Origin of the sequence: Actinacidiphila sp. bgisy160, from assembly GCF_965342435.1 — a bacterium.
Lineage (GTDB): Bacteria > Actinomycetota > Actinomycetes > Streptomycetales > Streptomycetaceae > Actinacidiphila.
The window spans coordinates 225,252-279,563 of the sequence record NZ_CBDRCM010000002.1 but is presented as its reverse complement, the minus strand read 5'-3'; the positions used below and the strand labels follow the sequence as shown (position 1 = coordinate 279,563).

The 54,312-nt window shown below is 73.5% G+C and carries 56 protein-coding genes and 1 riboswitch (2 of these 57 running past the window's edge); of the genes, 31 read left to right on the top strand and 25 right to left on the bottom strand.

Annotation, left to right across the window (positions count from 1 at the left end; all coding sequences use genetic code 11):
• The 3 genes from ACRWNP_RS04055 to ACRWNP_RS04045 form a co-directional block, all read right to left on the bottom strand.
• Window positions 1-451, bottom strand: the 5' portion of a protein-coding gene (locus tag ACRWNP_RS04055; RefSeq protein WP_431959507.1) for a Uma2 family endonuclease. The gene continues 128 nt to the left of window position 1, outside the view; only the first 451 of its 579 coding nucleotides appear in the window; it begins with the start codon at window positions 449-451; its stop codon lies beyond the left edge, outside the window.
• Between the two features lie 276 nt (window positions 452-727).
• A complete protein-coding gene (locus tag ACRWNP_RS04050; protein ID WP_431959506.1) occupies window positions 728-2,194 on the bottom strand; it encodes an MFS transporter in 1,467 nt (488 codons plus the stop codon).
• Between the two features lie 18 nt (window positions 2,195-2,212).
• On the bottom strand, window positions 2,213-2,605 hold the full coding sequence (locus ACRWNP_RS04045; RefSeq protein WP_431959601.1) for a MarR family winged helix-turn-helix transcriptional regulator: 393 nt from the start codon (window positions 2,603-2,605) through the stop codon (window positions 2,213-2,215).
• 206 nt (window positions 2,606-2,811) lie between these two features.
• Here ACRWNP_RS04045 and ACRWNP_RS04040 point away from each other — a divergent pair, with 206 nt between their 5' ends.
• Window positions 2,812-3,021, top strand: coding sequence for a ribbon-helix-helix protein, CopG family (locus ACRWNP_RS04040; RefSeq protein ID WP_431959505.1), 210 nt, complete (start codon window positions 2,812-2,814; stop codon window positions 3,019-3,021).
• Here the strand turns inward: ACRWNP_RS04040 and ACRWNP_RS04035 are convergent.
• Window positions 2,991-4,451, bottom strand: coding sequence for an NCS2 family permease (locus ACRWNP_RS04035; protein WP_431959504.1), 1,461 nt, complete (start codon window positions 4,449-4,451; stop codon window positions 2,991-2,993). The two genes, ACRWNP_RS04040 and ACRWNP_RS04035, sit on opposite strands and share 31 nt — an antisense overlap.
• Before the next feature lie 145 nt (window positions 4,452-4,596).
• Here ACRWNP_RS04035 and ACRWNP_RS04030 point away from each other — a divergent pair, with 145 nt between their 5' ends.
• Both ACRWNP_RS04030 and ACRWNP_RS04025 read left to right on the top strand, forming a co-directional pair.
• The gene (locus ACRWNP_RS04030; RefSeq protein WP_431959503.1) at window positions 4,597-4,881 is read left to right on the top strand and encodes a DUF2530 domain-containing protein; all 285 of its coding nucleotides are present in this window, start codon (window positions 4,597-4,599) and stop codon (window positions 4,879-4,881) included.
• Window positions 4,882-5,068: 187 nt separating this feature from the next.
• Window positions 5,069-7,492, top strand: a complete 2,424-nt coding sequence (locus ACRWNP_RS04025) for an HAD-IC family P-type ATPase (RefSeq protein ID WP_431959502.1) — start codon at window positions 5,069-5,071, stop codon at window positions 7,490-7,492.
• 34 nt (window positions 7,493-7,526) lie between these two features.
• On the opposite strand, the gene ACRWNP_RS04020 is transcribed toward ACRWNP_RS04025, so the two are convergent.
• The 3 genes from ACRWNP_RS04020 to ACRWNP_RS04010 all read right to left on the bottom strand — a co-directional run bounded on the left by ACRWNP_RS04020 (window position 7,527) and on the right by ACRWNP_RS04010 (window position 13,345).
• On the bottom strand, window positions 7,527-8,363 hold the full coding sequence (locus ACRWNP_RS04020) for a calcium-binding protein (protein ID WP_431959501.1): 837 nt from the start codon (window positions 8,361-8,363) through the stop codon (window positions 7,527-7,529).
• 150 nt (window positions 8,364-8,513) lie between these two features.
• On the bottom strand, window positions 8,514-11,684 hold the full coding sequence (locus ACRWNP_RS04015; RefSeq protein WP_431959600.1) for a sacsin N-terminal ATP-binding-like domain-containing protein: 3,171 nt from the start codon (window positions 11,682-11,684) through the stop codon (window positions 8,514-8,516).
• Between the two features lie 758 nt (window positions 11,685-12,442).
• Complete coding sequence (locus tag ACRWNP_RS04010; RefSeq protein ID WP_431959500.1) at window positions 12,443-13,345, bottom strand: DUF3027 domain-containing protein; 903 nt, start codon at window positions 13,343-13,345, stop codon at window positions 12,443-12,445.
• Window positions 13,346-13,559: 214 nt separating this feature from the next.
• Here ACRWNP_RS04010 and ACRWNP_RS04005 point away from each other — a divergent pair, with 214 nt between their 5' ends.
• The 4 genes from ACRWNP_RS04005 to ACRWNP_RS03990 all read left to right on the top strand — a co-directional run bounded on the left by ACRWNP_RS04005 (window position 13,560) and on the right by ACRWNP_RS03990 (window position 17,056).
• On the top strand, window positions 13,560-14,939 hold the full coding sequence (locus ACRWNP_RS04005) for an MFS transporter (protein ID WP_431959499.1): 1,380 nt from the start codon (window positions 13,560-13,562) through the stop codon (window positions 14,937-14,939).
• Window positions 14,940-15,010: 71 nt separating this feature from the next.
• On the top strand, window positions 15,011-15,481 hold the full coding sequence (locus tag ACRWNP_RS04000; RefSeq protein WP_431959498.1) for a hypothetical protein: 471 nt from the start codon (window positions 15,011-15,013) through the stop codon (window positions 15,479-15,481).
• A 16-nt stretch (window positions 15,482-15,497) separates the two neighbouring features.
• Complete coding sequence (locus tag ACRWNP_RS03995) at window positions 15,498-16,199, top strand: futalosine hydrolase (protein ID WP_431959497.1); 702 nt, start codon at window positions 15,498-15,500, stop codon at window positions 16,197-16,199.
• A complete protein-coding gene (locus ACRWNP_RS03990; protein WP_431959496.1) occupies window positions 16,196-17,056 on the top strand; it encodes a 1,4-dihydroxy-6-naphthoate synthase in 861 nt (286 codons plus the stop codon). The genes ACRWNP_RS03995 and ACRWNP_RS03990 overlap by 4 nt, the downstream gene beginning before the upstream one ends.
• A 25-nt stretch (window positions 17,057-17,081) precedes the next feature.
• Here the strand turns inward: ACRWNP_RS03990 and ACRWNP_RS03985 are convergent, their stop codons facing one another.
• A complete protein-coding gene (locus ACRWNP_RS03985) occupies window positions 17,082-17,465 on the bottom strand; it encodes a cold-shock protein (RefSeq protein ID WP_319161765.1) in 384 nt (127 codons plus the stop codon).
• Window positions 17,466-17,650: 185 nt separating this feature from the next.
• Between ACRWNP_RS03985 and ACRWNP_RS03980 the strand changes: the two genes are divergently transcribed.
• Complete coding sequence (locus tag ACRWNP_RS03980) at window positions 17,651-17,896, top strand: hypothetical protein (RefSeq protein WP_431959495.1); 246 nt, start codon at window positions 17,651-17,653, stop codon at window positions 17,894-17,896.
• Here the strand turns inward: ACRWNP_RS03980 and ACRWNP_RS03975 are convergent.
• Both ACRWNP_RS03975 and ACRWNP_RS03970 read right to left on the bottom strand, forming a co-directional pair.
• Entirely contained in the window at window positions 17,866-18,510 is a 645-nt protein-coding gene (locus ACRWNP_RS03975) for an HAD family hydrolase (RefSeq protein WP_431959494.1), read from the bottom strand. The genes ACRWNP_RS03980 and ACRWNP_RS03975 overlap by 31 nt on opposite strands.
• A gap of 10 nt (window positions 18,511-18,520) precedes the next feature.
• The gene (locus tag ACRWNP_RS03970) at window positions 18,521-19,369 is read right to left on the bottom strand and encodes an HAAS signaling domain-containing protein (RefSeq protein ID WP_431959493.1); all 849 of its coding nucleotides are present in this window, start codon (window positions 19,367-19,369) and stop codon (window positions 18,521-18,523) included.
• Between the two features lie 312 nt (window positions 19,370-19,681).
• Between ACRWNP_RS03970 and ACRWNP_RS03965 the strand changes: the two genes are divergently transcribed.
• Together ACRWNP_RS03965 and ACRWNP_RS03960 are read left to right on the top strand one after the other, a co-directional pair.
• The gene (locus tag ACRWNP_RS03965) at window positions 19,682-22,099 is read left to right on the top strand and encodes a helicase-associated domain-containing protein (RefSeq protein ID WP_431959492.1); all 2,418 of its coding nucleotides are present in this window, start codon (window positions 19,682-19,684) and stop codon (window positions 22,097-22,099) included.
• 146 nt (window positions 22,100-22,245) lie between these two features.
• Complete coding sequence (locus ACRWNP_RS03960; RefSeq protein ID WP_431959491.1) at window positions 22,246-23,877, top strand: DNA repair helicase XPB; 1,632 nt, start codon at window positions 22,246-22,248, stop codon at window positions 23,875-23,877.
• A 138-nt stretch (window positions 23,878-24,015) separates the two neighbouring features.
• Here ACRWNP_RS03960 and ACRWNP_RS03955 read toward each other — a convergent pair whose 3' ends face one another.
• Complete coding sequence (locus ACRWNP_RS03955; protein ID WP_431959490.1) at window positions 24,016-24,189, bottom strand: hypothetical protein; 174 nt, start codon at window positions 24,187-24,189, stop codon at window positions 24,016-24,018.
• A gap of 260 nt (window positions 24,190-24,449) precedes the next feature.
• On the opposite strand from ACRWNP_RS03955, the gene ACRWNP_RS03950 reads away from it, so the two are divergent.
• A complete protein-coding gene (locus tag ACRWNP_RS03950; RefSeq protein WP_431959489.1) occupies window positions 24,450-26,510 on the top strand; it encodes a HelD family protein in 2,061 nt (686 codons plus the stop codon).
• A 106-nt stretch (window positions 26,511-26,616) separates the two neighbouring features.
• Window positions 26,617-26,739, top strand: a complete 123-nt coding sequence (locus ACRWNP_RS03945) for a hypothetical protein (protein WP_431959488.1) — start codon at window positions 26,617-26,619, stop codon at window positions 26,737-26,739.
• 150 nt (window positions 26,740-26,889) lie between these two features.
• Here the strand turns inward: ACRWNP_RS03945 and murQ are convergent, their stop codons facing one another.
• Both murQ and ACRWNP_RS03935 read right to left on the bottom strand, forming a co-directional pair.
• Window positions 26,890-27,825, bottom strand: coding sequence for an N-acetylmuramic acid 6-phosphate etherase (murQ, locus tag ACRWNP_RS03940; RefSeq protein ID WP_431959487.1), 936 nt, complete (start codon window positions 27,823-27,825; stop codon window positions 26,890-26,892).
• Window positions 27,822-28,718 (bottom strand): MurR/RpiR family transcriptional regulator, encoded by an 897-nt coding sequence (locus ACRWNP_RS03935; RefSeq protein ID WP_431959598.1) that lies wholly within the window; start codon window positions 28,716-28,718, stop codon window positions 27,822-27,824. The genes murQ and ACRWNP_RS03935 overlap by 4 nt, the downstream gene beginning before the upstream one ends.
• Before the next feature lie 84 nt (window positions 28,719-28,802).
• On the opposite strand from ACRWNP_RS03935, the gene ACRWNP_RS03930 reads away from it, so the two are divergent.
• A complete protein-coding gene (locus tag ACRWNP_RS03930) occupies window positions 28,803-29,189 on the top strand; it encodes a hypothetical protein (protein ID WP_431959486.1) in 387 nt (128 codons plus the stop codon).
• 1 nt (window position 29,190) lies between these two features.
• On the top strand, window positions 29,191-29,478 hold the full coding sequence (locus ACRWNP_RS03925) for a DUF4031 domain-containing protein (RefSeq protein ID WP_431959485.1): 288 nt from the start codon (window positions 29,191-29,193) through the stop codon (window positions 29,476-29,478).
• A 38-nt stretch (window positions 29,479-29,516) separates the two neighbouring features.
• Here the strand turns inward: ACRWNP_RS03925 and ACRWNP_RS03920 are convergent, their stop codons facing one another.
• Entirely contained in the window at window positions 29,517-30,191 is a 675-nt protein-coding gene (locus ACRWNP_RS03920; RefSeq protein WP_431959484.1) for an HD domain-containing protein, read from the bottom strand.
• Window positions 30,192-30,242: 51 nt separating this feature from the next.
• Between ACRWNP_RS03920 and ACRWNP_RS03915 the strand changes: the two genes are divergently transcribed.
• Window positions 30,243-30,944 (top strand): copper homeostasis protein CutC, encoded by a 702-nt coding sequence (locus ACRWNP_RS03915; RefSeq protein ID WP_431959483.1) that lies wholly within the window; start codon window positions 30,243-30,245, stop codon window positions 30,942-30,944.
• A 93-nt stretch (window positions 30,945-31,037) separates the two neighbouring features.
• Here ACRWNP_RS03915 and groL read toward each other — a convergent pair whose 3' ends face one another.
• From groL to thrC, 4 genes are all read right to left on the bottom strand, one after another.
• Window positions 31,038-32,660, bottom strand: coding sequence for a chaperonin GroEL (groL, locus tag ACRWNP_RS03910; protein WP_431959482.1), 1,623 nt, complete (start codon window positions 32,658-32,660; stop codon window positions 31,038-31,040).
• Window positions 32,661-33,020: 360 nt separating this feature from the next.
• Window positions 33,021-33,227, bottom strand: a complete 207-nt coding sequence (locus tag ACRWNP_RS03905) for a cold-shock protein (protein ID WP_005486335.1) — start codon at window positions 33,225-33,227, stop codon at window positions 33,021-33,023.
• A gap of 422 nt (window positions 33,228-33,649) precedes the next feature.
• Window positions 33,650-33,928 carry a ubiquitin-like small modifier protein 1 gene (locus ACRWNP_RS03900; RefSeq protein ID WP_431959481.1) on the bottom strand — a complete coding sequence of 93 codons (279 nt, stop codon included), beginning with the start codon at window positions 33,926-33,928 and terminating at the stop codon, window positions 33,650-33,652.
• A 44-nt stretch (window positions 33,929-33,972) separates the two neighbouring features.
• Window positions 33,973-35,262 (bottom strand): threonine synthase, encoded by a 1,290-nt coding sequence (gene thrC, locus ACRWNP_RS03895; protein WP_431959479.1) that lies wholly within the window; start codon window positions 35,260-35,262, stop codon window positions 33,973-33,975.
• A gap of 18 nt (window positions 35,263-35,280) precedes the next feature.
• Window positions 35,281-35,408, bottom strand: a riboswitch (SAM riboswitch).
• A 157-nt stretch (window positions 35,409-35,565) separates the two neighbouring features.
• Between thrC and ACRWNP_RS03890 the strand changes: the two genes are divergently transcribed.
• The 3 genes from ACRWNP_RS03890 (at window position 35,566) to ACRWNP_RS03880 (ending at window position 39,126) form a co-directional block, all read left to right on the top strand.
• Complete coding sequence (locus ACRWNP_RS03890; RefSeq protein WP_431959478.1) at window positions 35,566-36,537, top strand: glucosyl-3-phosphoglycerate synthase; 972 nt, start codon at window positions 35,566-35,568, stop codon at window positions 36,535-36,537.
• Between the two features lie 264 nt (window positions 36,538-36,801).
• A complete protein-coding gene (locus ACRWNP_RS03885; protein ID WP_431959477.1) occupies window positions 36,802-38,262 on the top strand; it encodes an alpha,alpha-trehalose-phosphate synthase (UDP-forming) in 1,461 nt (486 codons plus the stop codon).
• 318 nt (window positions 38,263-38,580) lie between these two features.
• Window positions 38,581-39,126, top strand: a complete 546-nt coding sequence (locus tag ACRWNP_RS03880; RefSeq protein ID WP_431959476.1) for a cupin domain-containing protein — start codon at window positions 38,581-38,583, stop codon at window positions 39,124-39,126.
• A 303-nt stretch (window positions 39,127-39,429) separates the two neighbouring features.
• Here the strand turns inward: ACRWNP_RS03880 and ACRWNP_RS03875 are convergent, their stop codons facing one another.
• Both ACRWNP_RS03875 and ACRWNP_RS03870 read right to left on the bottom strand, forming a co-directional pair.
• Window positions 39,430-39,834 (bottom strand): hypothetical protein, encoded by a 405-nt coding sequence (locus tag ACRWNP_RS03875; RefSeq protein ID WP_431959475.1) that lies wholly within the window; start codon window positions 39,832-39,834, stop codon window positions 39,430-39,432.
• Window positions 39,831-40,223: an ATP-binding protein gene (locus ACRWNP_RS03870; protein ID WP_431959474.1), complete on the bottom strand. Its 393-nt coding sequence runs from the start codon at window positions 40,221-40,223 to the stop codon at window positions 39,831-39,833. The genes ACRWNP_RS03875 and ACRWNP_RS03870 overlap by 4 nt, the downstream gene beginning before the upstream one ends.
• 115 nt (window positions 40,224-40,338) lie before the next feature.
• On the opposite strand from ACRWNP_RS03870, the gene ACRWNP_RS03865 reads away from it, so the two are divergent.
• The gene (locus ACRWNP_RS03865; RefSeq protein ID WP_431959473.1) at window positions 40,339-41,154 is read left to right on the top strand and encodes a helix-turn-helix domain-containing protein; all 816 of its coding nucleotides are present in this window, start codon (window positions 40,339-40,341) and stop codon (window positions 41,152-41,154) included.
• A complete protein-coding gene (locus tag ACRWNP_RS03860; RefSeq protein ID WP_431959472.1) occupies window positions 41,151-41,351 on the top strand; it encodes a DUF397 domain-containing protein in 201 nt (66 codons plus the stop codon). The genes ACRWNP_RS03865 and ACRWNP_RS03860 overlap by 4 nt, the downstream gene beginning before the upstream one ends.
• A gap of 317 nt (window positions 41,352-41,668) precedes the next feature.
• Here the strand turns inward: ACRWNP_RS03860 and ACRWNP_RS03855 are convergent, their stop codons facing one another.
• Window positions 41,669-42,019 (bottom strand): hypothetical protein, encoded by a 351-nt coding sequence (locus tag ACRWNP_RS03855; protein ID WP_431959471.1) that lies wholly within the window; start codon window positions 42,017-42,019, stop codon window positions 41,669-41,671.
• 398 nt (window positions 42,020-42,417) lie between these two features.
• Here ACRWNP_RS03855 and ACRWNP_RS03850 point away from each other — a divergent pair, with 398 nt between their 5' ends.
• Genes ACRWNP_RS03850 through ACRWNP_RS03840 form a run of 3 tightly spaced genes read left to right on the top strand, consistent with a single transcriptional unit; the run spans window position 42,418 to window position 43,755 of the window.
• On the top strand, window positions 42,418-42,633 hold the full coding sequence (locus tag ACRWNP_RS03850) for a type II toxin-antitoxin system VapB family antitoxin (RefSeq protein ID WP_026251179.1): 216 nt from the start codon (window positions 42,418-42,420) through the stop codon (window positions 42,631-42,633).
• On the top strand, window positions 42,630-43,046 hold the full coding sequence (locus tag ACRWNP_RS03845) for a PIN domain nuclease (protein WP_431959470.1): 417 nt from the start codon (window positions 42,630-42,632) through the stop codon (window positions 43,044-43,046). The genes ACRWNP_RS03850 and ACRWNP_RS03845 overlap by 4 nt, the downstream gene beginning before the upstream one ends.
• Window positions 43,047-43,095: 49 nt before the next feature.
• Window positions 43,096-43,755, top strand: coding sequence for a hypothetical protein (locus ACRWNP_RS03840; protein ID WP_431959469.1), 660 nt, complete (start codon window positions 43,096-43,098; stop codon window positions 43,753-43,755).
• A gap of 79 nt (window positions 43,756-43,834) precedes the next feature.
• Here ACRWNP_RS03840 and ACRWNP_RS03835 read toward each other — a convergent pair whose 3' ends face one another.
• On the bottom strand, window positions 43,835-44,047 hold the full coding sequence (locus ACRWNP_RS03835) for a hypothetical protein (RefSeq protein WP_431959468.1): 213 nt from the start codon (window positions 44,045-44,047) through the stop codon (window positions 43,835-43,837).
• 134 nt (window positions 44,048-44,181) lie between these two features.
• On the opposite strand from ACRWNP_RS03835, the gene ACRWNP_RS03830 reads away from it, so the two are divergent.
• Both ACRWNP_RS03830 and ACRWNP_RS03825 read left to right on the top strand, forming a co-directional pair.
• On the top strand, window positions 44,182-45,279 hold the full coding sequence (locus ACRWNP_RS03830; protein ID WP_431959467.1) for a sensor histidine kinase: 1,098 nt from the start codon (window positions 44,182-44,184) through the stop codon (window positions 45,277-45,279).
• A gap of 2 nt (window positions 45,280-45,281) precedes the next feature.
• The gene (locus ACRWNP_RS03825) at window positions 45,282-45,947 is read left to right on the top strand and encodes a response regulator (protein WP_431959597.1); all 666 of its coding nucleotides are present in this window, start codon (window positions 45,282-45,284) and stop codon (window positions 45,945-45,947) included.
• Between the two features lie 20 nt (window positions 45,948-45,967).
• Here the strand turns inward: ACRWNP_RS03825 and otsB are convergent, their stop codons facing one another.
• Window positions 45,968-46,864, bottom strand: coding sequence for a trehalose-phosphatase (gene otsB, locus ACRWNP_RS03820; protein ID WP_431959466.1), 897 nt, complete (start codon window positions 46,862-46,864; stop codon window positions 45,968-45,970).
• 197 nt (window positions 46,865-47,061) lie between these two features.
• Window positions 47,062-47,322 (bottom strand): DUF3263 domain-containing protein, encoded by a 261-nt coding sequence (locus tag ACRWNP_RS03815; RefSeq protein WP_431959465.1) that lies wholly within the window; start codon window positions 47,320-47,322, stop codon window positions 47,062-47,064.
• A gap of 222 nt (window positions 47,323-47,544) precedes the next feature.
• Between ACRWNP_RS03815 and ACRWNP_RS03810 the strand changes: the two genes are divergently transcribed.
• The 3 genes from ACRWNP_RS03810 to ACRWNP_RS03800 all read left to right on the top strand — a co-directional run bounded on the left by ACRWNP_RS03810 (window position 47,545) and on the right by ACRWNP_RS03800 (window position 50,625).
• The gene (locus tag ACRWNP_RS03810) at window positions 47,545-48,459 is read left to right on the top strand and encodes an ROK family protein (protein ID WP_431959464.1); all 915 of its coding nucleotides are present in this window, start codon (window positions 47,545-47,547) and stop codon (window positions 48,457-48,459) included.
• On the top strand, window positions 48,402-49,595 hold the full coding sequence (gene nagA, locus ACRWNP_RS03805; RefSeq protein ID WP_431959463.1) for an N-acetylglucosamine-6-phosphate deacetylase: 1,194 nt from the start codon (window positions 48,402-48,404) through the stop codon (window positions 49,593-49,595). The genes ACRWNP_RS03810 and nagA overlap by 58 nt, the downstream gene beginning before the upstream one ends.
• An 88-nt stretch (window positions 49,596-49,683) precedes the next feature.
• Window positions 49,684-50,625 (top strand): 1-phosphofructokinase family hexose kinase, encoded by a 942-nt coding sequence (locus ACRWNP_RS03800; protein WP_431959462.1) that lies wholly within the window; start codon window positions 49,684-49,686, stop codon window positions 50,623-50,625.
• 29 nt (window positions 50,626-50,654) lie between these two features.
• Here ACRWNP_RS03800 and ACRWNP_RS03795 read toward each other — a convergent pair whose 3' ends face one another.
• Window positions 50,655-51,635 (bottom strand): carbohydrate-binding protein, encoded by a 981-nt coding sequence (locus ACRWNP_RS03795; RefSeq protein ID WP_431959461.1) that lies wholly within the window; start codon window positions 51,633-51,635, stop codon window positions 50,655-50,657.
• Window positions 51,636-51,851: 216 nt separating this feature from the next.
• Here ACRWNP_RS03795 and ACRWNP_RS03790 point away from each other — a divergent pair, with 216 nt between their 5' ends.
• The 3 genes in view from ACRWNP_RS03790 to ACRWNP_RS03780 are tightly spaced (at most 48 nt apart) and all read left to right on the top strand, a layout consistent with a single transcriptional unit that may run on beyond the window.
• Window positions 51,852-52,865, top strand: a complete 1,014-nt coding sequence (locus ACRWNP_RS03790) for an SAM-dependent methyltransferase (RefSeq protein ID WP_431959460.1) — start codon at window positions 51,852-51,854, stop codon at window positions 52,863-52,865.
• Window positions 52,866-52,885: 20 nt separating this feature from the next.
• A complete protein-coding gene (locus tag ACRWNP_RS03785) occupies window positions 52,886-54,028 on the top strand; it encodes an NADH-quinone oxidoreductase subunit D (protein WP_431959459.1) in 1,143 nt (380 codons plus the stop codon).
• Window positions 54,029-54,076: 48 nt separating this feature from the next.
• On the top strand, window positions 54,077-54,312 hold the start of the coding sequence (locus tag ACRWNP_RS03780; protein ID WP_431959458.1) for a hypothetical protein. Its footprint extends 475 nt past the window's final position; the window shows 236 of its 711 coding nt (coding positions 1-236); the start codon lies at window positions 54,077-54,079; its stop codon lies off the right edge, out of view.

Here is a 54,312-nt window from a genome sequence, read left to right as displayed (position 1 = left end):
GCTCCTGCCGGCCGACGAGGAGGTACAGCGGGGCGCCGTACTCGGCGTAGCGGCGGCGTTTGACGAACCGGTCGGTGTCGCCGTTGGACTGCGAGGTGACCTCCACCACCAGCAGGGTCTGGTGGGGGACGAGAGCGTCGGCTTCCGCAAGGTCTTCCGGCACGACGGCCAGGTCCGGCACATACCAGTTGTCACTGCCGGGAAGGTCCAGGTTTCCCGAGCCCGAGAGGCAGCCCATTTTCTGTGCGACGGGGTCGATCTGCCGACGGATCATGGCCGCGGCCTTCTCATGCCCCCACGTGGGTGGCACCACTTGCTGGTTGAGCCCCTCGACGATCTGCACCCGGTCCCCCCCGTGGTGCCGGATCGCGAACTTGAGCGCGGCTTCCGGGTCGTCCGGCGCGTACGAGCCGGCGGCCGCCCGAGGCGCCCAGTGGGGCTGTGAGCTCATCGGTCCTCCAGGGGGCTCCACGCAAGCGACTGACGACAGCTCCGATTCTCACGCAGCCGACGCCCTCCCGGGCCACCCCGATCGCACATTCACTCGAAACGATGAAGCGGTCCCAAAACGACGCCGACGCCGGCGTCACGGCAGCAGCACGTGCCTCTCCCGCGAGGCGCCCGCCGTCCGGCTGGACCTGGACGCCGGCGACGCACCCGGCACCGGGTCGCCGTCGCCTGAGCGTCGGGCCGCCGCGCCGGCCGCCCGACGGGGCCGGGGCCGCGCTCAGGCCGCCACCGACTCCACCGGCTCCGGCTCCCGCGGCACCAGCTCGATCAGCTTGTGGTCCTTGCCGCGGTGCAGGTCGATCTTGAGCCGCAGCCCGCCCAGCCGGGCCAGGACGAGTCCGACGCAGACCGCCGCCGCCGCGGCGACCAGGCCGCCGGCCAGGAAGCCGGTCCGGGCACCGAAGACGTCGGTGACCCAGCCGACGAGCGGACCGCCCAGCGGAGTGCCGCCCACGAAGACCATCATGAACAGGCTCATGACGCGGCCGCGCATGGCGGGGTCGGTCGCCAGCTGGACGCTGGCGTTGGCGGTGGTGTTGAAGGTCAGGCCGAAGATGCCGATCGGCAGCATGAGCACCAGGAAGATCCAGTACGTCGGCGCCAGTGCCGCCACGGCCTCCAGCAGGCCGAACCCGAGGGCCGCGCCGACCAGCAGCCGCAGCCGGGTGCTGCCGCGCCGGGCCGCCAGCAGCGCGCCGACGACGGAGCCGACCGCGAGCACCGAGTTGAACAGGCCGTACATGCCGGCGTCGCCGTGGAAGACGTGGTCGGCGAAGGCGGTGAGCCAGATCGGGAAGTTGTAGGCGAAGGTGCCGATGAAGCCGACCAGCACGATGGGCCAGATCAGCTCCGGCCGCCCGGCGACGTAGCGCAGCCCCTCGCGCAGCTGGCCCTTGCCGCGCGGCGCGGTGGGCACCTCGTACAACTCGGACCGGCGCATGAGCAGCAGCCCGGCGAGCGGCGCCAGGAAGGACAGGCCGTTGAACAGGAACGCCCAGCCGCTGCCGACCGCGGTGATCAGCGCGCCCGCGACGGCGGGACCGATCAGGCGGGCGCTCTGGAAGTTGGCGGAGTTCAGGGAGACGGCGTTGCGGACGTCGGCCGGGCCGACCATCTCGACGACGAACGCCTGCCGGGTGGGGTTGTCGACGACGGTGACCACGCCGAGGCCGAAGGCGATGGCGTACACGTGCCAGACCTGGACGGCTCCGCTGAGGGTCAGGGCGGCGAGGGCGAGGCCCAGCAGGCCCATGGCGACCTGGGTGGCCAGCAGGATACGGCGCTTGGGGTAGCGGTCGGCGATGACGCCGCCGTAGAGCCCGAGGAGCAGCATGGGGAGGAACTGCAGCGCGGTCGTGATGCCCACGGCGAAGGAGGACCCGGTCAGGCTCAGCACCAGCCAGTCCTGCGCGATGCGGGACATCCAGGTGCCGGTGTTGGAGACGAGCGCGCCGCCGGCGAAGAGCCGGTAGTTGCGGTTGCGGAGCGAGCTGAACATACCGCCGGGCGCGGGCGTCGCGGCGGGGCGCCCGGGGCCGGGTGTCCCGGACGGTCCGGTGGCTCCCGCGGCGGCGTCGGCGCCCGCCGGGGTCGGCAGATCGGCCGGGTCGGCGGTACCGGCCGGGCCGGTCCGCTCAGGGATGTTCGGTTCGGGTGCGGCGTCTGATGCGGCTGCCGAACTCAATCCGGTCTCGCCTCCTCGTCATCGGGTCCTTGCGTCGGCGTGAGCGAGCTTCTCCAGGACGGGCGCCGCCTCGCGGAGCACGGCGCGTTCCTCCTCCGAGAGGGTGGAAAGGAGCTCGGCCAGGAACGCGTTGCGCCGCGCCCGGCTCTCCTCGAGCATCGCCTCCGCCTGCTCGGTCTGCCGGACGACGACCTGGCGCCGGTCGTCCGGGTGCGGGTCCCGGTGCACCAGGCCCTTGGATTCGAGCATGGCGACGATCCGCGTCATGGAGGGCGGCTGCACGTGCTCCTTGCGGGCCAGTTCCCCGGGGGTGGCGGACCCGCAGCGCGCGAGGGTGCCCAGCACGGACATCTCCGTCGGGCTGAGCGACTCGTCGACCCGGTGGTGGCGCAGTCGGCGGGAGAGCCGCATCACGGCACCGCGCAGCGTGTTCACCGCCACGCGGTCGTCCTCGGACAGTTCGGTCACGTTTGTTAGCCTAGCTCATTACTTATGCTAAGTAAAAATTGCCGCTGCGGTGCCGTGTCCAAACGCATTCGTCAAGGAAGTCACCCGTCCGGGTGAGTTCCGCCCCGAAAACGACGCATGCCCCGAGGAGCCCGCCGGACCCTTGGGCCATGGCTTCGAGAGTGCTCAGCATGCGCATGGACGGGGACCTGCTGGACCGTCTCCAGGCTCACGCCGCCAAACGCGGGATGAGCGTCCAGGACTACATCGTCCGGACGCTCATCCGCGATGACTTCGACGAACGGCTCAAGGCCTCCGTCGACGAGACCGAGCAGTTCTACACGGGCGGTTACGTCAGGCCCAGCGCCGGCATCAGGTAGTAGAAGGCGAAGACCGCCGACACCGCGTAGAGCGCGGGCGGTACCTCACGGCCGCGCCCCGCCACCAGCCGCAGCACACAGAAGGTGATGAACCCGATGCCGATGCCGTTGGTGATCGAGTAGGTGAACGGCATGAGCAGCATCGTCAGGAACGCCGGGACGGCGATCGTGAAGTCGCTCCAGTCGATCTCCCGCACGCTGCCCGCCATGATCAGGAAGCCCACCGCGACCAGCGCGGGGGTGGCCGCCTGGGCCGGGACCATCGTGGCCAGCGGCGCGAAGAACAGGGCGACCACGAAGAGCAGCCCGGTGGCGATCGAGGCGAGGCCGGTGCGCGCGCCCTCGCCGGCGCCGGCGGTGGACTCCGCGTAGCAGGTGTTGGCCGAGCAGGAGGCGAAGCCGCCCGCCGCGGTCGCGACGCCGTCGACCATCAGGACCCGGCTCATCCCGGGCAGGTCGCCCTTGGAGTCCAGCAGGTGCGCCTCGTCGGCGACACCAAGGATGGTGCCCATCGCGTCGAAGAAGCAGCTCAGCAGCACCGTGAAGACGAAGAGGACGCCGGTGAGGACACCGACCTCCTGGAAGCCGCCGAACAGGCTCACCTTGCCGATCAGCCCGAAGTCGGGGCTCGCGACCGGGTTGCCGGGCCACTGCGGGACGGTGAGGCCCCAGGCGGTGTCCTTGACGTTCGCCACCGCGTCCACGGCGAGCGCCAGGAGGGTCATCGCGACGATGCTGATCAGGATGGCGCCGGGCACCTTGCGGACGATCAGCCCGAGGGTCAGCAGCACACCGAGGATGAAGATCAGCACCGGCCAGCCGGTCAGATGGCCGCCCGCGCCCAGCTGCAGCGGAACGGTGGTGTGCGCGGCGTCCGGGATACGGGTCACGAAGCCGGAGTCGACCAGGCCGATCAGCACGATGAACAGGCCGATGCCGATGGCGATCGCCTTGCGCAGACCGAGCGGCACCGCGCTCATCACCCGCTCCCGCAGGCCCGTGGCGACGAGCACCATGATCGCGAGGCCGACGAGGACCACCATGCCCATCGCGTCCGGCCAGCTCATCTTCGGCGCGAGCTGCAGCGCGACGATGCTGTTCACGCCGAGGCCCGCGGCCAGCGCGATCGGCACGTTGCCGATGACGCCCATGAGCAGGGTGGTGAAGGCGGCGGTCACGACGGTCGCGGTGACCAGCTGGCCGCCGTCGAGGTGGTGGCCGTACTTGTCCGCGCCCGAGCTGAGGATGATCGGGTTCAGGACGATGATGTAGGCCATCGCGAAGAAGGTGGCCAGACCACCGCGGATCTCCCGGGGGACGGAGGACCCCCGCTCGGTGATCCGGAAGAACCGGTCGAGCGCGCCGGGGGCGGCCGCCGGGGGCGGGGTCGGGGAGCTGGGCACGACCTTGGCGGTGGTCGACGGGGACATGCGGGTCCTTGCGTGGGGGGGGTCTTTTGGAGGTTCCTACGACTGAAACCAGTCAGCCTCGGGCCGTTTCAGTATGAACATATGAGCGTCTTCAGCGCTATCTCCGCGCGTAGACCCCCGTGGGTCACTGGGTACGCTGTGCGGTATGAGCAGCAGCAGCCACAACAAGGGGACGGCCGGGTTGCGTGAGGCGCCGGCTCCTCTGGAGGCGAACGACGTCGCGACCGTCACCGTCGGGACGGTCATCTGGTTCGCGCTCTTCCTCGTCCAGCTCCCCTTCTACGGCTGGTACTCCGACCACGGCCACACCTGGTGGATCTGGACCTGCCTGGCCGGCGGGGGCCTCGGGCTCATCGGTCTGTGGTACGTGCGCGCCCGCCGGGACGCCATCGCGCGGGCCCGCGCCGCGCAGGCCGCCGGACAGGACTGAGCCGCGGGCCCCAGCGTCCGGCCCGCGTCGCCCCGCGCGTCCGGCCCGCGCGTCCGGCCCGCGCTTCCGGCCCGGGCGCAGAGGCCGGGTGGCCGCTACGCCCCCGGTCGTACGGCGCCCCGGAGATGTCCCCGAGAGCGGCCGCCCACCGCGCCCCCGGCGCCCGGCCCCACGTACCGTCGAAGCCATGACGGAACGCACGCAGCGGGAGGCGACCGGGGCGCGACCGGTGACGCGCGGGGGGCTGACCGCTGCCGAGGTGGCGGAGCGCGTCGCGCGGGGCGAGGTCAACGACGTCCCGGTGCGCTCCTCCCGCTCGCTGGCCGAAATCGTCCGCTCGAACGTCTTCACCCGCTTCAACGCGATCATCGGGGTGCTCTTCCTGATCATCCTGGTGGTCGGCCCGATCCAGGACGGCCTGTTCGGCTTCGTCATCATCGCCAACACCGGCATCGGCATCTTCCAGGAGTGGCGCGCCAAGAAGACCCTGGACGGGCTCGCCGTGATCGGGGAGGCGAAACCCACCGTCCGCCGCGACGGGGTCGCCACCCGGGTCCCCACCTCCGGGATCGTCCTCGGCGACCTCATCGAACTCGGGCCGGGGGACAAGGTGGTGGTCGACGGCGAGGTGGCCGAGGCCGACAGCCTGGAGGTCGACGAGTCGCTGCTCACCGGCGAGGCCGACCCGGTCGTCAAGCACCCCGGCGACCCCGTGATGTCCGGCAGCTTCGTGGTGGCGGGCGGCGGCGCCTTCACCGCGACCAAGGTCGGCCGGGAGGCCTACGCGGCGCAACTCGCCGAGGAGGCGAGCCGCTTCACCCTCGTCCACTCCGAACTGCGCAGCGGCATCAGCCAGATCCTCAAGTACGTCACCTGGATGATGGTCCCCACGGCCATCGGCCTGATCGTCAGCCAGCTCGTCCTGGAGGGCAACGACTGGCGCGAGGCGGTCCGCCGCATGGTCGGCGGCATCGTGCCGATGGTGCCCGAGGGGCTGGTCCTGCTCACCTCGGTGGCCTTCGCGATCGGCGTGATCCGGCTGGGCCGCAAGCAGTGCCTCGTCCAGGAGCTGCCCGCGATCGAGGGGCTGGCGAGGGTGGACGTGGTGTGCCTGGACAAGACCGGCACCCTTACCGAGGGCGGGATGGACGTCGCCGAGCTGCGGATGCTGGACAGTGTCCCGGAGACGTACGTACGGCAGGTGCTGGGCGCCGTCGGCTCCGCGGACCCGCGCCCCAACCCCACCCTGGCCGCGGTCGCCGCGGCCTTTCCCGCCCCGGACGGCGGCTGGCACGTCGTGGACGCGCTGCCCTTCTCCTCGGCCCGCAAGTACAGCGGCGCTGCCTTCACCGAACCGGACGGCGAACGCAGCGCCTGGCTGCTCGGCGCCCCCGATGTGCTGCTCCCCGCCGGCGACCGGGCGCTCGGCGAGATCGACGGCCTCAACGCCCAGGGCCTGCGGGTGCTGCTGCTCGCCCGGACGCGGGGGGACCTGGGCGACCCGGCGGTGGGCGCCTCCGCCACCCCGGCCGCGCTGGTCGTCCTGGAGCAGCGGCTGCGCCCCGACGCCGCCGACACCCTGCGCTACTTCGCCGACCAGGACGTGCGCGCCAAGGTCATCTCCGGCGACAACGCGGTCTCCGTCGGCGCCGTCGCCGGGAAGCTGGGGCTGCCCGGCGCCGAGCGGACGGTCGACGCCCGCAGACTGCCCGCCGAGCGCACGCAGATGGCGGCCGCCCTCGACCGGGGCACGGTCTTCGGCCGGGTCACCCCGCAGCAGAAGCGCGAGATGGTGGGCGCGCTCCAGTCCGGCGGCCACAACGTGGCGATGACCGGGGACGGCGTCAACGACGTCCTCGCCCTCAAGGACGCCGACATCGGCGTCGCCATGGGGTCCGGTTCCGAGGCGACCCGGGCGGTCGCGCAGATCGTGCTGCTCGACAACAGCTTCTCGGCGCTCCCGTCGGTCGTGGCCGAGGGCCGCCGGGTCATCGGCAACATCACCCGCGTCGCGACGCTCTTCCTCACCAAGACCGTCTACTCGGTGCTGCTCGCGCTCCTGGTGATCATCTGGCACGCGCCGTACCCGTTCCTCCCCCGGCATCTGACGCTGCTGTCCACGCTGACCATCGGCGTCCCCGCCTTCTTCCTCGCCCTGGCCCCCAACAAGGAGCGGGCCAAGCCGCACTTCGTGCGCCGGGTCATGCGCTACTCCCTGCCCGCCGGGGTGATCGCGGGCGTCGCCACCTTCGTGACGTACATGCTCGCCCGCCACCACTACCACGGCGCCGGCGCGCTGGAGGCGGAGACCAGCGCCGCGACGCTGACCCTCTTCCTGGTCGCGATGTGGGTGCTGGCGCTGGTCGCGCGTCCGTACACCTGGTGGCGGATCGGCCTGGTCCTCGCCATGGGCGCGGGATTCCTGATCGTCCTGGTCACCCCGTGGCTGCAGGAGTTCTTCGCCCTGCGCCTGGTCGGTACGCAGGGCCCTTGGACGGCCGTCGCCGTCGCGGTGACCGCGGCGGCGCTGCTGGAGCTGGTCTGGCGCCGCGTCGGCCGCATGGACGGCGGCGCCCCGCCGGGAAAGCAGGCGGCGCCGGACCCCCGCTGAGGGGACCCGGCGCCGCGAGGTGCCGCCGGCGTGGTTACTTCACGTCCACGAAGTCGCCCGCGGCGACGGCCTTGCCGGTCGTCGAGGTGCCGACGAAGTTGTAGCGCCAGTAGCCGTCGACGGACGCCTGCACGGTGGTCTTGAGGCCACCGGTGCTGTTGGACTTGACGGTCTTGACCGTCTTGTAGGTGCTGGTGCCCTTCTTGCGGAACTGCAGCTGCACCGACTGGTTGGTGTAGCCGTGGTACAGGTTGTCGTCCCAGTTCGCACGGCTCAGCTTGCCCGTGACGGTGATGGTCTTGCCCTTCCTCACCGGCTCGGGCGCGGCGTTGACCGTCACCTTCCCGGCCCGCTTGAAGCGCGCCGTGGTGTAGGCCTCGGCGGAGGTGTAGCCGCCGTCCGTGCCGAGGGCGTCCGCGTACACCTTCCAGCCGCCCGCCAGCGCGTTCCACAGGTAGCGCTTCACGTCGATGGACACGGTGACCTTGCAGGTCGAGACCGTGGGGTTGGTGGCGGAGACGGTGCAGGTGCCGTGGTCCGCCTCGGGGGCGAACACCTGGTCGTACTCCTCCAGGTTCGGCCCGTGCCAGAAGGCGGCCCAGCCGTCCTGGATGCCGGACGGGCTGCTCGCCGTCACCGTGAGGGTGACGGTCTTCGTGCCGGACGTTCCGAAGACGAGGTCGGAGCCGCCGCTGATCACGACCTTGGAGATCTCGGGGTTGACGATGTCCTCGGACGCCGCCGCCATCTTCTTGGCCTGCGGCGCGCGGTCGAAGGGGCTTGCCTTGCCGTCCGCCTGCGCGGACGGGACCGCGACGGCGGCCAGTGCCAGGGCGCCGCAAACGGCGGCCACAGTGGCGCGAATACGCATGATTGAGGATTCCCCACAGGAAAGGGACGCGCGTCGAACTCCCCCCGACGCCACGTCTCGAATGGTGAGAGGAGATTACGCGTGAGCAGCCGCCCAGGGAAATCCCTTTCACATGGCGTCCCAGTGTGACGACGGACACGCGCCCCCCACTCAGTCGAACCAGCGGTCGCGGGCCAACTCCTCCGTGCGCGTCGGGTCTTCCAGCAACGCGGCCACCTCGAAGCGGCGGTGCCAGGCGCCCGCCGCCCACGACAGGCCGGCGGCGACGCCCTCCAGCGTGGCGGCGTGCAGGGTGCCGTCGGTCCACCGCCAGTCGAGCTCGACGGTGCCGCCGTCGGGGGCCCTGACCAGGAGTTCCTCGTGCTCGATGTACGACAGCGGGGCGCCGGGCAGCAGCTCGCGGACCGCGTCCGCGACCTCGTGCGGCTCCCCGTCCGAGACGACCGGCGCGTCGAAGGCCTCGCTGAGCCGGCGCACCTGGAACAGCTCGGCCAGCGCCGCGGCGCGGACCGGCGGCACCGGGAGCAGGGGCAGGCCGGCGGTGAGCGGGAGCAGGTCGGGCGCGTCCGCGACGAGGGCTTCCCCGGCGTCGACCACGCGTGGATCGCGGCCGTCGACGACGGCCCGCAGCTCCTCGGGGAGGGTGACCTGCTCGGGGTCGAGGGTGGCCAGCTCGGAGTAGAGCTGGTGCAGCTGCGCCGGGGTCACCGTGGAGTCCGGGTCGGCGAGGCGGGCGACCAGTTCGGCGGCGCCGCCCGGCTCGTCCAGCAGGGCCGCGACGGAGGTGCGCACGCCCAGGGCGCGCAGCACCTGGTCGTCCACGGCCCCGGCCTCGGCGTCCTCGTACAGCCCGGCGAGCAGCGGGTCGCCGCCGGCCGCGCGCAGGCCGACCGGGCGGCGGCCGTCGAGGACCGGATGGTCACGCAGCCACCAGGCGGTGTAGGGCCGCACGGACTGGGTGGTGCCGTCGGGCAGCAGGACGCGCACTGGCTGGGTGACCGCGTCGCGCAGCGGTGGCACGGAGAGCATGGCCAGCGCCTGCGGCCAGGCATCGTCGTCCACGAGGTCGAGGTCGCGCACGGCGACGATCTCGGTGGCGACCGGCGGCACGTCGGTGTCCGGCAGCTGGTCCAGTACGTCCTCGCACCACACGTCGACCGCGTCGAGCAGCCCGGCGTCGTCCGGCTCGGCCCAGTCGCTCTCGCGCGGCTCCAGCTCGTCCGGGTCGAGCACCACGTCGGTGGCCCGGACCAGGGCGAAGGTGGCGAGCACGCCGACCGCGGTCAGCGGCTGCTCGCCCCAGCGGGCGGCCAGGTCCTCGTCGACGGAGCCGAGTTCCCCCTCCCGGATGACCTGCTCGAAGGCGCTGCCCGGCAGCACCAGTTCACCGGCCGGGGTGAGCTCCCCCTCGTCGTCGGTGAGGGCCAGGGCGGCCAGCCACGGCTCGTCGCCGGGGGCGAGGTTCGCGGCGCGGACCAGGCCCAGGACGACCTCGGCCAGCTCCTCCGCGTCCAGCGCGGGCGCGGCATCCGCCCCGACGCCGTCGTACCAGGCCTCGTCGGCGTCCAGGGACGCGGCCACGGCCGCGCGCACCTGCGGGGTGGTGAGGACGGCGCGGGGGGTCGCCGGGGTGGCGCCGAGCTTCTCCAGCAGCGGGTGCGCGGCCTCCGGGTCGGCCACCTTCAGGCCCAGCCGTGACAGCTCCGAGGCGGCGGGCAGCCCGGTGCTGACCGGGGCGGCCTCCTCGGCGTAGACGCTGTCCATCTCGGGCAGCGGAAGCAGCACCTGGCGCGGTCCGACCACCGTGCGGTGGTCGGCCAGCGGCACGGGCAGCCCGCTCAGCCGGTCCGGGTCGGTACCGGCCAGCGAGTCGTACAGGCGGTGCCACCACGCCGCGGGCCGCTCCACCCCGGCGAGCCGGTCGATCGCGTCGCCCAGCGGCAGCCGGGCGACCCCGAGGACGCGCAGTTCGGGGCGGCGCTCCAGCCCCGCGGGCAGCAGCGTCGGGAAGACCTCCGCCAGCACACCGACGGTCTCCGCGCCGGTGCCCTCGACGACCTCGGCCTCCACCGGGCGCAGCACGGGCGGGAGTTCGTCCTCCCCTGCCGTGTCCGTGACGTCGGCGGCGCGCGGCAGGAAGGCGGTGCGCGGCAGCCGCTCCAGCACGTGGCGGCGCAGTTCCGCGTCCAGCTCCCCCTTGCCGAGGGGGCCCGGCACGAGGTCCACGATGCCGGTGGTGACCGGCTGCCAGTCGGCCAGCAGCCGTACGTACAGCTCGGCCGCCCGCGCGACCAGGAAGTCGGTGAGGGCGCCGGGCGCGGCGTGGCGCCGGCTCGGGTCCAGCGGCAGCGAGGCGATGAGCAGCGCGGGCAGGCCCAGCGGCTCGTCCGTCGGTGTCGGGGCGTGCACGAAGGGCGCCGTCCGCGGCCGCTCGGGCGCGCCGTCCCGGCCCACCGGGACGGCCCACGTCACCGACCACACCGGCCGCAGCCGCTCCTCGACGGGGCGGTCGGCCAGCAGCGCCGCCTCCAGCGGGCCGGCGTCGCTCACGGTGCGCCAGCGGGTGCTGCCGCCCGCGCTGTCCGCGACGACGGTCAGCCCGTCCTCCTGACGCCGGGTCATGGTCCGTACGCCCTCCGGCGTCTCCACGACCACCTCGGCCAGGCCCGGCAGGGACAGCAGCAGCGCGTCGTCGATCGCGGCGAGCAGGCGCGCCGCGAGGTCCGCGGCGGCGCCGTCGCGCAGCGGCAGCACGACGCACGTGTCGTAGCCGTCCGGGGCCGTGCCCTCCGCGGGCAGCGGCAGCCGCAGCAGCGGTACGTGGCCGTCCCGGCGGCGCAGTTCGTCGGTGAGTCCCGGCGAGTGCCCGCCGGTCTCCCGCGCGAGGTCGCGGGCCTCCGCCAGCGACCAGCGGACGCCGCCGCTGCGGCTGAGGATCGCGGGCTCGTCGCTGACCGCGAGCACGGCGGAGAATCCGACGCCGAAGCGGCCGACGGCCAGGTCGCCCTGCTCGCGCTTGGCGCTGGCGCGCAGCGTCGACAGGGACTCCACGCCCACGGCGTCCAGGTGGGCCCCGGTGTTCGCGGCGGCGAGCACCCCCTCGCGCAGGGTCAGCCGCAGGCGGCCGGTCACCCCGGCGCGGGTCGCCGCGTCGGCGGCGTTCTGGGCCAGTTCGACGACGAGGCGGTCGCGGTAACCGCCGAGCGCGAGGTCCTCCTCCGCGTTGGCGTCCTCCCGGAACCGGGCGGGCGACGCGGCCCACGCGTCCAGCACGGCCCGCCGCAGCCGTGCGGTACCGAACGGATCTGCGCCCCGGTCCATCGCGGTCCCGCTCACGTCGTCTTCTCCCTCACGCGGTGTCGCATGCCCTGTGCGTGTGACGCTACCGCGTGCGCCCGGGACCCGGACGACGAGCAGTGGCCCCAAGCGCCCCCACGGCCGCGGGCACCCGGGCGACGGCCCGGTCGGAGCAACCCGGACGGGGCACGGGCGGAGCCCATGAGGCCCCACGGTGCGCCGGCCGGACCCGGGCGCGAGCGGGCCCTATGTGGCCCGGTGGCGCCCGGTCGCGGGGCGGCAGCCGTCAGGTGCGACCCGACTCCTCGACCGGGGTGACCGGCAACCGCCCCGAGGCACGCAGCGCAGCCCAGGCGGCCCGCCAGGAGCCCCGGCGTCCGGGCGGCAGCCCGGGGCCAGGACGCGCGGCGCAGCCCGGGACCAGGTGCGCAGCACACCCGCCCAGGGCGTAGGACGCCCACACCGGCACCGGCCCGGACGACGGGCCGACCAGCGCCGCACGCGCGGCTCGCCCGCCACCCCGGGCACGCGATCCGCGGGCGGCATCAGCGCAGCACGGGCCTGGGCGCGAGCGGATCTCACGTGGCCGGAGGCACACGGTCAGCGGCCGCAGCCGGGTGTGACCCAGGTTCCTCGACCGGGGTGACCGGCAACCGCCCCGAGGCACGCAGCGCAGCCCAGGCGGCCCGCCAGGAGCCCCGGCGTCCGGGCGGCAGCCCGGGGCCAGGACGCGCGGCGCAGCCCGCCTGGCGCCCGGGGCACCCCGGAACGCCCCGGGGGCGTCAGCTGTGGCCGAGTTCCTCGGCCGGGGTGGTGTCCTCGACGGAGCCGTGGCGGTCGGGGTGGAGGGGGAGCGGCTCGACCGCGGTCTCGTCCAGGACGGGCGGGGCCGGGCGGGGCGTCTTCGGCATCACCGCCGCCTCGGAGTGGGCGCCGCACCCGTAGGCGAGGGAGACGACGCGCCCGTCGGCAGGGGAGAACTCGTTCGCGCAGATACCGAAAGCCTGCCGCAGGGAGCCCGCGATCGGGACGAGGAAACCGCAGGAGACGCACTGGGCGGGGGCGGCCTGGGCCATGGGGGCCTTCGGGCCGTACTCGTCCTCCCAGCGGTCCGCGGCGACGTGCAGCCCGTACCGGGACAGCACGCGCGGCCGGGCCATGCCGATCTCCTCCGCGACGGCGGCGATCGTGCCGACCGTGGGTGCCATCGGCAGGGACGCCGGGGGGCCGCCGGACACGTCCGCGTCCTCGGCCTCGACGAGCTCGGCCATCTCCTCCGAGACCGGCGAGTTCGGCGGCGGGGCGTCCTCCCCGGAGAAGCCGGACTCCAGGCGCAGGTCCTCCGCCTCGGTGGGCAGGAGGTCGCCGGGGCCGAGGTCCCCAGGGCGCAGGCGCTCGCTCCACGGCACCCATTCGGGCGCGAGGACGGCCTCGGGGCCGGGCACGAGGACCGTCTCGTCCAGGGTGATCGCCTTGGCGCGGGAGGCGCGGGTGAGCGTGACCGCCCAGCGCCAGCCGCGATAGGCGGCCTCACGGCAGTCGAAGAGGTGTGTCACGACACGGTCGCCCTCGGCGACCGTCCCCAGGTGCTCGCCGACCGCTTTCGCGCCGAAGGCCTCGACGGCGGCTTCGAGGGCGAGGTCGACCGCCTCGGCGCACAGGCGGTCAGGGGTACGGCTTCGCATCGCAGCACTCACAAGAATCGATTCTCTCCTACGCCGTCTTACGCGTGCGCCGCCGAGGGTCGGGCGGGGCGGTGGCGGAGCGGACCGGAGGACCGCTTCAAACGCTGCCTGCCCGTACGTCCACGGGCGCACCTGATGACTCCATTCTGCGCGATCGCACGCTATCGGTGCGCGCCCCGTTCGGAAAGCCGCCCGGTAGGGCAGACTGGCGAGCGTGGCACGCACAGTGACGTCCGGCCCGGGACCGGTTCGCAGGGCGGGGAACGCCGTCGCGCGCGCCACGCAGCGTACGTCGTCGGCCGTGGTGCGCCGCGTCCGCCGTCACACGCATTCCGGCGGGGCGGGCGAGTCGGGCCTGGCGAAACTGATCGAGCTGCACGCGGTGAACTCGGCCGGCGACATGCTGATCACCGTCGCACTCGCCAGCACGATCTTCTTCTCCGTGCCGACCGGTGAGGCGCGCGGCCGCGTGGCGCTGTACCTGCTGGTCACGATGGCCCCGTTCGCGCTGCTGGCGCCGGTGGTCGGGCCGCTGCTGGACCGCATCCCGCACGGCCGGCGCGCCGCGATGGCGATGTCGATGCTGGCCCGGGCGATCCTGGCCTGGACGATGGCCGGGGTGGTGGCGACCGCCGGACTGGAGCTGTATCCGGCCGCCTTGGGGGTGCTCGTGGCCTCGAAGGCGTACGGCGTGGTGCGCAGCGCGGTGATGCCGCGGCTGCTGCCGGCGCGCACGACGCTGGTGAAGGCGAACTCCCGGGTGAGCCTGACCGGCCTGCTGGCCACCGCCGTGGCGGCGCCGATCGGGGGGCTGCTCCACCTGATCGGGCCGGGCGTGCCGCTGTACGGGGCGTTCGTCGTCTTCGTCTGCGGGACGCTGCTCTCCTTCTCCCTCCCGCACAAGGTGGACTCCGCCAAGGGAGAGGCGCGCGCCGAACTGACCTCGGGCGAGGAGGTCGAGCACCACCGCCTGGGCCGGCAGTGGCGGGAGAAGCGGCCGGGGCTGCGCAGCGTCGGCGGTCCGGTGCTGCACGCCCTGCAGGCCAACGCCTCGCTGCGGGCCCTGTCCGGGTTCCTGACCCTCTTCCTCGCGTTCCTGCTGCGCGAGCATCCGCTGGGCGGCCTGTCGGGGCCGGTGTCGCTGGGCCTGGTCGCCGTGGCGGCGGGCGCGGGCAACGCCTTCGGCACCGCTCTGGGCTCCTGGCTGCGCGCCCGGGGACCGGAGCGGATCATCATCAGCGCGCTGGTCGCCGCCCTGGTGGCGACGTGCGTGGCGGCGGCCTGGTACGGGGTGCTGACCATCGCCCTCGTGGCGGCCGCGGCGGGCATCGCGCAGGCGCTGGGCAAGGTCTCACTGGACGCCCTGATCCAGCGCGACGTGCCGGAGGAGGTGCGCACCTCGGCCTTCGCCCGCTCGGAGACCGCGCTCCAGCTGGCGTGGGTGACCGGCGGCGCCATCGGCATCGTCCTGCCGCTGCACGGCACGCTCGGGATGGCGGTGGCGGCGGCCCTGGTGGCGCTCGGCGTCACCTTCTCGGTCCGCGGCCTGATGACCGGCGCCCGGGGACGGGCGACACGTCCGCGCACGGTGTGAGCACGCGGGGGCGGGGACACGACCGGGCCCCCCGCGTAGCGGGAACGCGACCGCCCGGTAGCCTCACCTTCATGAGCAATCGCCGCCGTGCCGCCGCCCTCGGTGCCGTGTCCCTCGGGCTGATCGCCCTCTCCGCCTGCGAGAAGCCGACCCCCCTGGCGACCGTCACCGTCGGCGACAGGACCGTGACCACCGAGGCCACCAGCAAGTGCTACCTCGACGGGAAGAAGCTGACGGAGCAGGCCTTCCTGGCCTGCCTGCAGGGCAAGCCCGAGAAGACGATCACGGTCCGGCCCGGTGACAAGGTGCGGATCGGTGTCGACCCCGCGATCGCCGAGAAGGGCTGGGTCGTGGCCGCCGGCACCTCCGGCAAGTCGGGGCTGCTGAAGGACACCACCTACCGCTCCTTCGACGCCGAGACCCTGCTCGCCGACGCGCAGACCGGCGCCACGGCCGACGAGGTCACCCTCAACATCATCGAGACCGGCGGCGGCCAGGACTACCTCGGCGTCTGGCAGTTCAAGCTGAAGTCGGCGGGCTGAACCGCCCGCTGACGTCATGACGCCCCGCCTCCTCGTCGTCACCGCCGTCCCCGCGGAACGCGACGCGGTCGTCCGCGGAATCGGCGGCACGGCCGCCGAACGGCCCGTACCCGGTGCCCGTGTCCTGCTGCGCACCGCCCTCGCGGACGTGCTGGCCGCGGGTGTCGGGCCGGCCGCCGCGGCGGCCGGTACGGCGGCCGCGCTCACCGCGGCGCCGTACGCCCTGGTCGTCTCGGCGGGGATCGCCGGCGGCTTCCGCCCCGGCGCGCCGGTCGGTTCGACGGTCGTCGCCGACGTGATCGTCGCCGCCGACCTGGGCGCGGAGGGCCCGGAGGGCTTCCTCCCGGTCGCCGAGCTCGGCTTCGGCACCTCCGAGCACCGTCCGCCCGGACCGCTGTCCCGCCGGGTGGCCGACGTGCTCGGCGCGGCGTACGGGCCGGTCCTGGCGGTGTCGACGGTGACGGGAACGGCCGGGCGCGCCGCCGAACTGGCGCGCCGGCATCCGGGAGCGCTGGCCGAGGCCATGGAGGGCTTCGGCGTCGCGGAGGCGGCCGCGGCGCACGGGCTGCCCGTCCTGGAGATCCGTACGGTGTCCAATCCCGTGGGCCCGCGCGACCGCGCGGCCTGGCGGATCGGGGAGGCGCTCGACGCGCTCGCCGATGCCTTCGCCCGGCTCGGGAAGCAGCCCGCCGTACTCGACGTTGGAGACCGGACATGAGCCAAGAGCGCGCACTGCGGATCGCCTACTCCCCGTGCCCCAATGACACCTTCGTCTTCCACGCCTGGGCGCACGGCCTGGTCCCGGGGGCGCCGCCGATCGACGTGACGTTCGCGGACATCGACATCACCAACGGGATGGCCGAGCGCGGCGAGTTCGACGTCCTGAAGGTCTCGTACGCGGTGCTGCCCTACGTGCTCGACGAGTACGCGCTACTGCCTTGCGGCGGCGCGCTGGGCCGTGGCTGCGGCCCGCTCGTGCTGACCAGGGACGAGGGCACGCGCAAGGGCGCCGACCTGAGCGGGCGCACGGTCGCGGTGCCCAGCGAGCGCTCGACGGCGTACCTGCTGTTCCGGCTGTGGGCGGCCGCCGAAGTGCCGGGCGGCGTCGGGGAGATCGTCGTCCTGCCGTTCCACGAGATCATGCCCGCGGTGCGGGACGGCCGGGTGGACGCGGGGCTCGTGATCCACGAGGCGCGCTTCACCTACCAGGACTACGGGCTGCACAAGCTCGCGGACATGGGCGAGCACTGGGAGCGGACCACCTCCCTGCCCATCCCGCTCGGCGCGATCATCGCCAAGCGGTCCCTGGGAGAGGAGCGGCTGCGCGAGCTGGCGGCCGCGGCCCGCACCTCCGTCCACATGGCCTGGGACGAGCCGGAGGCCTCACGCGGCTACGTCATGGAGCACGCGCAGGAGATGGACCCGAAGGTGGCGGACCAGCACATCGGGCTGTACGTCAACGAGTTCACCTCCGCGCTCGGCGAGGAGGGCTACGCGGCGGTCCGCGGGCTGCTCACCCGGGCCGCGGCCGAGGGGCTGGTGCCGCCCCTCGGTCCGCACGCGCTCGAGCTGTGAGACCGGCCCTGGCCCCGGACGGGGTTCAGACGTCCAGCTGGTCGGCGACGACGCGCAGGACGGATGCGATCTTGTGGCCGTGGGCCTTGTCCGGGTAACGGCCGCGCTGCAGCGAGCGGGCGACGTCCTCCAGGAGCGTGGTCAGGTCCTGCACGATGGGCAGCAGTTCGTCGGGCTTGCGTCGCTGCGCGGCCGCCACGGACGGCGCCGGCTCGAGCAGGGTCACCGAAAGCGCCTGGTCGCCGCGTTGCCCGGCGACCACGCCGAACTCGACTCGTTGCCCCGGCTTCAGCGTGGCCACACCGTCCGGCAGGACGGAGGAGTGCACGAAGACGTCACCGCCGTCGTCGCGGGAGAGGAAGCCGAAGCCCTTCTCGCTGTTGAACCACTTGACCTTGCCGGTAGGCACGTCCGACCTCGTCCTCGCTGTAGACAGAAAAAGCTCTTGGATAGCAAGACAGCGGGTCCCTTGGCAGACCCGCTGCCCATAAGGCTAATGGCCCAGGGGCGTGTGACAAGACTCCGTGGTCCTCCTGCTCCGGCCGCCATCCGGCCGGTGCGCTGCGACTTCCCCCGGCGATCTACCCTGGTGCGGTGACCACCGAAACCCGGAAACCGGGCGATCTCCTCGTGCGCGCCGGCGCCGCCGTCTTCGTCGTCGGCGCACTGGGCACTCTGGCCACCGTGGCCCCGCTCTTCCTGGGATCCGACCCGCTGCCGACCGCCGCCTACCTGGTGTCGATGCTCATGGGCGTCGGCTTCGCGCTGGCCCTGGCCGGGCTGCTGCGCTCCGCGCGGGCGCAGAGCCGTCAGGCGACGGCGCCCGGTTCCGGGAGGTAGGAGGCGAACCAGGCGGGGAACTCCGTCAGGTCGGCCAGCACGACGTCCGCCCCGGCGGCACGCAGTTCGTCCGCCGTGACCGGGCCCGTCGCCACCGCCACGGACAGCGCGCCGGCCGTGCGGGCCCCGACGACGTCCCCCACGTGGTCACCGACGTAGACCGCGGCCCCGTACTCGGTCAGCGCCTCCGCCTTCGCCTCGGCCCACAGCCAGCCGCGCACCTCGTCGACCTCCAGGCCCAGGTGCGTCAGGTGCAGCTTGGCGTTCGGCTCGTGCTTCGCGGTGACCACGACGGCCCGCCCCGCAGCCGCGTGCACGGCGGCGACGGCCTCGCGCGCCCCGGGCATGGCCGGGGTCGGGGCGACGGCGTACTCGGGGTACAGCGCCCGGTAGCGGTCGGCGACCGCGGGGACGTCCTCCGCGGGGAACCAGTGCGCCAGCTCCCAGTCGAGCGGCGGCCCGAGGCGGGTGACGGCGAGCGCGGCGTCGATGAAGACGCCGGTCTCCTCGGCGAGGCGCTCGTACGTCGCCTTGATGCCGGGACGCGAGTCGATCAGGGTCATGTCGAGGTCGAAACCGACCGTTACCGGGAATGTCGGCTGGGAAGCGGGCATGGCAGCCACTCTAACGAGGCCGCCGGCCGGCCCTGGCCCCCCGCCAGAGCAGGAAGGCGGCGGAAGCGACGGCCGCGATCCGCGCGACCGTGGGCAGCGCGTCGCTGATCGCGGAGTCCAGGCCGCCCTCGGGGATCGGCTCGCCCCACCGCCCGGCGAAACGGCCCCAGATCCAGATCAGCGCGGCCGCGGCGGTCAGCCCCGGCAGGCCCAGCGCCGCGAACCGGGACGCGCGGCGGGACAGGCGGCGCGAGCCGTACGCCACGGCCCAGCCGGCGAGGAGGGCGATCCAGGACCCCAGGACGGCGCCGGCGAGCAGCAGGAGCGCGGCGACGGTCTCCAGGAGGCCGGCCCGCCACCGCCACGGCCTGCGGCGTCGGCCCGCGGGTTCCTGCTGCTCGTCCTGCCCGGCCTGCTCGTCTTCGGGATCCGCTTCCGCTTCCGCTTCCGCTTCGGCGCCCGGGTCCGTCTCGGGGGTGAGGGGGATGATCAGGCCGCCGGTCATGCCGGGCAGCCCGGCCAGTTCGTCCCCCGGCAGGAGCTCGCGTGACGGGGACTGCGTGCGCCGGCCGGGAAGCCGCCACCACTCCGGCTCCGCCGGTGCGGGGCCAGGCGGGGTGCGGGGCGCGGGCACGCCGGTGGCGGCCTCCTCCTGCACCACCTGGTCCGGGGCGCCCAGCCGGCCCAGGATCCGGCGCACCACGGCGGGGTTGTCGCTGCCGTGCCGCTCCCGGTCGATGTCCTCGCGCAGGCGTGCTACGAGGTCCCGGCGGCGGTCCGCCGGGAGGGCCGTCTGTGCCAGGTCCCCCACCTTGCTGAGGTAGTCCAGAACCAACCGATCGCTCTCCGCCGCACCCATGCGCCGAAGCTACCCCCCTCCGGGACCGCTCATGAGATTTGTGGGCGGTCCGATCCGTGCACGCCCGGGGTGCGTGGGCAGGCGTGGGGCCACCCCCAGCGGCGGCCGGGCAAGGGACGACGCGCCGCACCCGCGCGGTACCGCGCGAGCCACCCCCAGCCCGGCGGCTGGAAGGCACCCCCACGCGTGCACGCCGGTGGGGGCACCTCCCAGCGGCGGCCGGGGGAGGGACGACTGTCCGCGACCCCGGGGACGGAGGTGCGCGTGCGCCCACGGGCCCCAGGCGGACCCGCCAGGGCTAATGTGGGGGAGATGAGCACTGACGGCCCCGCGGCGGCGCCGCGCACGCTCGCGGATGATCTGCGCGCCCGCGGCGACGACGCGCTGACCGCACTGCTCCGGGCGCGCCCGGACCTGCTGAACCCGGTCCCGAACGACCTATCGCAGTTGGCGACCCGCGCCGGCACCCGTGCCTCCGTCGTCCGCGCCCTCGAACGCCTGGACCGGTTCACGCTGCAGACAGCGGAGGCGCTGGCCGTCGCGCCGGACGGCGCCCCGTGCGACGTGCTCGCCGCGCTGATGGGCCCCGAGGCGGCGCAGGCGCTGCCCGGCGCCGTGGCGACGCTGCGGGCGCAGGCACTGCTGTGGGGCGAGGACGACCGGCTGCGCCTGGTGCGCACCGCGCGCGACATCCTGGCCCCGGCCGCGGGGAGCCCGTCGCCGACCGGCCTCGGGCCGACCGTGGCCGAGGCGACGTCCGGCATGTCGCCGACGCGGTTGCAGCAGATCCTCACGGTGGCCGGCCTGCCTCCGACGCACGACCCGGTGAGCGCGGTGGGGGCGTTGACGGCGCTGTTCGCCGACCGTCGCCGGATGGCGGCGCTGCTCGACGGGGCGCCCCCGGAGGCCGGTGCGGTGCTGCGCAGGCTGACGTGGGGCCCGCCGTACGGGGAGGTCGCCGACGTGTCGGTGCCGCCGCCCCCGGTGGCCTGGCTGCTGGAGCGGGGGCTGCTGCTGCCGGCCGGGGCGCGCAACGTCGTGCTCCCCCGCGAGGTGGCCCTGCACCTGCGCGAGGGCAGGGCGCACCGCGCTCCCGAGCCGGTCGCCCCGGCAGTGGAGCCGAAGGAACACGATCCACAGGCTGTGGACAGGACCGCCGCGGGTCAGGCCTTCACGGCGGTCCGCACGGTCGAGGAGCTGCTGAAGCAGTGGGAGACGGGCGGCCCGCCGGTGCTGCGCGCGGGCGGGCTGAGCGTGCGGGACCTCAAGCGGGTGGCCACGGCGCTGGACGTGCCCGAGCCGCTGGCCGCGTTCTGGCTGGAGCTGGCGTACGCCGCCGGCCTGGTCGCCTCGGACGGGGAGGTGGACGAGGCCTACGCGCCCACCCCCGCGGCCGACGCGTGGCTGGCGCTGCGCGCCGAGGACCGGTGGGCGGCCCTGGTCACGGCGTGGCTGGCCGCCACCCGCGTGCCGGGCGTCGTCGGCACGCGGGACGCGAAGGGCCGCGCGCTGGCCGCCCTCGGGCCCGACCTGGACCGTTCGCTCGCCCCGGAGGTGCGCCGGCGGACGCTGGAGCTGCTGGCCGCGCTGCCCGAGGGCGCCTCGGCCGAACAGGACGCGCTGCTGGCCCGGCTGCGCTGGGAACGCCCGTTGCGGGGCGGCGCCGCGATGGACCCGCTCCGCGCCGACCTCGTCCGCTGGACGGTGACGGAGGCGGAACTGCTGGGCGTCACCGGCCGCGGCGCGCTGTCGGCGCACGGCCGTGCGCTGCTGCGGCGTTCCGCGGACGCGGCGGCCGTGCTGCTCGGGCCGTTGCTGCCGGAGCCCCTGGACCATGTGCTGCTCCAGGCGGATCTGACGGCGGTCGCGCCGGGCCCGCTGCAGCCGCACCTCGCCGAGACCCTGCACGTCCTGGCGGACGTGGAGTCCAAGGGCGGCGCGACCGTCTTCCGCTTCACCCAGGGGTCGGTGCGCCGGGCGCTGGACGCCGGCCGGACCGCCGCGGACCTGCACGCCTTCCTCGCCGCGCACTCGCGCACGCCCGTGCCGCAGCCGCTGAGCTACCTCGTGGACGACGTCGCCCGCCGGCACGGCCGGCTGCGCGTGGGCGCGGCCTCGGCGTACGTGCGCTGCGACGACGACGCGCTGCTGAGCGAGCTGCTCGCCGACCGCCGGGCGGCGGGCCTCGGGCTGCGCCGCCTCGCGCCGACGGTGCTTGCGGCGCAGAGCGATCCGGCGACGCTGCTGGAGCGGCTGCGGGCGATGGGCCACGCGCCGGCGGCCGAGTCCGCCGAGGGCGATGTACTGATCACCCGCGCGGACGCCCGGCGCACCCCGCCGCGCAGCGCGCCGGTGCCCGTGGTGGACGGGCCGCCGACCCCGGACGGGACCCTGCTCGGGGCGGCCGTGAAGGCGATCAGGGCCGGTGACCGGGCCTCGACCGCGGTCCGCAGGGAGCCCGCGGACCGTCCGGGCGCGGGCGGCGACGGCCGGCTGCCGCGCACGGCGGCGGCCGAGACGCTGGCGACGATGCAGGCGGCGGTGCTGACCGGCGAGTCGGTGTGGATCGGCTACGTCAACGCGGAGGGCGCGGCGAGCCAGCGCGTGATCGGCCCGATGCGGGTGGAGGGCGGGTTCGTCACCGCGTACGACCACACCGCCGACGAGGTCCGCACCTTCGCGCTGCACCGGATAACCGGTGTGGCCGAGCTGGCCGACGACCCGGCGTGACCCGGCCCGCGCCCAGGGGCCCGGCCGTGGGGCGGAACGGGTATCGATCCCGGGGACCGGGGCGTTTCCCTCCGGGGATGGGGGACCATGGATAGTTCAGCCCGGCCCCTGTCCCGGTCCCGGCCCGCCCCTTCGCGGAGGTTTGTGTGTCCTGCCTGATCGTCCAGAGCGACAAGACCCTGCTCCTGGAGGTCGATCACGAGCTCGCCGACGCGTGCCGGCGTGCCATCGCCCCCTTCGCGGAACTCGAGCGCGCGCCCGAGCACATCCACACCTACCGGATCACGCCGCTGGGGCTGTGGAACGCCCGCGCCGCCGGGCACGACGCGGAGCAGGTCGTGGACGCGCTCGTGCAGTTCTCCCGCTACCCGGTGCCGCACGCGCTGCTGGTGGACGTCGCCGAGACGATGGCCCGTTACGGCCGGCTGACGCTGAGCAAGCACCCGGCGCACGGGCTGGTGCTGACCACCACGGACCGGCCGGTGCTGGAGGAGATCCTCCGCTCGAAGAAGGTCACGCCGCTGGTGGGCGCCCGGCTCGACCCCGACACGGTGGTCGTCCACCCCTCCGAGCGCGGCCAGATCAAGCAGGTGCTGCTGAAGCTGGGCTGGCCCGCGGAGGACCTGGCCGGCTACGTGGACGGCGAGGCGCACCCGATCGAGCTGGACCAGAACGGCTGGAAGCTCCGCCCCTACCAGGAGCAGGCGGTGGAGGGCTTCTGGCACGGCGGCTCCGGCGTGGTCGTGCTGCCCTGCGGCGCCGGCAAGACGCTGGTGGGCGCGGGCGCGATGGCGCAGGCGAAGGCGACGACCCTGATCCTGGTGACGAACACGGTCTCCGCCCGCCAGTGGAAGCACGAACTGGTGAAGCGGACCTCACTGACCGAGGACGAGATCGGCGAGTACAGCGGCACCCGCAAGGAGATCCGCCCGGTCACCATCGCCACCTACCAGGTGCTGACGACCAAGCGGAAGGGCGTCTACCCGCACCTGGAGCTCTTCGACTCCCGCGACTGGGGCCTGATCGTCTACGACGAGGTGCACCTGCTGCCGGCGCCGGTCTTCAAGTTCACCGCGGATCTCCAGGCCCGCCGCCGGCTCGGCCTGACGGCGACGCTGGTGCGCGAGGACGGCCGCGAGTCGGACGTCTTCTCGCTGATCGGTCCCAAGCGCTTCGACGCGCCGTGGAAGGAGATCGAGGCGCAGGGCTACATCGCGCCCGCCGACTGCGTGGAGGTGCGGGTCAACCTGACCGATTCCGAGCGGCTGGCGTACGCGACCGCGGAGCCGGAGGAGAAGTACCGCTACTGCGCCACGACCGAGACCAAGCGCAAGGTCACCGAGGCGCTGGTGGCCAAGCACCGCGGGCAGCAGACACTGGTGATCGGCCAGTACATCGACCAGCTCGACGAGCTGGGCGAGCACCTGGACGCGCCGGTGATCAAGGGCGAGACGACGAACGCGCAGCGCGAGAAGCTCTTCGACGCCTTCCGGCAGGGCGAGATCTCGGTGCTCGTGGTCTCCAAGGTGGCCAACTTCTCGATCGACCTGCCGGAGGCGACGGTCGCCATCCAGGTCTCGGGCACCTTCGGGTCCCGTCAGGAGGAGGCCCAGCGCCTGGGCCGGGTGCTGCGGCCGAAGGCGGACGGCCACGAGGCCCGCTTCTACTCCGTGGTCGCCCGCGACACCATCGACCAGGACTTCGCCGCACACCGGCAGCGGTTCCTGGCCGAGCAGGGGTACGCCTACCGCATCGTCGACGCGGACGAGCTGCTCTAGCCGGTTCCAGCCGAATTCCGGCAACAGGGGCAGTCGCCTCGACAGCCGCACACTGATTCGCCCGGCTTGGCGACGGGAACGACTTCACGGCCTTGGCTCTCGATCTGGGCGCCGCGCCCCTCCGGCCGGCCCGCCGCGTCAGTCGCGCGCGGCGGTGCCTTCCTGGCCCAGCACCACGACCCGGAAGGCCGTGGCGAGGAAGACCCGGACCGCGCGCAGGGCATCCCCGACGGGGTGGACCGGATGCCGGTGCCCGGCGTCCTCGGCGATGGCGGTGCTGCCGCGGACGCGGGAGACCACTGGTCGTGCCATGCCCCCAATGTACGCATGTGTGACGCTTTGGGCAGAGGTCCGGGCCGCGGGCGGGGAGAAATCGGTTAGCGCCTCCCGCCGCGCAGGCGTAAGATCCTGCGTCTTGCCGCCCGCCCCCCTGGGGGACGGTGCCACCGACCGGACGGAAACCGGTCGGCCCGAGTCGTGATCCGTATCAGGACAGCGCCCCGCCCCGCGCCCCCGTGCGCGCCGGTCCGGGGCCGGCTGAGCCATGCCCTACGTGCCGCCGGAGGCAACCCGTGCCAGGGGAACATTCCCTCACCGCCGACAATCCGCTCGACCGCGAACGCGCCCACCTCGCCGCGTCCCGTTCCGCCCTGCGCGCGATGCGCGCCGACGTCGAGGCCCTCGACATCCGGGACGTGACCGCCAACTGGGTGAACGCGGAAGTGCTGCAAACCGAGATCGACGCCCGCATCAAGGCGCTCGCCGATCTGGCGCACACCCCGCTCTTCTTCGGCCGCCTCGACTACCAGGAGGGAGACGCCTTCGGCGGGGAGGAGGTGGGCCACCGCTTCTACATCGGCCGCCGCCACGTCCACGACGCGGACGGCGACCCCATGGTCATCGACTGGCGCGCACCCGTCTCCCAGCCTTTCTACCGGGCCTCACGCACCGACCCGCAGGACGTCGCGCTGCGGCGCCGCTTCGGCTACACCGGCGGGGAGCTGACCGCGTACGAGGACGAGCACCTCACCGACCCGGACGAGGCGCAGACCTCCAGCAAGCTGCTCCAGCAGGAGATCGAGCGGCCGCGCGTCGGCCCGATGCGGGACATCGTGGCCACCATCCAGCCCGAGCAGGACGAGATCGTCCGCGCCGAGGTCGGCGGCACGGTCTGCGTGCAGGGGGCGCCCGGCACCGGGAAGACCGCCGTCGGCCTGCACCGGGTGGCGTACCTGCTCTACGCGCACCGCGAGCGGCTGGCCCGCTCCGGCACCCTCGTCGTCGGCCCCAACGCGTCCTTCCTGCACTACATCGAGCAGGTACTGCCCGCGCTGGGCGAGCTGAGCGTCAAGCAGGCCACGGTCGACGACCTGGTCGCCCATGTCCCGGTCAGGGGCACCGACTCGGCGGCCGCCGCCGGTATCAAGGGCGACGCGCGCATGGCCGAGGTGCTGCGGCGCGCGGTCCGCTCCGGCATCCGGATGCCCACCGAGCCGGTGGTCGTGGTGCGCGGCTCGCGCCGCTGGCGCGTGCCCGCCCACGAACTGGAGGAGCTGGTCCGCGAGCTGATGGAGCGTGACATCCGCTACGGCGCCGCCCGGGAGGCGCTGCCGCAGCGGATCGCGCACGCCGTGCTGGTCCGGATGGAGGCGGCCGGCGAGGCCCCCGACGACCGGGTGCAGGACGCGGTCGCGCGCAACACGGCGGTCAAGGCGGCCGTGAAGGAGATGTGGCCGCCGGTGGACCCGGCGAAGACGGTGCTGCGGCTGCTGTCCGACCCGCAGTTCCTGGCCGCGTGCGCGGAGGGCGTGCTGGCCGAGGAGGAGCAGAAGGAGATCCTCTGGGAGAGGCCCGCCCGCTCGGCCGCCTCCGCGAAGTGGTCGGCCGCCGACGCCGTGCTCGTCGACGAGGCCCACGACCTGGTGCACCGCACGGCCTCGCTCGGCCACGTCGTGCTGGACGAGGCCCAGGACCTCTCCCCCATGCAGTACCGGGCGGTGGGCCGCCGCTGCTCCACCGGCTCCGCTACCGTGCTCGGCGACATCGCCCAGGGCACCACCCCGTGGGCGACGGGGACCTGGGAGGAGGCGCTGGAGCACCTGGGCAAGCCGGGTTCGCGGATCGAGGAGCTGACCCAGGGCTTCCGCGTCCCGCTGGAGGTCATCGCCTACGCGTCCCGGCTGCTGCCGGAGATCGCCCCCGGGCTGAAGGAGGCGACCTCCGTCCGGGAGAACCCCGGCGCCTTCTCGGTGACCGAGGTCCCGGCGGACGGGTTGACCGCGGCCGTGCTGGACGCCTGCCGGCGGGCACTGGACCGCGAGGGGTCCATTGGCCTGATCGCGGCCGACGCGCGCCTGCCCGCGCTGACGGAGGCGTTGACGGCGGCCGGGCTGCCGTACCTGTCCCCGGGTCAGGAGACCACGCCCGACGTGCGGCTCACCCTCGTCCCCGCCTCCCTGGCCAAGGGCCTGGAGTACGACTACGTGGTCCTGGACGAGCCCGCCGCGATCGTCGACGGCGAGCCCGACGAGCGCACCGGCCTGCGCCGCCTGTACGTCGCGCTCACCCGCGCCGTCTCGGGCCTGGCCGTCCTGCACGCGGCGCCCCTGCCGGAGGCGCTGCGGCTACCCTGAGGAGACTCCTGCACCCGGAGGTGGCACGCGTGCGCACAGTGATCGGGGTGGACGCGCTTCTCCGAGAGGCCGCGGACGTACGGGGCACCACGACGAAACGGCGACGGTGGGCGGAGCGCCGGCGGAGTTCGTGGCCGCCGCCGAACGGCGGCGGTTCCTGGAGATGCTCGACGAGGGTGCTTTCGACGACCTCGCGGATGCCGAGGTGACGGCGGACGCATGGCGGTGACCCGGTACGGATCTGCTGATCGCCGCCACCGCCGAGCAGGACCGGGTCACCGTCCTGCACCGCCGCGGCCGTGACGAATCAGCCGGTCCAATGGGTCGTACCGCCCAGCTCGGCCGACTGACGGCGCGGAAGACGAGAAACCGCGCGGCCTCAGGCGTGGCCGCCCGGCGCGGCCGCGAGCAGCGCCGCACGCAGATGGCCGTCCGACTCCGCCAGGAGCCGGGCGGCCGTCGGGCCGTCCACGCCGCCGAGGACGACGAGGACGGCGTTCTTGACCTCGCCGCCGGCGGCGGTGAGGGCGGCCTCGATCTCGTCGTCGGGCGCGCCGGTGGCCAGGGCCACGATCCGCCGGGACCGGGCGCGCAGCTTGTCGTTGGAGGCGCGGACGTCGACCATCAGGTTCCCGTAGGTCTTGCCCAGCCTGATCATGGTGATCGTCGACAGCATGTTGAGGACGAGCTTCTGGGCCGTGCCCGCCTTCAGCCGGGTGGATCCGGTGAGGAACTCCGGGCCCGTGACGACCTCGATGCCGTGGTCGGCCGCGGCGGCCAGCGCGGATCCCGGGTTGCAGGACAGTCCGACGGTCAGGGCGCCCAGGGCGCGGGCGTGTTCCACGGCCCCCACGGCGTACGGGGTGCGGCCGGAGGCGGAGACGCCGACCACGCTGTCGTCCGGGCCGATCCCGAGGGCGTCCAGGTCGGCGGCGGCCAGTTCCTTGCTGTCCTCGGCACCCTCGACGGCGTCCACGATCGCCGTGGGCCCCCCCGCGATGATCCCGCTGACCTGGCCCGGCGCGGTGTTGAAGGTGGGCGGGCACTCACTGGCGTCGAGCACGCCGAGCCGTCCCGCTGTGCCCGCGCCCGCGTAGACCAGGCGCCCGCCGCGGGCCATGCGCGCGGCGATGCCGTCGACGGCGGCGGCGATGGCGGGCAATCGCTCCGCCACCGCGGCCGGGACGGTGGCGTCCTCGCCGTTCATCAGCCGGGCGATGTCGAGCGTCGGGAGCCGGTCGACCTCGGCGAGCTCGGCGCGGAAGGCCTCGGTGGCGAGGTGGTCCAGCTCGCGACGGAGCTCGGCGTGCGTCATTGCGGGTGGTTCCTTCGCGGGCGGTGGCGGTGGGCGAGGGCTTCGTACGAGGCGGACAGCGCCGGGGCGGCGGTGTCGTAGGTGCGCTGGGCGACCCCGACGAACAGGCAGTCCACCACGAGCAGCTGGCTGGTGCGGCTGGCCATGGCGGCCGGGCGCAGTTCGCTCTCCCGGCCGCTGGAGGTGAGCAGCACGTGGTCGGCGTACTGGGTGACGGTGCCGTCCGCCCGGCCGGTCACGGCGATCGTGGTGGCGCCCCGGTCGAAGGCGGCGCGCAACGGCTCGACCACGTCGTGGGTGTGACCGGAGTGCGTGATGGCCACGGCGACGTCGCCCTGGCGCAGCTGGACCGCGTTGGTGAGGGTGAGGTGCGGGTCGCCCAGGGCGTGCGCCACCAGGCCGATCCGCAGCAGCTTCTGCACCAGGTCCTGGGCGACCAGACTGGACGCCCCTATCCCGTAGACGTCGATGCGGCGGGCGGCGGCCAGCGCGCCCACGGCCGCCTCCAGCTGGGCCACGTCCAGCTGGGCGGCGGTGCCGGCCAGGCACCGCTGCTCGTCCAGCGCGAGTTTGGTGACCACGTCGGCCAGCGGGTCGTCCACCGCGATGTCCGGGGTGACGGCGGGCGGGACCCCCGCCTCCTCGCGGGCTGCCAGCGCGGCCAGCGCGAGCCGCAGGTCCCGGTAGCCGGGGTAGCCCAGCAGCCGGGCGGTGCGCACCACGGTGGCCTCGCTCGTTCCCGTACGGGCCGCGAGCGCCGTCACGGTCAGCCGGGAGCAGCCCGCCGGGTCCGCGGCCACGGCCTCCGCGACGCGCTGCATCGACCTGGTCATGGACGGGGCCAGGGTCCTGACCTTGGCGGCCAGCCCTCCGGCGTTGAAGGTTTCCTTCATCTTCTCGGCCACGGACGAAAGCTATTTTCAGCACCTGACGGCGTCAAGAACGCCCCCCACGGCGCTTGGTCCACAATGGGGGCCATGGATCCTGACGCACCCGGTTCCTCCGCCGGCCTGGAGGCGGCCCTGCACAGCGCCCGCGCGCTCGTCCTCGCCGACCTGACCGCGACCGGCGTCGCCGACGCGCAGATCGTCTCGCTCGTCGAGGACGCCGTCTCCCAGCGCCGCTGGTGGGTGGAGCAGTGGCCCGACGGCGCCGCGTTCGTCGTGGGGCTGGTCGCCCAGGACGTCAAGGACGCCCTGCTGGAACGCATGGGCCGCTGGCCGCTGTGCCCGCGCTGCGCCGACCCCCACGCCCTCGACGTCGAACCCGAACTCGGCCCCGACCCGCACTGGGTGTGCGAGTCGCTCGGCGAGGCCGTCGCTCCCGTGGGCGGCCTGTCCACGGCCCTCGGCGAGCCGCGCTGACGTGGCCGTCTACATCGACCCGCCGACCTGGCCGGGTCACGGCCGCATGTGGTCCCACATGGTGAGCGACACCTCGTACGAGGAGCTCCACGCCTTCGCCGACGCCATCGGCGCCCCCCGCCGCGCCTTCGACGGCGACCACTACGACGTCCCCAGCGAGCGCTACGCCAAGGCCGTCGCCGCGGGCGCCGTCGAGGTGGGAAGCAAGGAACTGCTGCGCCGCCTCACCGAGGCCGGCCTGCGCCGCCCGAAGCGCAGGTCCCCCCAGGGTGAGGCCGGCAGGTCCTAGGCCGACCTAGACCGCCTCGTCGCCTGAGCTCCCCCCGGCTACCGACGCGTCCCCGGGGCGAGGAGTTCCAGCTCGGTGGAGAGGTTGCGCCGGGCAGTGGACTCCCAGCGCTCGTACGCCTGCGGGGTGCGGAACAGCCGGGGCAGCCGCAGCAGCTGACGCAGCACGTCGGCGCGGCCGGCGCGGAAGGCGTCGTCGGGGACGAAGCCGTACTCCTCGCGGACGGCGGCCGCGTACTCGGCATAGGTGCTGGGGTCGCCGGCGAGGACGGCCAGGTCGGCGTCGCAGAGCACCTCGCCGTCGCGGTCCCCCTCGGCGGGGTGGTGGGTGACGGTGAGCCGGACCAGCCGGGCGACCTCGGCGGTGATCGCGTCCGGGACCCCGGCCTCGGGGAGCGCGCGTTCGGCGAGCCGGGCGCTGCGCTCCTCGTTCTCGGAGCGGTCGGGCAGGTAGACGGCGTCGTGGAACCAGGCGGCGAGCAGCACCGCGTCCGGGTTCTCGGCGTGCCCGGCGAGGGCCTCGACGTGGTCGAGAACGGCGGTCAGGTGGGAGGTGGTGTGGTAGCGGCGGTGCGGCTCGGCCCAGCGGGCGATCAGGTCCTTGCCGTACGGCACCGGGTCGACGGACTCCGTCTGGCAGCGGCGCAGCAGGTCGCACCAGCGGGCGAGGAGGGCGGAGCCGGGTTCGGGTGCGGTGTCAGCCATGGAGGTCATTGTGCGGTACGGGGGTCGCGGGCACGCGTGGGCATGTGACACCCTGGAGATATGTCTAGACCAATTTTCGAAGTGATCGCGCTCGACGCCCACGACGCCCTCGCGGCCCGGACGGGCGGCGCGGATCGCCTCGAACTGGTCACCGACATGGCGGCGGACGGCCTGACGCCGTCCCGGGAGACCTTCGCCGCCGTCCGCGCCGCGGTGGACATCCCGGTCCGGGTGATGCTGCGGGCCCGCGCGGACTTCGCCGTCGGCGGCACCCACGAGGCGGACGCGCTCTGCGTGGCCGCGGCGGCGCTGCGCGGCGAGGGCGCTGACGAGTTCGTGCTCGGTTTCCTCGACGGCTCGGGCGCGCCGGACCTGCCCGCCGTGCGCCTGCTCGTCGACGCGATCGGTTCCGGTGCCCGCTGGACCTTCCATCGCGCCATCGACCACTGCGCCGACCGGGAGGCCGTGCGCTCGGCGGTGCGCGGGCTGCCCGGGCTGGACACCTTCCTCACCGCGGGTTCCGCGCGGGGGGTGGACGACGGGCTCGGCCGTCTGCTGGCGGAGGCGGGCCGTCCCGGTGAGCCCCAGCTCATGGTGGGCGGCGGGCTCCGCGCCGAGCACCTGCCGCGGCTCCTCGCGGCCGGCATCGACGCCTTCCACGTCGGCGGCGCGGTGCGCCCCGGCGGCTGGGCCGGGCCGGTCGACGCGGAAGCGGTGCGCACCTGGCGCGAGCTGCTCGACGCGCCGGTCGCCGTGCCGTGACCGGGCGGCTCCCGGATACGCCCGAGGGCGGTACCCCGCACGGGGTACCGCCCTCGGTCTTCTGCCGTGGTGCGGAGTCCTGATCCCGGAGGATCAGAAGTCCATGTCACCGCCGGGCATGCCGCCGCCGGCCGGGGCAGCGGCCTTCTCCGGCTTGTCGGCGATGACGGCCTCGGTGGTGAGGAAGAGCGCGGCGATGGAGGCCGCGTTCTGCAGCGCGGAGCGCGTGACCTTGGCGGGGTCGATGATGCCCTCGCCGATCAGGTCGACGTACTCGCCCGTGGCGGCGTTCAGGCCGTGACCCGGGGTCAGGTTGCGCACCTTCTCCACCACGACACCGCCCTCGAGGCCGGCGTTGACGGCGATCTGCTTCAGCGGGGCCTCAAGGGCCAGCTTCACGATCGCGGCACCGGTGGCCTCGTCGCCGTCGAGCTCGAGCTTCTCGAAGACGTTGGACGCCTGGAGCAGGGCCACGCCACCACCGGCGACGATGCCCTCCTCGACGGCGGCCTTGGCGTTGCGCACCGCGTCCTCGATGCGGTGCTTGCGCTCCTTGAGCTCGACCTCGGTGGCGGCACCGGCCTTGATGACGGCCACGCCGCCGGCCAGCTTCGCCAGACGCTCCTGGAGCTTCTCGCGGTCGTAGTCCGAGTCGCTGTTCTCGATCTCGGCACGGATCTGGTTCACGCGGCCCTGGATCTGGTCCTGGTCGCCGGCGCCGTCCACGATCGTGGTCTCGTCCTTGGTGACGACGACCTTGCGGGCGCGGCCGAGCAGGTCGAGACCGGCGTTCTCCAGCTTGAGGCCGACCTCCTCGGAGATGACGGTGCCACCGGTGAGGATGGCGATGTCACCGAGCATGGCCTTGCGGCGGTCGCCGAAGCCCGGGGCCTTGACCGCGACGGACTTGAAGGTGCCGCGGATCTTGTTGACGACCAGGGTCGACAGCGCCTCGCCGTCCACGTCCTCGGCGATGATCAGCAGCGGCTTGCCGGACTGCATGACCTTCTCCAGCAGCGGGAGCAGGTCCTTCACCGCGGAGATCTTGGAGTTGACGATCAGGATGTACGGGTCGTCGAAGGCCGACTCCATACGCTCCAGGTCGGTGGCGAAGTACGCCGAGATGTAGCCCTTGTCGAAGCGCATACCCTCGGTGAGCTCCAGCTCCAGACCGAAGGTCTGGGACTCCTCGACGGTGATGACGCCTTCCTTGCCGACCTTGTCCATCGCCTCGGCGATGAGCTCGCCGATCTGCGGGTCGGCGGCGGAGATGGAGGCGGTGGAGGCGATCTGCTCCTTGGTCTCCACGTCCTTCGCCTGCTCCAGCAGAGCGGCGGAGACCGACTCGACGGCCTTCTCGATGCCGCGCTTCAGCGCCATCGGGTTGGCGCCGGCGGCGACGTTGCGCAGGCCCTCGCGCACCAGCGCCTGGGCGAGGACGGTCGCGGTCGTCGTGCCGTCACCGGCGACGTCGTCCGTCTTCTTCGCGACCTCCTTGACCAGCTCCGCGCCGATCTTCTCGTACGGGTCCTCGAGCTCGATCTCCTTGGCGATGGAAACACCATCGTTGGTGATCGTGGGGGCGCCCCACTTCTTCTCGAGGACGACGTTGCGGCCCTTGGGGCCAAGGGTGACCTTGACGGCGTCGGCGAGCTGGTTCATCCCGCGCTCGAGACCGCGCCGTGCCTCCTCGTCGAACGCGATGATCTTGGCCATGTGAAGTGGTCCTCCCGGACTTGGGGTCCCCCCGCGGCACAGGGCTGCGGGGAAGGATTACTCCAGGACCGCGCCGGCGCCCGCGACGGACGGCCTGCCCTCCCGCCGGTTCCTTTCCGGCGGACGAACGGGCCTCACCCACTCGGTCCTTTGTCACTCTCAACGTCAGAGTGCTAACGCCAATGATTAGCACTCGCCCTAGGAGAGTGCAAGCCGCTTGGCCGGGGCCGTGGACAACTCGCGGGTCCGGGTCCGCGCGCCGCCGGGCAGCACGAAGGCCCGCCCCGTGCGGGGGCGGGCCTCGACGCGTACGTTTGAGCGGCCGTACGCGAAAGTGCTCCGTGGCCGATGCGCGGCGCGTCAGCCGGCTGCGAGACGGACCATGTCCGCCTGCGGCCCCTTCTGGCCCTGCGAGATCTCGAACTCGACCCGCTGACCTTCCTCGAGGGTGCGGTAGCCGTCCATCTGGATCGCGCTGTAGTGCACGAAGACGTCCGCACCACCGTCGACCGCGATGAAGCCGTAGCCCTTCTCCGCGTTGAACCACTTGACGGTGCCCTGAGCCATTCCTAACTCCCCTATTGCTGGCCCTTCGCAGACCCGCACCTCGCGGACCCGGGTCAGACCTCACCCCCTACAGCCAAGGGGGCGTGCGCCGGAACGCGTCGACCGCGGCTGAATGTATCTGCCTGGACGCTGTCTGCAACAGGTCAATCGGACGAGAATTCCGGGCACAGAGAATCGGGAGAAGAGCCTGATCGGCGAATAATCCGGGGCAACTCGGACCGGACGCATCGGGCAAACACGGCAAACACCACGTGGATTTGGCGATAAATCGTCGGCAAGACCGCCCCGGAGAAGGGGGTTGCGCAGAGCGTTGCAGGGAGTTGCGAGCCTCCAGGGCAACTGTACAGCCCTTCAACTACCGCTCAAGCACACAGGGGTGCCGGGGAGTTCCCCGGCACCCCTGTCGCCCGCGGGCCGCGCGCTCAGCAGCCGCCCGCGACCGCCGGGATGATCGAGACGGACGCGCCCTCACCCACCGTGGTCTGCAGGCCCTCGGAGAAGCGGACGTCGTCGTCGTTGACGTAGACGTTCACGAAACGGCGCAGCTTGCCCGTGTCGTCCAGGACCCGCGCGGAGATGCCGGGGTGGTTGTGCTCCAGCGAGTCGATGACCTCGGCCAGGGTGCCGCCCTCGGCAGGGACCTCGGCCCGGCCGGCGGTGTAGGTGCGGAGGATGGTCGGGATGCGGACGGTAGCGCTCATGATGCGGGTTTCACCTTCAGTCGGGGTCAGCCGGTGCGGTCGGGTCAGTCGGCCAGGCCGGCGGCGCGGAACGCGTCGAGGCTCGGGCGGATGGTGGCCGTGGGGCGGGAGGTCGGGGCGACGGCGTCCAGCGTCTTGAGGCCGTCGCCGGTGTTCAGGACGACGGTCTCACCGGCCGGGTCGAGCTGCCCGGTCTCGATGAGTTTGCGCAGCACGCCGACGGTCACGCCGCCGGCCGTCTCGGCGAAGATGCCCTCGGTCCTGGCGAGCAGCTTGATGGCGTCCACCACCTGCTCGTCGGTGACGTCCTCGACCGCCCCGCCCGTGCGGCGCGCGATGTCCAGCACGTACGGGCCGTCGGCCGGGTTGCCGATGGCGAGCGACTTGGCGATCGTGTTCGGCTTCTGCGGACGCACCACGTCGTGGCCGGCCTTGAAGGCGGCGGAGACCGGGGAGCAGCCCTCGGCCTGTGCGCCGTAGACGCGGTACGGCTTCTCCTCCACCAGACCGAGCGCGATCAGCTCCCGCAGCCCCTTGTCGATCTTCGTCAGCTGCGAGCCCGAGGCGATCGGGATGACGATGTTGTCCGGCAGGCGCCAGCCCAGCTGCTCGCAGATCTCGTACGCGAGTGTCTTGGAGCCCTCGCCGTAGTAGGGGCGCAGGTTGACGTTGACGAAGCCCCACCCCTCGCCGATCGGGTCGCCGATCAGCTCGCTGCAGAAGCGGTTGACGTCGTCGTAGGTGCCCTCGATGCCGACCAGGTCGCCGCCGTAGACCGCGGCCATGACGACCTTGCCCTCCTCCAGGTCGTGCGGGATGAACACGCAGGAGCGGAAACCGGCGCGGGCGGCCGCGGCGCCCACGGCGCCGGCCAGGTTGCCGGTGGAGGAGCAGGACAGGGTGGTGAGGCCGAAGGTGCGGGCGGCCTCCAGGGCGATGGCGACGACCCGGTCCTTGAAGGAGTGGGTCGGGTTGCCGGAGTCGTCCTTGATGTGCAGGCCGCCGGTGACGCCCAGTTCGCGGGCGAGGTTGTCGGCCTTGACCAGCTTGGTGAAGCCCGGGTTGAGGTTGGGCTTGGAGGCCACGTCCGCGGGGACGGGCAGCAGCGGCGCGTACCGCCAGATGTTGTTCGGCCCGGACTCGATCCGCTTGCGGAGGGTCTCGGGGTCGCCGTCCGGGAGGTCGTACGCCACTTCGAGCGGCCCGAAACAGACCTCGCAGGCGAAGAGGGGATCCAGCGGGAAGCGCTCACCGCACTCGCGGCAGGAGAGCGCGGACGCGGGGCCGAAGGCGGAATCGGTGGACGCGGCGGGTGCAACGGACTGCGCAGCCATGTCAGGCGAGGCCCTTTCTCCTCATCTTCCTCACGGCGCATCTCGCCGTGAGACGGAATTGGCACCTTCCCCACCTGGACCTCGCGGTCGGCGGGAGGGTTGCCGGGGCTTCAACGGGCCGTTCCCTCTGCCCCTCTGGATGAGCGGTATGGCGCCGGGCACACTGCCCGGGCATTTGTCGGACGGGGCGCGATCACCGTGGACATACGATGGTCATGCCTCGTGGTCAAGACTGTAACCGACGACCTCGAACCTGGTCATGGGCCGTCCGTCCTGCGAGACGGGCAGAAACGGAGCAACGCAGTGCTCGACGAGGTGGCCGGCTGGCTGCAGCGGCGGTCCTGGACCGCCGACCACAGGCCGCTGCCGCAACTCCTCGCCGCCAAGCGCGCCGCGGGCGCGCGCGGCACGGTCAGCGTCGTGCTGCCCGCCCTCGACGAGGAGGCAACGGTCGGGGCGATCGTCGCGACGATCCGGCGCGAGCTGATGAGCGAGGCGGTGCCGCTGGTCGACGAAATCGTCGTGCTGGACTCCGGGTCGACCGACCGCACGGCCGAGGTCGCCGCGGCCGCGGGCGCGGTCGTCGTCCACCGGGACGAAGTGCTGCCGCGGCTGCCCGCGCTGCCCGGCAAGGGCGAGGTGCTGTGGCGCTCGCTGCTCGTGACACGCGGGGAGATCGTCTGCTTCGTCGACTCCGACCTGCGCGAGTTCGACGCGCGCTTCGTGTCGGGGATCGTCGGGCCGCTGCTCACGGACCTGGACGTGCAGCTGGTCAAGGCGATGTACGACCGTCCCCTGGAGACCGGCGGCACGGTGGTCCCGGCCGGCGGGGGCCGGGTGACGGAATTGGTCGCACGGCCGCTGCTCAATCTGCACTGGCCGCAGCTGGCGGGGTTCGTCCAGCCCCTCGGCGGCGAGTACGCCGCGCGACGCTCGTTGCTGGAGCGGCTGCCGTTCCCGGTGGGGTACGGGGTGGAGATCGGGCTGCTGGTGGACGCGCTCAACACGGTCGGGCTCGACGCGCTGGCCCAGGTCGACGTGGGGGTACGGCACCACCGGCACCAGGACGGGCAGGCGCTGGGCCGCATGGCGGCGGCGATCTACCGGACCGCGCAGATCCGCCTGGCGCGGGGCCCTCTCGTGCGACCCGTCCTCACGCAGTTCGACCGCGCGCCGGGCGGCGGTTTCGAGCCGCGCGTCCACGAGGTCGCGACGGAGGAGCGCCCCCCGATGCGGACGGTCCCCGAATACGCCCACCGCCGCGCCGTGGCGTGACGGCGCCGGGGTTCCTGGGCAGGCGGTCCGCCGCGGTGCGGGCACCCCCAGCGGCGGCCGGGGGAGGGTGGGCACAAACCCAGGACGGCGTCGCACCTGTGCGGTTCCGCGCATCGCCTCGGCGTCCGCGCGCCGGTGAGCGGTGTCGCGCCGGCCCTCCCCGGCCTTCGGCGAGCGGCCGGACCGCGGCGGGTCGCGGCCGGAAACCCCCGGCTGGGCTAGTTCGTACGTTTGCGGTCAGGCATGCGTGGCTAGGCTGGCCGCATGGTCGCATCGCATGCCGCGCGCGTACTGGTCGCGTCCAACCGCGGCCCCGTGTCGTACAGCCTCCGCGAGGACGGCACGCTCGTCGCCCGCCGCGGCGGCGGCGGACTCGTGTCGGGACTGAGCGCGATCGGGCCGGACGCGGACGCCGTGTGGGTCTGCGCGGCACTGGGCGAGGGGGACCGGGCCGCCGTGCTGCGCAGTTCCGGGGGGACGGGCCGCCTCGCCACCGCCGACACCGGCGGCCAGCACGTACGGATGCTGGACATCCCGGCGGACACCTTCGCCTCGGCCTACAACGGCGTCGCCAACTCGGTGCTGTGGTTCGTCCAGCACATGCTGTTCCAGACCCCGCTGGAGCCCGTCTTCGACGAGGACTTCCGCGAGCAGTGGGCGGCGTACACGGCCTACAGCGCCGCCTTCGCCGACGCGCTCGCCGACGAGGCCGCGCAGGGCGCCGCCGTCCTCGTGCAGGACTACCACCTGTCCCTGGTGCCGCAGTTGCTCCGCTCGCGCCGCCCCGACCTGCGGATCGGCCATTTCTCGCACACCCCGTGGGCGCCGCCCGACTACTTCCGCATCCTGCCGGACGACGTCGCCGCCGAGGTGCTGAGCGGCATCCTCGGCGCCGACCGGGCCGGCTTCCTGACCCGCCGCTGGGCGGACGCCTTCGCCGCGTGCTGCGCCGACGTGCTGGGCGCGTCCGTCATCCGTGACGCGGGCAGCCTCACGATCACGTACAAGGGCCGCACCACGCGGATCGGGGTGCACGGCCTCGGGGCGGACGCCGAGTTCCTTCGGGAGCGGGCGCACCGGCCGGACGTGGACGAGCGCCTGGCGGCGCTGCAGGAGGCGGTGGGCGGCCCGGACCGCAAGATCATCTTGCGGGTGGACCGCACGGAGCTGTCGAAGAACATCGTGCGCGGCCTGCTCGCGTACGCGCAGTTGCTGCGCGACCACCCCGAATGGCAGGGGCGCGTGGTGCACATCGCCTTCGCCTACCCCTCCCGCCACGACCTGGCCGTCTACCGGGAGTACACGGACGAGGTCTCCGACCTGGCCGAGGAGATCAACGAGGAGTTCGCGACGCCCGGCTGGCAGCCGGTGGTCCTGCACGTCAAGGACGACTTCGCGCGCTCCCTGGCCGCCTACCGCCTGGCGGACGTCGCGCTGGTCAACCCGATCCGCGACGGCATGAACCTGGTGGCCAAGGAGATCCCGGTCGTCTCGGACGACGGCGTGGCGCTGGTGCTCTCCCGCGAGGCGGGGGCGTACGAGGAGCTCGCCGACGACGCGTTCGTGGTCAACCCTTACGACATCCGGGCCACGGCCGACGCCCTCCACCAGGCGCTGTCCCTGTCGCACGGCGAGCGCGCCGAGGCCACCAAGCGTCTCGCGGCGGCCTCGACGGCGCTCCCCCCGCAGCAGTGGTTCCTGGACCAGCTGCGGGCGCTGGGGTAGCCCGGACCGGAGCGGCCGGACCGCGCCGCAACCCGGCCCGTTGACGGAAGGCGAGGTCGGCGGCGACCCCATCCACCCTCGCCGTGCGGGCGGTTGTCAGGGTGGGGCGTCGAGGCCGCGCCTCCAGCGGTATGACCGGCCCAGGCGCAACACGTACTGCCTACCAATGCAGCCCAAGGGTTGCCCATGGAGAGCCCGGGGCGCTGTGCTCGGCGAGGCCCAGGAGAGAAGACACATGCTTGACTCGTCAAGTAGTTGCCACTTAACTGTCCCTGCATCTGTCGCCCCAACAGGTGGCGGCCCAATCGAGGAGCAGCCTTGAGCATCGTCGCGCCGAGCCAGCACGATCCCGCTGGACAGGACGATTCCCGTTACATGAAGAGGAACGGCATCTTTGTGCCGCCCGGGCAGGGCGACACGAGGTGGATTGTTGGAGACACCTACACCCTGAAGGTCGGCGGCCCGGAAACGGGCGGACGGCTCACCTTCGTGGAGGCGACCGTCCCTGCCGGGGCCGGAGCCTACCCGCACGTGCACAGCAAGCATCAGGAGGCGTTCTACCTGATTTCCGGCGAGCTGGACTTCGTCAACGGTGACGACACCATCACCGCCGGCCCCGGCTCCTTCTACTACGTGCCCAACGACACGCGGCACGGCTTCTTCAACAAGAGTCTCCATGCCGCCAAGATGATCTTCATGTTTCTCCCCGGAGGATACGAAGAGCTCCTCTTCGACGGAGCGCCCAAGGCCGAACACGGCAAGCCTGTCCCGCACATGATGGACAACCTGCCGAACATCAACCCGGAACTCATGGAGCGGTTCGGCTCATTCATCCTCCAGGGCGACCTCCCTTCTGAAGACTAGGCTGCAGAACGGCCGCGGGACCCCTGTGGTGGGGTTCCGGCCACCGCGGTACGTCTCGCTGCCGCCATGAAGGCGGATCAGATTCCTGTCGAAAGGAAGCGAAAGTACCGCCGACGGCGGGGCCTCCTGACACGGACCGCCGGCCCCAAGGAACCCCACCGCCCCGGGCACCCGCCCACGCCCCGCGCCGAGCGGGGCGTGGGCGTCCGGCACGACACACGACCCGGGGCTCCGACGCCACGAGCAGCGTGCTGGACGCGGGCGTCGCCGGCAGCCCGGGCCGGGCGCCGGTCCAGGGCGCGGTCAGGAGGGAGGTGAGGGCTCCCGGCGGCCGATGCCCAGCCGGATGCGCCCCGCCGTCGCGCCCAGGGCCAGGTACGCCTCCACCTCCGGCAGCGGCGCGCGGCGGGCGAGCGGGTCCAGCCCCACGACGAGCGCGACCGGTCCGCCGGCCGCGACGAAGGCGGACCACCGCTCCCCCGCCGCGACCTCCAGCAGCACCCCGCCGTCCGCGCCGCGCACCACGGCCCGGCCCGGGCGGGCGACGGTGATCCGCTCGCCGAGCTCCGGCAGCCGCCGCCCCGGCTCGGCGAGCCCGAGGAGCGCGGCGAGTTCCGCCGTCCCGCGCCCCTGTGGATGGGCCACCAGCAGGAACGCCACCGGCCCGAACGCCGTGTCGTCCAGCCAGGTCCACGAGGCGGGCCTCACCGCAGCACCACCCACACCTGCTTGCCCCCCGGGGTCGGCCGCGCGCCCCAGCGGTGCGCCGCCGCCGCGATCAGATGCATCCCGCGTCCGCGCTCGGCCGCCCAGTCCGGTGGCCCGGGCGCCGTGACGGGCAGGACGGGGGAGCGGTCGCTGACCGTGGCCCGCACGCCCTCGGACGCCAGGTCGTCCAGGGTCAGTTCGCACTCCGGCGAGCCCGCGTGCCGGTGGACGTTGGCGAGTATCTCCGTGACGCACAGCGCGGCGGCGGGTGCCAGGTCCTCGCGCCCCCAGGCGCGGAGCTGTTCGCGTACGGCCCGGCGGACCTCGGCGATACGGGCGGGTTCGGCGACGACGCGCATCGCCGTTCCGGGTGGGGATTCCTGCGTCATGGGTCCAACGGTTCCCTGCCGTGGCTAGCCTGGCCAGGGCGGATCTGACCCCGAATCAGCTGTGCAGGGGCGGGTCCGCGGCTGTGTACGGCGTGTGTACCGGGGAGGTGGTGCCGTGTCCGCGAAGTGCGAGGGCTCGGCCAGCATGCGGATGTTCGGCTCCGTGGCACGGTCGCTGCGGGAGGCCCGCGGGGTCTCGACCGACGAACTGGCCGCGCATGTGGGGTATTCGAAGTCTCTCGTCGTGAAGATCGAACGCGGCGAGCGGATGCCGCCGCCCGCGTTCGTGGAGAGGGCGGGGATCCTGCTCGGGGACGGCGGCGGGGTGCTGCGGTCCGCGGCGCGCCATCTGGAACGGGCCCAGTTCCCCTCCTGGTTCGAGGAGTACGCGGAACTGGAGCGGGCGGCGGTGAGCCTCTACAAATACGACACCCACGTCATCAACGGCCTGCTGCAGAGCGAGGAGTACGCCCGCGTGGTGCTCGGCGCCTACTGCCCGACGCTGGAGGCGGAGGAGGTCGAGCGCCGGGTCCGGGCCCGGCTGGCCCGGCAGTCGCTGCTGACCCGCGCCCCGGCACCGCAGCTCGCCTTCGTCGTCGAGGAGTGGGTGCTGCGGCGCCCGGTCGGCGGACGGGCCGTGCACCGGCGCCAGTTGGAGCGGCTGCTGGAGGTCGCGGCGCTGCGCCACGTCACGGTCCAGGTCATGCCGCTCTCCCATGAGGCGCACGCGGGCTTCGACGGGCCCATGTCGCTGCTGGAGACCCCGGATCTGCGGCTGCTCGCCTATCTCGAAGTCCAGGGCCGCAGCGTGCTGGTGGACGGCCGGGAAGAGGTCAGCAAACTCCACCAGCGCTATGCGATGATCCGCTCACAGGCCCTCAGCGTGGGGGACTCCGCCAGAGTGATCGAGCAGATTGCGGGGGAGCTATGACATCCCGACTCGCCTGGTTCAAAAGCAGTCACAGCGGCAGCGAGGGCGGCGACTGCGTCGAGGTCGCCCATGCCCCGGGAGCCGTGCACGTGCGGGACTCCAAGGACCCCGCCGGGCCCGCTCTGGCCTTCACCGACGAGGCGTGGACGGCGTTCGTCGCCTTCGTCGCACACACCACCGGGACACCGGTAGAGTAACCGATCGATCACCCTTCGTGCCCAGCGCATGAAGCGGCCCCCAGTGGTGCGCCAACACCGGCCGGGGGCCTACATCCACGAGGCTTAAAGGGAGCCCCGCACATGATCCGTCATGCTATCCCGCCGACCCGTTTCTTCTCCCAGACGCCGAACGACCTCATCCGCCATCCGCGGCTGAACGGCACCGCCGTACGGCTGCTGCAGTGGGCGCTCTCCCTCCCGGAGGGGTCCCGGGAGACCCTGCAGTCCATCGGCGAGAAGATGCCCGAGGGGCGCGTCGCCCTGCGCCGGGCCCGGCAGCAGCTGGAGGCGGAGGGCTATGTGCACACCCGCCGCACGCAGAGCCCCGAGACCGGCCGCTGGACCACCCGGGTGCTCGTCTCCAACGTGCCGTTGCGCGACCCCGCCGCGATCGAGGCGGCCTTCGCGGCACCGGGCGGCAGCATCCCGACCGCCGGTGCGCCGTCCGTACGGGCCGTCGGCGCCTCCCCCAAGGGGGAGAACAGGGAGGAGGAGAACACCTCCCACCCCGAGCCCGCCGCCGACGAGCCGCTGGTCGCCCGCGCGGCGGCCGCGCTGCACCGCCTCGGGCGGCGGGAGGCCAGGCTCGCCCTCGGCGTCGCCGAGGCGCCCGGCTGGCCCCGCTCGCCGCCCGCTGGCTGGCACACGGCGCGAGCGAGCTGGAACTGGGGACCGCCCTGTCCTCCGGGCTGCCCCGCGCCGTCCACTCCCCCGCCGGCTTCATCGCCCGCCGCCTGCGCGACAAGCTCCCGGCGCCGCGCCCCGCCCGCGACCCCGCCGCCCCGGCGGCCCCGCTCCCCGAATGCCCCGGCTGCGGCGACCCGCTGCCCCCCGGCCGCACCGGTCCCTGCCCGCCCTGCGCCACCGCCGCGCCTGCTCTCGGCCGGCTTGCCGACGCCCCGTCAGGTGCGCGGCGTGGCGCCGCCCTGGTCCGCGCGGGCATCGTGCGGCAGCGGCCCGGCGCGAGGGCACGGGCGTCCGCCGATATCGACTGAGACCCAATTTGATATCTTAGGAGGAAGCATCCATGCCCGAGGAGGCCCGCATGACCCGTACCGTCATCGACGTCGACGACCAGATGCTGGCGGAGGCAGCCGAGATCTTCGGCACCACGACCAAAGTCGCCACCGTGAACGCCGCCTTGGAAGACGCGATCAAGCGCCGCAAGCGCGCCTCGTTCCTCGACTGGCTGGCGGACGGCGGACTTCCCGGCCTCACCGGCGAGGCCGGGGCGGCGCACGACCCGCATCGAGCCGCATGAGAGATCGCTTCCTCATCGACAAGTCCGCTCTCGCCCGTTACCCGAAACCGTCGGTGAGGGCCGTGATCGAACCCCTCCACAACGCCGGATTGCTCGCCGTCTGCGGGGCCGTCGAACTGGAGGTGCTCCACAGCGCACGGTCCAAGGCGGACGCAGACCGCATCCGAGATGGCATGCGGGGTTTCGACTGGCTGCCCACGCCGGACGAGGCCTGGGACCGCGCACTGGACGTGCAGACACACCTCATTGCCGCCGGGAACTGGAAGGCACTTTCCCCGGCGGATCTGATCATCGCGGCGACCGCGGAACGGCACGGCGCGACTGTCCTGCACTACGACGGCGACTTCGACATGATCGCCGCCGTGACCGGCCAGCCCGTGCGCTGGGTGGTCCCGTCCGGCACGGCCGCCTGACGCCCCGCCCGACGCCCATCTGACGCCCCGACTGCCGTCGCTCCGTCAGATGGCCGTACCCGGACGTTCACCCTCTCCGGTCACCCAAAGTGCGGAACGCGTCGCACAAGGTAACGATGGCCCCAATCGCTTCGATCCGGAGCGAGCTCCTTCCGTCATCTTCGAAGGCAGAGAGATGAACATACGAGCGAAGAAGGCCATGTCCGGTCGACCCCGTCGTAAGGTGCTTTGGGGCGTCGCCGGAGCCATGACGGTCGCTGCCGCGGTCGTCACGACCACCGCATTCGTTGGCCCGATGAACACCACCGCCACCGCGCGCACCGCCGCGGTCGCCGACGACGCCGCCGCCGGAAACACCGTCAAGGGCGGCGGCAACCGCGACAACCTCGGGCGGTTGAGGACCCGCGAGTACTTCTCGGCGCTCGCACAGGTGCCACCCGGCACCGCATCGTTGTCGGTCACCGCGAACTGCCCCTCGCGCACCGAGGTCACGGGCGGCGGCTTCACCATCACCGACAGGTCCGATGTCTCGTCCACCCCCCCGAACGTGGTCACCGGTATCAGGGTGCTCACGAGTCAGCGGTCCGGCGACGGCTGGACAGTCACCGTCACCAATCCCGACCCCGCCACGCCGCCGGCGACGGGAGCCGGCACCGTCCGTGCCTTCGTGGAGTGCGGCGCCATCGTCCGGGACAACAACAACTGGTAGATCCGCCCCCCGCGTGTGCCACCGCCCCGGCCTCCAGCGCTCACGACGGGAGGCCGGGGCGGGCCTGTGTCCCACACCGTCAGGAGCGCTTGCCCGCCGACTCCGCCGCGCGGAGGACCGCGACGCCCAGGACGACCAGGAGGACGCACACGTAGATCTCGTAGCCGTCCAGGAAGCCGATCCGGTGCGTCAGCGCCCACAGCCGGAACCAGCCGCCGGTGAGCTGGTAGGCGATGCCGCCGATGCCCTGGGAGAGCAGCACGAAGCCGAGGAACCCGAGGAAACCCTTCATGCCACGAGGTTAGGGAGCGCCCACCCGCCCCGGCTGTCGGCGAAAGTCGCCGATCCCGCGCGGGTTGTCGTCCGAAGGTATCGACTTGGGGCGCGGGGCTGGTGCCCGCGCCACGGGACCGTACATTCGGAGGAATGCGACGCGTACGGAAGGACATCGTCGCCGACATCGCGGTCTTCCTCGGTGCGGCGGCCTTCTCCGTGCTGTCCGTGGACGGGGTGGGCGCGACGGTCGGGCCCGTCGAGCAGGCGGTCGGCGCGGCCGCGTGCGCGGCGCTGTTCCTGCGGCGGCGGTGGCCGGTGCGGCTGGCGGTGGTGCTGCTGGTGACGGGGTGGTTCGCGCACCTGGTCGGCGGGCCGACCGCGGTGGCGGTCTTCACCGTGGCGGCGTACCGGCCGCTGCGCACGACGGCCTGGGTGGCGGCCCTGGCGTTCGCGCCGCTGCCGCTGTTCGTGGCGCGGGGCCCCGACCCGGACCTGCCGGAGACCGGCTCGGCGATGACCTTCTTCGTGATCATGGTCGGCTCGATCGGCTGGGGACTCTACGTCCGCTCCCGGCGCCAGTTGCTGGCCTCGTACGCCGAGCGCGGGCGGCGGCAGGCCCGCGAGGAGATGGCGCGGGAGATGCACGACGTGCTGGCGCACCGGCTGTCGCTGCTGAGCGTCCACGCGGGCGCCCTGGAGTTCCACCCGGGGGCGTCGCCCGCGGAGATCGAGCGGGCCGCCGCGGTGATCCGGGAGAGCGCGCACCAGGCGCTGGACGACCTGCGCGGCATCATCGGCGTCCTGCGCGAGCCGGACGGGGCCGGTACCGCGGACGGGGCGGCCGGACGGCCGCAGCCCACGCTGGCGGACGTGCCGCGGCTGGTGGAGGAGTCACGGGACGCCGGGATGCGGATCGTGCTGGAGGCGGACGGCACCGCCGTGTCGGCGGCGCCCGCCGCCTCCGGGCGCACGGCGTACCGGATCGTGCAGGAGGGGCTGACCAACGCCCGCAAGCACGCCCCCGGCGCGGAGGTGACCGTGCGGCTCGCCGGCGGTCCCGCGCGGGGGCTGACGGTCGAGGTCAGCAACCCGGTGCCGGCCGCGGCGGCCGTGGTGCCCGCCATCCCCGGCGCCGGGCAGGGGCTGATCGGGCTGACGGAGCGGGCCTCGCTCGCCGGGGGCGACCTGGAACACGGCCGGTCCGGCGGGGACTTCCGGCTGCGCGCCTGGCTACCGTGGGCGGCGTGAGGATGGTGCGGCTGCTGCTGGTGGACGACGACCCGCTGGTGCGGGCGGGGCTGCGGATGATGCTGGGCGGGGCGCCGGACGTCGAGGTCGTCGCCGAGGCCGCCGACGGCGGCCAGGTGGCGGCGCTGGTCCGGGAGCACTCCCCCGACGTGGTGCTGATGGACATCCGCATGCCCACCGTGGACGGCCTCGCCGCCACCGAGGCGCTGCGGGCCGTGCCGGGCGCGCCGGAGGTGATCGTGCTGACCACCTTCAACACCGACGAGCACGTGCTGCGGGCGCTGCGCGCGGGTGCCGCCGGGTTCGTCCTGAAGGACACGGCGCCGCGCGAGATCGTCGAGGCGGTACGGAAGGTGGCGGCCGGCGAACCGGTGCTGTCCCCCGCGGTGACCCGGCAGCTGATCGCGCAGGTCGCCGGCTCCGACGCCGAGACGCGGGGCGTGCGGGCCGCCGCCCGGCGCAGGCTCGCTTCGCTGGGCGGGCGGGAGCACGAGGTGGCCCTCGCCATCGGGGAGGGCCGGTCCAACGCGGAGATCGCGGCCGGGCTCCACATGAGCGTGCCGACGGTGAAGACCCACGTCTCCCGCATCCTCGGCAAGCTCGGCCTGAACAACCGGGTGCAGATCGCCCTCCTCGTCCACGACGCGGGCACCCCCGGCCGGGACTGACACCTCGACGGTTCCGCGGTTCAGTCCCCGACCGGCGGCCGGGTCTCGGCACCGCCTCGAGCGTCCCGCTCCTCCAGGGCGTCCGCGAGGGCGTCGACCAGCGCGACGACGCCCTCCGGGCCGTCCACGACGAGGTCGGCCCGGGCGGCCAGTTCGGCCACCTCCGCGCTGCCGCTGCACACCAGCACACCGGGGAGGCCGTCGGCGCGCCGCTTCTCCACCGCCCCGAACGCGGCCAGGTCGCCCAGGTCGTCACCGGCGTACAGCACGGGACCGGCGCCGACCTCCCGCAGGTAGTCGTTGAGGGCCACGCCCTTGTCCATCCCGGGCGGCCGCAGCTCCAGCACCATCCGGCCGGGCTCCACGATCAGCCCGTGCCGGTCGGCCAGATCGCGCAACGGTCCGCTCAGCACCTCGAACGCGGCCTGCGGATCCTCCGTGCGGCGCGTGTGGACGGCCACCGCGCGGCCCTTGTCCTCCACCCACGTGCCCCGCCACGCCCCGATCGCGTCCAGCACGCCCGGCAGTTCCGCGCGCACCGCGTTGACCCCGGGGTGCGCGCCGGGCGCCTTGACCTCGCCGGAACGGGCGTCCCAGCGCTCGGCGCCGTAGTGGCCCAGCACGACCATGCGCTCCAGGGCCGGCACGCCGGCGAAGCCCCCGTACCGCACGGCCACGCCGGCGGGACGGCCCGTCACGACCACGACGGACCCGATCCGCGGCGCCAGCCGGGCCAGCGCGGCAGCCGCCCGGGGGTGCGCCCGCGCGGCGTCCGGGTCCGGCACGATCGGCGCGAGCGTCCCGTCGAAGTCCAGGGCCAGCACGGCCCTGCGGGGCTCGGCGAGCAGTGCGGCGAGGCCGTCCTTACCCTCGGGGGTCGTGGGTACCGGCAGTTCGTCCCTGCGGCTGCGGCTCATGCCCCGACCATACCGACCCCTGCGGGGGGCATGCCCGGCGTACGGAAGCATCCCGCCCTTGGCGGTGTCCTCGGGGCCGGTCGGTGTGCGAGAAGCTGACGCCGCGTGTCCTGCGGCACTTCCTCGGCCTCGACGAGCGGCAGGACAGCCGGGCCCGAGCACCCGTACCTCCGGGCAGCCGGTCACCGCCGGAGGCGTCAGCGGGTGGTGCGGTGGGTGTCCCGGGTGCGGCGGAGGCGGTTGACCGTCACGGGGTCGTGCGCGAGGGCACGGGGGTCGTCGAGGAGGGCGTTCAGGAGCTGGTAGTAGCGCGTGGGGGAGATGCCGAGGCGTTCACGGATGGCCCGTTCCTTCGCGCCGGGGCCGGCCCAGGCGCGGCGGGCGATGTCGAGGACGGCGCGGTCCTGCTCCGTCAGCCCGTCCGCGGGGGCGTCCGCCCCGGCCTCGTCCCGTTCCATCCGACAACCATATCCGCGTCCCGGTCACCCCTGCCTCCCGTCACCGGATGCACCGAGCGCTTCGACGGTGACGCTGAGTACCCACCCCGCCGTCTCCATGAGGTCTACACCACTCAAGCCTTTCTCCCACCGCGCCACCTGGCGCCCACGCACACGCGGTGCGCGATCTCTTTCGGCGAGTGGACTAGACCTTTTGCGGGGTACCGCGCGACACTGTCCCCCGTGAGACACGTCATCGCCCTCGATGTGGGCGGCACCGGCATGAAGGCCGCCCTGGTCGCGGCGGACGGCACGCTGCTGCACCAGGCGCGCCGCCCGACCGGCCGGGAGCGCGGCCCGGGCGCCGTGGCCGATTCCGTGCTCGACTTCGCCGCGGAGCTGCGGACGTACGGCGAAAGCGCTTACGGCGAGCCCGCCGCCGCGGCCGGTGTCGCCGTGCCCGGGCTCGTCGACGAGCGGGCCGGCGTCGCGGTCTACTCCGCCAACCTCGGCTGGCGTGACGCGCCCCTGCGTGACCTGCTCACCCGCCGGCTCGACGGCACCCCCGTCGCCCTCGGCCACGACGTGCGCGCCGGTGGCCTCGCCGAGGGCCGGCTGGGCGCGGGGCGGGGCGCCGAGCGCTTCCTGTTCGTGGCGCTGGGCACCGGCATCGCCGGGGCGATCGGCATCGAGGGCCGTGTCGAGGCCACCGAGCTCGGGCACATCGTCGTCCGCCCCGGCGGCCCGGCCTGCGGCTGCGGCCAGCGGGGCTGCCTGGAGACGGCGGCCTCCGCCGCCGCCGTGGCCCGCGTCTGGGAGGCCGCGGGCGGCGGCCCGGACGCCGGCGCCGCCGGCTGCGCCGCCGCCGTCGAAGCGGGCGACCCCCGCGCGGCGGCCGTGTGGGACGAGGTCGTCGCCGCCCTCGCCGACGGCCTGGTCACCGGGATCACCCTGATGACCCCGGGAACGCTGATCGTGGGCGGCGGGCTGGCCGAGGCCGGCGACACCCTCTTCGTGCCGCTGCGGGCCGCCGTCGAGCGGCGGCTGACCTTCCAGCAACTCCCCCTCATCGTGCCGGCGGCCCTCGGGGACACCGCCGGATGCCTGGGCGCAGGGCTGCTCGCCTGGGATCTTCTCTCCGTGGAGGTGACCGCTTGACTGCGGCAACTAGCGTGCTGACCGGTGCCCATGTGGTGCTGCCGGACGGCGTGGTCGAGGACGGCCGGGTGACCGTAGAGGGCCGCTCGATCGTCGCGAACGACCCGCTCCAGGCGTCCACCCGCGACCTGAGCGGGCACTGGATCGTCCCCGGCTTCGTCGACATCCACGTGCACGGCGGCGGCGGCGCGTCCTTCTCCTCCGGTGACGCCGAGGCCGTCCTCACCGGCGTCGGGACCCACCGGCGGCACGGCACCACGACCCTGCTCGCCTCGACGGTGACCGGGGACCTGGACGACCTGTCCCGGCAGGCCGGGATGCTGTCCGAACTGGTCGAGCAGGGCGACCTGGCCGGCATCCACTTCGAGGGGCCGTTCATCTCCCCGCACCGGTGCGGGGCGCACAAGCCCTCGCTGCTGCGGGAGCCGCACCCCTCAGACGTGCGCAAGCTGCTCGACGCCGCCCGGGGTACCGGGCGCATGGTGACCCTCGCCCCCGAACTGCCCGGCGGGCTCGACTCGGTGCGGATGCTGGCGGAGCACGGCGTCATCGCGGCCGTCGGCCACACCGACGCCGCGTACGAGGCCACCTTGAAGGCCGTCGAGGCGGGCGCGACCGTGGCCACGCACCTGTTCAACGCCATGCCGCCGCTGCTGCACCGCGAACCCGGCCCGATCGCCGCGCTGCTGGAGGACGAGCGGGTCACCGTCGAGCTCATCAACGACGGCGTCCACCTCCACCCGGCCGTCCTGGAGCTGGCGTTCCGCAGCGCCGGCGCCGACCGGGTCGCCTTCATCACCGATGCCATGGACGCGGCCGGCTTCGGCGACGGCCGCTACCTGCTGGGCCCGATGGAGGTCGACGTCGTCGACGGCGTCGCCCGGCTCGTCGAGGGCGGGTCCATCGCGGGGTCCACGCTCACCCTGGACACCGCCTTCAAGCGGGCGGTCACCCTGGACGGGCTGCCCGTCGGCGACGCCGTGCGCGCGCTGAGCGCCAACCCGGCGCGGCTGCTGGACGCGTACGACCGGATCGGCTCCCTGGAGCCGGGCAAGGACGCCGACCTGGTGGTCCTGGACGCGTCGTTCGACCTGGTGGGTGTGATGCGGAAGGGCAGCTGGGTCGTCGAGCCCTGACCTGCCCCCGGCGGCGGGGTCTGTGCCTCCGGGCGTTCCTTTGGCATGATCCCTTCCCATCGCACACGCTGTTCGAAGGGATCATGCGGTGATCGTCACCGTCACGCTGAACGCCGCCATCGACGTGACCTACCGCGTCCCCCGGCTGCGGCCGCACACCACCCACCGGGTGTCGGAGGCCGCCGAACGCCCCGGCGGCAAAGGGCTGAACGTCGCCCGCGTCCTCGCCGCGCTCGGCCACGAGGCCGTCGCGACCGGCTTCGCGGGCGGCGCCTCCGGGGACCGGCTGCGCTCGTATCTGGCGGGGATCGACGGCGTCTCGGACGCCCTCGTGCCCACCTGCGGCAGCACCCGGCGGACGGTGGGCGTCGTGGACGAGTCGGGCGGCGACACCACGATGTTCAACGAGCCCGGTCCGACGATCACTTCGGAGGAGTGGGGGGCCTTCCTCGGCTCGTACCGCAAGTACCTGGAGGGCGGCGCGACGCGCGCCGTGGCCCTGTGCGGCAGCCTGCCGCCCGGGCTGCCCGTCGGCTGCTACGCCGAGCTCGTCCGGGACGCGCGCGCCGCGGGCGTCCCGGTCCTGCTGGACACCAGCGGCGAGCCCCTGCGGCGCGGCCTGGCCGCCCGCCCCGACCTGGTCAAGCCCAACGCCACCGAACTGACCGGGCTCACCGGCGCGACGGAACCCATGCGGGCCGCCCGTGACGCCCGCCGCCGCGGGGCTCGCGCCGTCGCCGCCTCGCTCGGCCCCGACGGGATGCTCGCCCTCGCCGAGGACGGCACCGTGTGGACCGCCCGTCCCCCGGCCCCCGTCCCCGGCAACCCCGCCGGCGCCGGCGACTCGGCCGTCGCCGCCCTGCTCTCCGGGATCGTCGAGGGCCTGGACTGGCCGCAGCGGCTCGCCCGCGCCGTCGCCCTCTCGGCGGCCACCGTGGCGGCACCGGTCGCGGGCGAGTTCGACCGCGGGGTGTACGAGGACCTGCTGGGGCGGGTCGATGTGAACCGGGAGGGCGACTCACGGCCGTAGCCCGCCCGGCAGGGCGGGCTACGGCCGGTTCAGCGGCCCCAGCCCTCGGGCGACTTGCCCTTGTCCAGGAGCGCCAGCTGATCGAGGTTGAAGTGGCAGGCGTCGCCCTGCCCGCAGGTCAGGGCGATCGTGTTGGTGCCCTGCTTCAGGTCGAGGGTGACATAGGAGCGGTACCACGCGTTCCAGTCGCCCTTCTTGCCGTAGTTCTTCAGGTCCGGCTTGTAGCTCTGGGGTGTCCCGTTGACCACGGTCGTGGCGCTGGCCGGGTCCTTCTCCGCGTTGGCGTAGCGGATCCAGAAGTCGTACGAGCCGTCCTTCGGCACGTCGACCTTCCAGGTCACCGAAGCTCCCACCGCGCTCATGTTCTCGACATAGTTGCCGCCCGCCGCCAAGGTGCCCTTGTACTGGGACCCGACCCGTGCGCCGCCCGCCTTGGGAAGCGAGGCCGCGTCGATGACACCGGGCTCGGTCGCGCTCGCCGAAGCCGAGGGCTCGCCGGAGCTGTCGCCCTTGCCGCCGTCGCTGCTCGCCGTCGGGGTGGAGGTACCGCCCGCCTGCGGGTTCGTGTCATCGTCGCCGCCCGCGATGGCGACGCCGATGCCGATCGCGACGGCGGCGACCACGGCGACGGCGCCGATCAGAAGACTCTTGTTGTTGGGGCCGCCGGCGCGCGGGGGCACTCCGCGGCGGCTGCCGCCGCCGGCCGGTCCGGACGGGCCGCCGGGGCCCTGGGGGAGCTGCTGGGTCGCCTGGGCCTGCTGGGGCTGCGGCTGACCGTAGGACGGCGGCTGCTGACCGTACCCGGGCTGCTGCTGCGGGTAGCCGTAGCCGGGCTGCTGCGGCTGCTGCGGGCGCCGCTCACCGACCCGCTGCACCTGGTTGTACGAGGTGCGGGGCACACCGGGCTGGGCAGCAGCCGCCTGACCCGGCTCCTCGCCGTCCTGGCGGTACAGGTACGCGAAGGGGTCGTCACTCCCGGGCTCGGGGGCACCGTTGTTGCCGGCCGTCATCCGCTCTTCACCTTCCACTGCCTGTCGCTTGCACAGCACCTATCAGTACCGGGCCATCCGGCAAAAGGCGTGCGTCGTCCTGATGGCCGATATTCATGATCGATTCATCCGCGGCCGTCACGGGCGGACACACCTCTGACCACGGCACCCTACCTGGAACCGGTGACGAGCCGCTCAACCGTCCGAAGCCCCGGGTTGTGCACATACGGTGGAGGCGTGATCGACAGCACAGCCGCGTGGACGGGGTGGCGGGAGGCCACGGAGCGGGCCCTGTACGGCCCGGGAGGGTTCTTCCGGCGGGAGCGCGCGGCCGCCCATTTCCGCACCTCGGTCCATGCCTCGCCGCTGTTCGCGGGGGCCGTCGCCCGCCTCCTCGAGCGCGTCGACGCGGACCTCGGGCACCCCGTCGAGCTGGCCCTGGTGGACGTCGGCGCGGGCGCGGGGGAACTGCTCGCCGGGGTGCTCGATGTGGTTCCCGCCACGTTGACCGCCCGCCTGCGGCCGTACGCGGTGGAGAAGGCCCCGCGACCGGACGGCCTGGACGCCCGGGTGAGCTGGTCCGAAGAGCTGCCGCGGGGCCTGCGGGGCCTGCTCTTCGCCAACGAGTGGCTGGACAACGTGCCGGTCGCGGTGGCGCAGACCGACGCGCAGGGCGTGCCCCGCCACGTCCTCGTCCGTGCCCGCGACGGCGCCGAACGCCTCGGCGACGCGGTGGCCGGGGAGGACGCCGAGTGGCTGCGCCGTTGGTGGCCCATCGAGGGCGCGCAGGCCGGGACCCGGGCGGAGATCGGCCGCTGGCGGGATTCCGCCTGGGCGGCCGCGGTGGCCTGCCTGGAGGCCGGGCTCGCCGTCGCGGTCGACTACGGCCACGTCGCCGGGGCCCGCCCGCCGTACGGGACGCTCACCGCGTTCCGGGAGGGCCGTGAGCTCTCGCCGCCGGTGCCCGACGGCTCCTGCGACATCACGGCGCACGTGGCGATGGACGCCTGCGCGGGCCCGGGGGCGGTCCTGCGCACCCAGCGCGAGGCCCTGGGCGGCCTGGGGGTCACGGGGGCCCGGCCGCCGCTCTCGCGGGCCTCCTCCGACCCCGCCGGGTACGTGCGCGCCCTGGCCCGCGCCGGTGAGGCCGCCGAGCTCACCGACCCGTCCGGGCTGGGCGGCTTCCTCTGGCTGGAGCAGCCCGTGCCGGCGGCCGGAAAGGCCCCGGGGGGCACGGCCCGGGACGCGTGAAGGGATGGGAAACTGGGGCCATGACGGAGACCACGATCGGCATCGGCGGCGCGGCCGAGGGCACCGACATGGTGCTGAACATCGGCCCGCAGCACCCCTCGACGCACGGAGTGCTGCGCCTGCGCCTGAGCCTGGAGGGCGAGCGGATCAGCTCGGCGGAGCCGGTCATCGGGTACATGCACCGCGGCGCCGAGAAGCTCTTCGAGGCCAGGGACTACCGCCAGATCATCATGCTGGCCAACCGGCACGACTGGCTCTCCGCCTTCTCCAACGAACTCGGTGTCGTGCTCGCCGTTGAGCGCATGCTCGGCATGGAGGTACCCGAGCGCGCGGTGTGGACCCGCACGCTGCTCGCCGAGCTGAACCGGGTGCTCAACCACCTGATGTTCCTCGGCTCTTACCCCCTCGAACTGGGCGGGATCACCCCGATCTTCCACGCGTTCCGCGAGCGCGAGGACCTGCAGGCGGTCATGGAGGAGGTCTCCGGCGGCCGCATGCACTACATGTTCAACCGCGTCGGCGGCCTCAAGGAGGACCTCCCGAACGGCTGGCACGGCCGGGTCCGCGCCGCCGTCGCCGCCGTGCGTTCGCGCATGGGGACCTTCGACGACCTCGTCCTGGGCAACGAGATCTTCCGCGGCCGCACCCGCGGCGTCGGCGTCCTCCCCGCCCGGGAGGTGCACGCCTACGGCGTGAGCGGGCCGATCGCCCGCGCCTCGGGCGTCGACTTCGACCTGCGTCGCGACGAGCCCTACCTGGCCTACGGGGAGCTGCGGGACACCCTGCGGGTCCCCACCCGCACCGAGGGCGACTGCCTGGCCCGCTTCGAGGTACTGCTGCAGCAGACCCACAACGCCCTGGACCTCGCCGACGCCTGCCTGGACCGGCTGGCCGAGCTGCCCCCGGGACCTGTCAACCAGCGGCTGCCGAAGGTGCTCAAGGCCCCGGAGGGCCACACGTACGCCTGGACCGAGAACCCGCTCGGGCTCAACGGCTACTACCTGGTGTCCAAGGGCGAGAAGACGCCGTACCGGCTGAAGCTGCGCTCGGCGTCCTACAACAACATCCAGGCGCTGGCCGTACTGCTGCCGGGCACGCTGGTGGCCGACATGGTCGCGATCCTGGGCTCGATGTTCTTCGTGGTCGGCGACATCGACAAGTGAGCCACCCCCGGCAGCATCCACGCCCTGCGGCAGTCCATAGCCGAGCAGATGACCTCCGACGATTTCGGCTTCGGCAGCCGCCGGGCGCAGGCCGAGACCCGGGCCGTCAGCGACCACGTCACGCAGGCCGTCACGCCCGCGCTGAACCGCATCGCCGGCGCCGCCACGAACGGCACCCTCACCACGGCCGAGGCCGACCGGATCGCCGCCGAGGCCGCGGCCGCCCTGCAGAACGGTGAGCAGGCCGTGGCCGGGCGGATCGCCGCAGCGGTCACCGACGCCAC

Bases quoted from the DNA above. Each gene is read 5' to 3' on its own strand.
- ACRWNP_RS04045 (WP_431959601.1), bottom strand. From the start codon at position 2,605: ATGCGGCTCTCCCGCCGACTGCGCCACCACCGGGTCGACGAGTCGCTC.
- ACRWNP_RS04040 (WP_431959505.1), top strand. From the start codon at position 2,812: ATGGCTTCGAGAGTGCTCAGCATGCGCATGGACGGGGACCTGCTGGAC.
- ACRWNP_RS04035 (WP_431959504.1), bottom strand. From the start codon at position 4,451: ATGTCCCCGTCGACCACCGCCAAGGTCGTGCCCAGCTCCCCGACCCCG.
- ACRWNP_RS04030 (WP_431959503.1), top strand. From the start codon at position 4,597: ATGAGCAGCAGCAGCCACAACAAGGGGACGGCCGGGTTGCGTGAGGCG.
- ACRWNP_RS04025 (WP_431959502.1), top strand. From the start codon at position 5,069: ATGACGGAACGCACGCAGCGGGAGGCGACCGGGGCGCGACCGGTGACG.
- ACRWNP_RS04020 (WP_431959501.1), bottom strand. From the start codon at position 8,363: ATGCGTATTCGCGCCACTGTGGCCGCCGTTTGCGGCGCCCTGGCACTG.
- ACRWNP_RS04015 (WP_431959600.1), bottom strand. From the start codon at position 11,684: ATGGACCGGGGCGCAGATCCGTTCGGTACCGCACGGCTGCGGCGGGCC.
- ACRWNP_RS04010 (WP_431959500.1), bottom strand. From the start codon at position 13,345: ATGCGAAGCCGTACCCCTGACCGCCTGTGCGCCGAGGCGGTCGACCTC.
- ACRWNP_RS04000 (WP_431959498.1), top strand. From the start codon at position 15,011: ATGAGCAATCGCCGCCGTGCCGCCGCCCTCGGTGCCGTGTCCCTCGGG.
- ACRWNP_RS03995 (WP_431959497.1), top strand. From the start codon at position 15,498: ATGACGCCCCGCCTCCTCGTCGTCACCGCCGTCCCCGCGGAACGCGAC.
- ACRWNP_RS03990 (WP_431959496.1), top strand. From the start codon at position 16,196: ATGAGCCAAGAGCGCGCACTGCGGATCGCCTACTCCCCGTGCCCCAAT.
- ACRWNP_RS03975 (WP_431959494.1), bottom strand. From the start codon at position 18,510: ATGCCCGCTTCCCAGCCGACATTCCCGGTAACGGTCGGTTTCGACCTC.
- ACRWNP_RS03970 (WP_431959493.1), bottom strand. From the start codon at position 19,369: ATGGGTGCGGCGGAGAGCGATCGGTTGGTTCTGGACTACCTCAGCAAG.
- ACRWNP_RS03965 (WP_431959492.1), top strand. From the start codon at position 19,682: ATGAGCACTGACGGCCCCGCGGCGGCGCCGCGCACGCTCGCGGATGAT.
- ACRWNP_RS03955 (WP_431959490.1), bottom strand. From the start codon at position 24,189: ATGGCACGACCAGTGGTCTCCCGCGTCCGCGGCAGCACCGCCATCGCC.
- murQ (WP_431959487.1), bottom strand. From the start codon at position 27,825: ATGACGCACGCCGAGCTCCGTCGCGAGCTGGACCACCTCGCCACCGAG.
- ACRWNP_RS03935 (WP_431959598.1), bottom strand. From the start codon at position 28,718: ATGAAGGAAACCTTCAACGCCGGAGGGCTGGCCGCCAAGGTCAGGACC.
- ACRWNP_RS03930 (WP_431959486.1), top strand. From the start codon at position 28,803: ATGGATCCTGACGCACCCGGTTCCTCCGCCGGCCTGGAGGCGGCCCTG.
- ACRWNP_RS03920 (WP_431959484.1), bottom strand. From the start codon at position 30,191: ATGACCTCCATGGCTGACACCGCACCCGAACCCGGCTCCGCCCTCCTC.
- ACRWNP_RS03915 (WP_431959483.1), top strand. From the start codon at position 30,243: ATGTCTAGACCAATTTTCGAAGTGATCGCGCTCGACGCCCACGACGCC.
- groL (WP_431959482.1), bottom strand. From the start codon at position 32,660: ATGGCCAAGATCATCGCGTTCGACGAGGAGGCACGGCGCGGTCTCGAG.
- ACRWNP_RS03905 (WP_005486335.1), bottom strand. From the start codon at position 33,227: ATGGCTCAGGGCACCGTCAAGTGGTTCAACGCGGAGAAGGGCTACGGC.
- ACRWNP_RS03900 (WP_431959481.1), bottom strand. From the start codon at position 33,928: ATGAGCGCTACCGTCCGCATCCCGACCATCCTCCGCACCTACACCGCC.
- thrC (WP_431959479.1), bottom strand. From the start codon at position 35,262: ATGGCTGCGCAGTCCGTTGCACCCGCCGCGTCCACCGATTCCGCCTTC.
- ACRWNP_RS03885 (WP_431959477.1), top strand. From the start codon at position 36,802: ATGGTCGCATCGCATGCCGCGCGCGTACTGGTCGCGTCCAACCGCGGC.
- ACRWNP_RS03870 (WP_431959474.1), bottom strand. From the start codon at position 40,223: ATGACGCAGGAATCCCCACCCGGAACGGCGATGCGCGTCGTCGCCGAA.
- ACRWNP_RS03860 (WP_431959472.1), top strand. From the start codon at position 41,151: ATGACATCCCGACTCGCCTGGTTCAAAAGCAGTCACAGCGGCAGCGAG.
- ACRWNP_RS03850 (WP_026251179.1), top strand. From the start codon at position 42,418: ATGACCCGTACCGTCATCGACGTCGACGACCAGATGCTGGCGGAGGCA.
- ACRWNP_RS03845 (WP_431959470.1), top strand. From the start codon at position 42,630: ATGAGAGATCGCTTCCTCATCGACAAGTCCGCTCTCGCCCGTTACCCG.
- ACRWNP_RS03840 (WP_431959469.1), top strand. From the start codon at position 43,096: ATGGCCGTACCCGGACGTTCACCCTCTCCGGTCACCCAAAGTGCGGAA.
- ACRWNP_RS03835 (WP_431959468.1), bottom strand. From the start codon at position 44,047: ATGAAGGGTTTCCTCGGGTTCCTCGGCTTCGTGCTGCTCTCCCAGGGC.
- ACRWNP_RS03830 (WP_431959467.1), top strand. From the start codon at position 44,182: ATGCGACGCGTACGGAAGGACATCGTCGCCGACATCGCGGTCTTCCTC.
- ACRWNP_RS03825 (WP_431959597.1), top strand. From the start codon at position 45,282: ATGGTGCGGCTGCTGCTGGTGGACGACGACCCGCTGGTGCGGGCGGGG.
- otsB (WP_431959466.1), bottom strand. From the start codon at position 46,864: ATGAGCCGCAGCCGCAGGGACGAACTGCCGGTACCCACGACCCCCGAG.
- ACRWNP_RS03815 (WP_431959465.1), bottom strand. From the start codon at position 47,322: ATGGAACGGGACGAGGCCGGGGCGGACGCCCCCGCGGACGGGCTGACG.
- nagA (WP_431959463.1), top strand. From the start codon at position 48,402: ATGCCTGGGCGCAGGGCTGCTCGCCTGGGATCTTCTCTCCGTGGAGGT.
- ACRWNP_RS03795 (WP_431959461.1), bottom strand. From the start codon at position 51,635: ATGACGGCCGGCAACAACGGTGCCCCCGAGCCCGGGAGTGACGACCCC.
- ACRWNP_RS03785 (WP_431959459.1), top strand. From the start codon at position 52,886: ATGACGGAGACCACGATCGGCATCGGCGGCGCGGCCGAGGGCACCGAC.